General features: G+C 60.6%; 50 protein-coding genes (2 of these 50 only partly in view). 40 read left to right on the top strand and 10 right to left on the bottom strand.

The annotated features are described in order from the left end of the window. The 6 genes from ACZCWR_RS31720 to uca form a co-directional block, all read left to right on the top strand. On the top strand, positions 1-818 hold the 3' portion of the coding sequence (locus ACZCWR_RS31720) for a putative urea ABC transporter substrate-binding protein (RefSeq protein ID WP_487306639.1). It extends 247 nt beyond the left edge of the window; the window shows 818 of its 1,065 coding nt (coding positions 248-1,065); its start codon lies beyond the left edge, outside the window; its stop codon occupies positions 816-818. A 39-nt stretch (positions 819-857) separates the two neighbouring features. Beyond that, positions 858-1,673 carry an ABC transporter permease gene (locus ACZCWR_RS31725; protein ID WP_487306640.1) on the top strand — a complete coding sequence of 272 codons (816 nt, stop codon included), beginning with the start codon at positions 858-860 and terminating at the stop codon, positions 1,671-1,673. Further along, complete coding sequence (locus tag ACZCWR_RS31730) at positions 1,670-2,443, top strand: ABC transporter ATP-binding protein (protein ID WP_487306641.1); 774 nt, start codon at positions 1,670-1,672, stop codon at positions 2,441-2,443. Before ACZCWR_RS31725 ends, ACZCWR_RS31730 begins: the two co-directional genes overlap by 4 nt. Before the next feature lie 19 nt (positions 2,444-2,462). Continuing rightward, positions 2,463-3,170: an urea amidolyase associated protein UAAP1 gene (locus ACZCWR_RS31735; protein ID WP_487306642.1), complete on the top strand. Its 708-nt coding sequence runs from the start codon at positions 2,463-2,465 to the stop codon at positions 3,168-3,170. 14 nt (positions 3,171-3,184) lie between these two features. Beyond that, the gene (locus ACZCWR_RS31740; RefSeq protein WP_487306643.1) at positions 3,185-3,814 is read left to right on the top strand and encodes an urea amidolyase associated protein UAAP2; all 630 of its coding nucleotides are present in this window, start codon (positions 3,185-3,187) and stop codon (positions 3,812-3,814) included. Positions 3,815-3,984: 170 nt separating this feature from the next. After that, positions 3,985-7,539, top strand: a complete 3,555-nt coding sequence (gene uca / locus ACZCWR_RS31745) for an urea carboxylase (RefSeq protein WP_487306644.1) — start codon at positions 3,985-3,987, stop codon at positions 7,537-7,539. A gap of 3 nt (positions 7,540-7,542) precedes the next feature. Here the strand turns inward: uca and ACZCWR_RS31750 are convergent, their stop codons facing one another. Continuing rightward, positions 7,543-8,922: an MFS transporter gene (locus ACZCWR_RS31750; protein ID WP_487306645.1), complete on the bottom strand. Its 1,380-nt coding sequence runs from the start codon at positions 8,920-8,922 to the stop codon at positions 7,543-7,545. Positions 8,923-9,179: 257 nt separating this feature from the next. Here ACZCWR_RS31750 and ACZCWR_RS31755 point away from each other — a divergent pair, with 257 nt between their 5' ends. From ACZCWR_RS31755 to ACZCWR_RS31780, 6 genes are all read left to right on the top strand, one after another. Continuing rightward, a complete protein-coding gene (locus ACZCWR_RS31755) occupies positions 9,180-9,629 on the top strand; it encodes a cupin domain-containing protein (RefSeq protein ID WP_487306646.1) in 450 nt (149 codons plus the stop codon). 136 nt (positions 9,630-9,765) lie between these two features. Continuing rightward, positions 9,766-10,755, top strand: a complete 990-nt coding sequence (locus ACZCWR_RS31760; RefSeq protein WP_487306647.1) for an ABC transporter substrate-binding protein — start codon at positions 9,766-9,768, stop codon at positions 10,753-10,755. Between the two features lie 26 nt (positions 10,756-10,781). Continuing rightward, positions 10,782-11,771, top strand: a complete 990-nt coding sequence (locus tag ACZCWR_RS31765; RefSeq protein ID WP_487306648.1) for a quinone oxidoreductase family protein — start codon at positions 10,782-10,784, stop codon at positions 11,769-11,771. Between the two features lie 88 nt (positions 11,772-11,859). Beyond that, positions 11,860-13,167, top strand: a complete 1,308-nt coding sequence (locus ACZCWR_RS31770) for a tricarballylate/proton symporter TcuC (protein ID WP_487306649.1) — start codon at positions 11,860-11,862, stop codon at positions 13,165-13,167. After that, entirely contained in the window at positions 13,164-13,841 is a 678-nt protein-coding gene (locus tag ACZCWR_RS31775) for a response regulator (protein WP_487306650.1), read from the top strand. The genes ACZCWR_RS31770 and ACZCWR_RS31775 overlap by 4 nt, the downstream gene beginning before the upstream one ends. Next, complete coding sequence (locus ACZCWR_RS31780) at positions 13,822-15,201, top strand: sensor histidine kinase (RefSeq protein WP_487306651.1); 1,380 nt, start codon at positions 13,822-13,824, stop codon at positions 15,199-15,201. The genes ACZCWR_RS31775 and ACZCWR_RS31780 overlap by 20 nt, the downstream gene beginning before the upstream one ends. Before the next feature lie 811 nt (positions 15,202-16,012). Here the strand turns inward: ACZCWR_RS31780 and ACZCWR_RS31785 are convergent. Further along, positions 16,013-17,923: an AAA family ATPase gene (locus tag ACZCWR_RS31785; RefSeq protein WP_487306652.1), complete on the bottom strand. Its 1,911-nt coding sequence runs from the start codon at positions 17,921-17,923 to the stop codon at positions 16,013-16,015. Positions 17,924-18,259: 336 nt separating this feature from the next. On the opposite strand from ACZCWR_RS31785, the gene ACZCWR_RS31790 reads away from it, so the two are divergent. Beyond that, the gene (locus tag ACZCWR_RS31790) at positions 18,260-18,421 is read left to right on the top strand and encodes a DUF1328 family protein (protein WP_487306653.1); all 162 of its coding nucleotides are present in this window, start codon (positions 18,260-18,262) and stop codon (positions 18,419-18,421) included. Between the two features lie 31 nt (positions 18,422-18,452). Here the strand turns inward: ACZCWR_RS31790 and ACZCWR_RS31795 are convergent, their stop codons facing one another. From ACZCWR_RS31795 to ACZCWR_RS31805, 3 genes are all read right to left on the bottom strand, one after another. Then, positions 18,453-19,439, bottom strand: a complete 987-nt coding sequence (locus ACZCWR_RS31795) for a zinc-dependent alcohol dehydrogenase family protein (RefSeq protein WP_487306654.1) — start codon at positions 19,437-19,439, stop codon at positions 18,453-18,455. 138 nt (positions 19,440-19,577) lie between these two features. Beyond that, positions 19,578-19,976: an FKBP-type peptidyl-prolyl cis-trans isomerase gene (locus tag ACZCWR_RS31800; RefSeq protein ID WP_487306655.1), complete on the bottom strand. Its 399-nt coding sequence runs from the start codon at positions 19,974-19,976 to the stop codon at positions 19,578-19,580. A gap of 55 nt (positions 19,977-20,031) precedes the next feature. Then, positions 20,032-20,352 (bottom strand): DUF4148 domain-containing protein, encoded by a 321-nt coding sequence (locus ACZCWR_RS31805; RefSeq protein ID WP_487306656.1) that lies wholly within the window; start codon positions 20,350-20,352, stop codon positions 20,032-20,034. Between the two features lie 133 nt (positions 20,353-20,485). Between ACZCWR_RS31805 and ACZCWR_RS31810 the strand changes: the two genes are divergently transcribed. Further along, positions 20,486-20,917, top strand: a complete 432-nt coding sequence (locus ACZCWR_RS31810) for a DUF3830 family protein (RefSeq protein WP_487306657.1) — start codon at positions 20,486-20,488, stop codon at positions 20,915-20,917. Between the two features lie 833 nt (positions 20,918-21,750). Here the strand turns inward: ACZCWR_RS31810 and ACZCWR_RS31815 are convergent. From ACZCWR_RS31815 to ACZCWR_RS31825, 3 genes are all read right to left on the bottom strand, one after another. Next, positions 21,751-23,826 carry a putative bifunctional diguanylate cyclase/phosphodiesterase gene (locus tag ACZCWR_RS31815; protein ID WP_487306658.1) on the bottom strand — a complete coding sequence of 692 codons (2,076 nt, stop codon included), beginning with the start codon at positions 23,824-23,826 and terminating at the stop codon, positions 21,751-21,753. Between the two features lie 145 nt (positions 23,827-23,971). Further along, positions 23,972-25,684 carry a glycerol-3-phosphate dehydrogenase/oxidase gene (locus tag ACZCWR_RS31820; RefSeq protein ID WP_487306659.1) on the bottom strand — a complete coding sequence of 571 codons (1,713 nt, stop codon included), beginning with the start codon at positions 25,682-25,684 and terminating at the stop codon, positions 23,972-23,974. 17 nt (positions 25,685-25,701) lie between these two features. Further along, the gene (locus ACZCWR_RS31825; RefSeq protein ID WP_487306660.1) at positions 25,702-27,225 is read right to left on the bottom strand and encodes an FGGY-family carbohydrate kinase; all 1,524 of its coding nucleotides are present in this window, start codon (positions 27,223-27,225) and stop codon (positions 25,702-25,704) included. Between the two features lie 177 nt (positions 27,226-27,402). On the opposite strand from ACZCWR_RS31825, the gene ACZCWR_RS31830 reads away from it, so the two are divergent. From ACZCWR_RS31830 to ACZCWR_RS31890, 13 genes are all read left to right on the top strand, one after another. Further along, on the top strand, positions 27,403-28,380 hold the full coding sequence (locus tag ACZCWR_RS31830; RefSeq protein WP_487306661.1) for a sugar-binding transcriptional regulator: 978 nt from the start codon (positions 27,403-27,405) through the stop codon (positions 28,378-28,380). After that, positions 28,380-29,984, top strand: a complete 1,605-nt coding sequence (locus ACZCWR_RS31835) for an FGGY family carbohydrate kinase (protein ID WP_487306662.1) — start codon at positions 28,380-28,382, stop codon at positions 29,982-29,984. Before ACZCWR_RS31830 ends, ACZCWR_RS31835 begins: the two co-directional genes overlap by 1 nt. Before the next feature lie 21 nt (positions 29,985-30,005). Then, the gene (locus ACZCWR_RS31840; protein WP_487306663.1) at positions 30,006-31,514 is read left to right on the top strand and encodes a glycerol-3-phosphate dehydrogenase; all 1,509 of its coding nucleotides are present in this window, start codon (positions 30,006-30,008) and stop codon (positions 31,512-31,514) included. Positions 31,515-31,537: 23 nt separating this feature from the next. Further along, positions 31,538-32,470, top strand: coding sequence for a sugar phosphate isomerase/epimerase family protein (locus tag ACZCWR_RS31845; RefSeq protein WP_487306664.1), 933 nt, complete (start codon positions 31,538-31,540; stop codon positions 32,468-32,470). Positions 32,471-32,480: 10 nt separating this feature from the next. Beyond that, positions 32,481-33,503, top strand: coding sequence for a dihydroxyacetone kinase subunit DhaK (locus ACZCWR_RS31850; protein WP_487306665.1), 1,023 nt, complete (start codon positions 32,481-32,483; stop codon positions 33,501-33,503). Continuing rightward, complete coding sequence (dhaL, locus tag ACZCWR_RS31855; RefSeq protein WP_487306666.1) at positions 33,500-34,153, top strand: dihydroxyacetone kinase subunit DhaL; 654 nt, start codon at positions 33,500-33,502, stop codon at positions 34,151-34,153. The genes ACZCWR_RS31850 and dhaL overlap by 4 nt, the downstream gene beginning before the upstream one ends. Positions 34,154-34,165: 12 nt before the next feature. Then, positions 34,166-34,822: a DUF2291 family protein gene (locus ACZCWR_RS31860; protein WP_487306667.1), complete on the top strand. Its 657-nt coding sequence runs from the start codon at positions 34,166-34,168 to the stop codon at positions 34,820-34,822. Further along, positions 34,819-36,375, top strand: a complete 1,557-nt coding sequence (locus tag ACZCWR_RS31865) for a sugar ABC transporter ATP-binding protein (protein WP_487306668.1) — start codon at positions 34,819-34,821, stop codon at positions 36,373-36,375. The genes ACZCWR_RS31860 and ACZCWR_RS31865 overlap by 4 nt, the downstream gene beginning before the upstream one ends. A 26-nt stretch (positions 36,376-36,401) precedes the next feature. Continuing rightward, a complete protein-coding gene (locus ACZCWR_RS31870) occupies positions 36,402-37,502 on the top strand; it encodes an ABC transporter permease (protein WP_487306669.1) in 1,101 nt (366 codons plus the stop codon). Between the two features lie 75 nt (positions 37,503-37,577). Beyond that, complete coding sequence (locus ACZCWR_RS31875) at positions 37,578-38,525, top strand: substrate-binding domain-containing protein (protein WP_487306802.1); 948 nt, start codon at positions 37,578-37,580, stop codon at positions 38,523-38,525. Between the two features lie 86 nt (positions 38,526-38,611). After that, positions 38,612-39,373: a triose-phosphate isomerase gene (locus ACZCWR_RS31880; RefSeq protein ID WP_487306670.1), complete on the top strand. Its 762-nt coding sequence runs from the start codon at positions 38,612-38,614 to the stop codon at positions 39,371-39,373. Between the two features lie 44 nt (positions 39,374-39,417). Beyond that, complete coding sequence (gene derI, locus ACZCWR_RS31885) at positions 39,418-39,870, top strand: D-erythrulose-4-phosphate isomerase (protein WP_487306671.1); 453 nt, start codon at positions 39,418-39,420, stop codon at positions 39,868-39,870. A 69-nt stretch (positions 39,871-39,939) separates the two neighbouring features. Then, a complete protein-coding gene (locus tag ACZCWR_RS31890) occupies positions 39,940-40,755 on the top strand; it encodes an amidohydrolase family protein (protein WP_487306672.1) in 816 nt (271 codons plus the stop codon). Between the two features lie 5 nt (positions 40,756-40,760). Here ACZCWR_RS31890 and ACZCWR_RS31895 read toward each other — a convergent pair whose 3' ends face one another. Then, complete coding sequence (locus ACZCWR_RS31895; protein ID WP_487306673.1) at positions 40,761-41,672, bottom strand: AraC family transcriptional regulator; 912 nt, start codon at positions 41,670-41,672, stop codon at positions 40,761-40,763. A 137-nt stretch (positions 41,673-41,809) separates the two neighbouring features. Between ACZCWR_RS31895 and ACZCWR_RS31900 the strand changes: the two genes are divergently transcribed. The 11 genes from ACZCWR_RS31900 (at position 41,810) to ACZCWR_RS31950 (ending at position 53,370) form a co-directional block, all read left to right on the top strand. Further along, complete coding sequence (locus ACZCWR_RS31900) at positions 41,810-42,643, top strand: oxidoreductase (RefSeq protein WP_487306674.1); 834 nt, start codon at positions 41,810-41,812, stop codon at positions 42,641-42,643. Positions 42,644-42,726: 83 nt separating this feature from the next. Beyond that, complete coding sequence (locus tag ACZCWR_RS31905; protein ID WP_487306675.1) at positions 42,727-44,181, top strand: mechanosensitive ion channel domain-containing protein; 1,455 nt, start codon at positions 42,727-42,729, stop codon at positions 44,179-44,181. Between the two features lie 991 nt (positions 44,182-45,172). Then, positions 45,173-46,408, top strand: coding sequence for an urea ABC transporter substrate-binding protein (locus ACZCWR_RS31910; protein ID WP_487306676.1), 1,236 nt, complete (start codon positions 45,173-45,175; stop codon positions 46,406-46,408). 14 nt (positions 46,409-46,422) lie between these two features. Further along, complete coding sequence (locus ACZCWR_RS31915) at positions 46,423-47,292, top strand: ABC transporter permease subunit (RefSeq protein WP_487306677.1); 870 nt, start codon at positions 46,423-46,425, stop codon at positions 47,290-47,292. Between the two features lie 8 nt (positions 47,293-47,300). Continuing rightward, entirely contained in the window at positions 47,301-48,335 is a 1,035-nt protein-coding gene (locus tag ACZCWR_RS31920) for an ABC transporter permease subunit (RefSeq protein WP_487306678.1), read from the top strand. Further along, the gene (locus ACZCWR_RS31925) at positions 48,332-49,042 is read left to right on the top strand and encodes an ATP-binding cassette domain-containing protein (protein ID WP_487306679.1); all 711 of its coding nucleotides are present in this window, start codon (positions 48,332-48,334) and stop codon (positions 49,040-49,042) included. The genes ACZCWR_RS31920 and ACZCWR_RS31925 overlap by 4 nt, the downstream gene beginning before the upstream one ends. Continuing rightward, positions 49,039-49,746, top strand: a complete 708-nt coding sequence (locus tag ACZCWR_RS31930; protein ID WP_487306680.1) for an ABC transporter ATP-binding protein — start codon at positions 49,039-49,041, stop codon at positions 49,744-49,746. Before ACZCWR_RS31925 ends, ACZCWR_RS31930 begins: the two co-directional genes overlap by 4 nt. Positions 49,747-49,759: 13 nt before the next feature. Then, positions 49,760-50,746, top strand: a complete 987-nt coding sequence (locus ACZCWR_RS31935) for an acetamidase/formamidase family protein (protein WP_487306681.1) — start codon at positions 49,760-49,762, stop codon at positions 50,744-50,746. A gap of 39 nt (positions 50,747-50,785) precedes the next feature. After that, complete coding sequence (locus ACZCWR_RS31940) at positions 50,786-51,940, top strand: transporter substrate-binding domain-containing protein (RefSeq protein WP_487306682.1); 1,155 nt, start codon at positions 50,786-50,788, stop codon at positions 51,938-51,940. Between the two features lies 1 nt (position 51,941). Continuing rightward, the gene (locus ACZCWR_RS31945) at positions 51,942-52,580 is read left to right on the top strand and encodes an ANTAR domain-containing response regulator (RefSeq protein ID WP_487306683.1); all 639 of its coding nucleotides are present in this window, start codon (positions 51,942-51,944) and stop codon (positions 52,578-52,580) included. A gap of 25 nt (positions 52,581-52,605) precedes the next feature. Next, entirely contained in the window at positions 52,606-53,370 is a 765-nt protein-coding gene (locus tag ACZCWR_RS31950; protein WP_487306684.1) for an SDR family NAD(P)-dependent oxidoreductase, read from the top strand. A gap of 1,003 nt (positions 53,371-54,373) precedes the next feature. Here the strand turns inward: ACZCWR_RS31950 and ACZCWR_RS31955 are convergent. Continuing rightward, complete coding sequence (locus tag ACZCWR_RS31955; RefSeq protein ID WP_487306685.1) at positions 54,374-54,811, bottom strand: MarR family winged helix-turn-helix transcriptional regulator; 438 nt, start codon at positions 54,809-54,811, stop codon at positions 54,374-54,376. Positions 54,812-55,011: 200 nt separating this feature from the next. Between ACZCWR_RS31955 and ACZCWR_RS31960 the strand changes: the two genes are divergently transcribed. Both ACZCWR_RS31960 and ACZCWR_RS31965 read left to right on the top strand, forming a co-directional pair. After that, the gene (locus ACZCWR_RS31960) at positions 55,012-56,061 is read left to right on the top strand and encodes a substrate-binding domain-containing protein (RefSeq protein WP_487306686.1); all 1,050 of its coding nucleotides are present in this window, start codon (positions 55,012-55,014) and stop codon (positions 56,059-56,061) included. Positions 56,062-56,211: 150 nt separating this feature from the next. Next, positions 56,212-57,671, top strand: the 5' portion of a protein-coding gene (locus ACZCWR_RS31965; protein WP_487306687.1) for an amidase. 58 nt of this gene lie beyond the right edge of the window; only the first 1,460 of its 1,518 coding nucleotides appear in the window; its start codon is at positions 56,212-56,214; its stop codon lies off the right edge, out of view.

Raw genomic sequence — 57,671 nt, forward strand, 5'->3', positions numbered from 1 at the left:
ACGGCTGCGCCATGACCAATATGGACGCGCTCACCATTCCGGCCACCGGCGGCGTGGACAGCACGGCGCTTATCGTCAGCGATTATTCCAATGGCAACGATGGCGTGCTCATCAAGGGCACGGGCAAGAAAGTGGCTGATCTGAAGGGTCAGCCCGTCAATCTCGTGGAGCTTTCCGTGTCGCACTATCTGCTGGCGCGTGCGCTGGAATCCGCGGGCATGAGCGAGCGCGACATCAAGACCGTGAATACTTCGGATGCCGATATATCCGGCGCGTTCGCCACCGCCGATGTCCACAACGCCGTGACATGGAACCCGATGCTGGCCGACCTCAAGGCCAAGCCCAACGTCAGCGAAGTCTTCGATTCGAGCCGCATTCCCGGCGAAATCATGGACATGATGGTGGTGAACACGAAGACGCTGCACGACAACCCGGCACTCGGCAAGGCGCTCACCGGGGCATGGTTCGAAATCGTGCAACTGATGCACGCGACGACACCCGCCAGCGATGACGCGCTTACCTCGATGGCGAAGGCCTCCGGCACCGACCTCGCAGGCTACCGCGCGCAACTCGCGACCACCGCGCTGTTCTACACGCCGCAACAAGCACTCGATTTCGCGACCAGCCCGAACATGCCGAAGATCATGACGCGCGTGGCGCAGTTCTCGTTCGATCACGGTTTGCTCGGCAAGGGTGCGCCGGATGCGGGCGCGGTCGGCATGGCGTTCGATCATGACGTGGTCGTCGGCAGCAAGGGCAACCTCAAGCTGCGTTTCGATCCGACCTACGTGCGCATGGCCGCGCAAGGCAAGCTGTGATCGCGCCACTCAAGACGTACTGAAACGAGGAAACGCGCCATGCGGCTCATCAACCGTCATCCCGGACGCACGGGCAGTCTCATGCTGTTGCTGCTGCCGTTCATCGTGCTGATCGCGGTGTACTTCACCGGTTCGGCGCTGCGTTTGCAGGCCAATCCCGACGACAAGGTATTGCCCGGCGCCGTGCAGATGAAGGACGCGCTGCATGAATACGCCTTCAGCGAGGACAAGCGCACGGGCGAATACCTCATGCTCGACGACACCATTTCAAGCCTCAGGCGTCTGGTCATCGGCTTGGTAGTGAGCGCCGCGCTCGCGTTGCTGTTCGGCATCGTGACGGGCAGCATTCCGCTCGTGACGGCCACGCTCTCGCCGTTCATCACCGTGATATCGATGATTCCGCCGCTCGCCGTGCTGCCGATTCTATTCATCGTGTTCGGTCTCGATGAACTGTCGAAGGTCGTGCTGATCGTGATCGGCATCACGCCGATGATGATTCGCGATCTTCAGCAGCGCACACGCGAGATTCCCGAGGAATTGTGGGTGAAGGCGCAGACCTTGGGCGCATCGAGTTGGACGCTGATTCTGCGCGTGATCGTGCCGCAATTGCTGCCGCGTTTGTTGATCGCGTTGCGGCTTGCGCTGTGTTCCGCGTGGCTCTTTCTTATCGCAGCGGAAGCGATCGCATCGACGGACGGATTGGGCTATCGCATCTTTCTCGTGCGGCGCTATCTTGCAATGAACGTGATCCTGCCTTACGTCGCGTGGATCACGCTGCTCGCGTGGCTCATCGACGAAGGCTTGCGGCAACTGACGCGGCGCGCGTTCCCGTGGTACGACGGAGGCCGCGCATGATCGAGATCCGCAATCTATGGAAGCAATACGGCGATCAGGTCGTGCTCGAACGGCTCAACTTGCATGTGCAGGAAGGCGAGTTCTGTTCGATGGTCGGTGCATCCGGCTGCGGCAAATCCACCTTTCTGCGCATGCTGCTCGGTCAGGAGCGTCCGACGCGCGGCCACATTCTTTTGGATGGCGAACCATTGCCCGCCGAACCAAATGCGCATCGCGGCGTGGTGTTTCAGCGCTATTCGGTGTTTCCGCATCTGACCGTGCTACGCAACGTGATGCTCGGCCTCGAACTGCCGCATGCGCGTTTCACGGGGCGGTTGTTCGGTGCGCGCGAGCGTCTGGCGCGCGATGAAGCCATGGCCATGCTTGCGCGCGTCGGCTTGACGGATTCGCTCGACAAGTACCCGCATCAGCTATCGGGCGGCATGCAGCAGCGGCTCGCGCTTGCGCAGGCGCTGGTGATGAAGCCGCGCGTGCTCTTGCTCGACGAGCCGTTCGGCGCGCTCGATCCCGGCATTCGCCGCGACATGCACGAACTGCTGACTGCGCTGTGGCGCGAGGCGAAGCTCACGGTGTTCATGGTCACGCATGATCTGAAGGAAGGCTTCACGCTCGGCAGCCGCGTGCTGGTGTTCGATAAGGTGCGAATCGATCCGCACGCGCCGCAGGCTTACGGTGCGCGCATTACCTACGACATTCCGCTCGACCGCAACGGTACGCGCGATGCAAACACGGATACCGCAATTCCGCCTTTGCTCGCGGTGCCTGCTTGATATCAAAACGAGAACGCATATGGACAACATCCTGCTTGAAGAAACCGTGCCCGGAGGCGGGCATGCATCGCTGATCGTGAAGCGCGGGCAACTGCTGCGCATCACGGATACGCAAGGCGGCGCGAACGTCGCCATGCTCATGTTCAATGCCGATGAAAAGAGCGAACGCCTCAACTTGCCCGATACGCTCAAATGCCAGCACACGGCGAAGCTCACGCAAGGGCATTGTCTGTACTCGGACATGGGGCGCGTGCTGGCTGCCATCGTCGCGGATGCGTGCGGCTGGCATGACAGCATCGCGGGTGTATCGAATGCAGAGGAAGTGCGCGAGAAATATGGCGAAGGACGCTATCAGGAATTACGCAACGCGTTCTATCGCAATGGCACGGATAACCTGCTCGTCGAACTCGGCAAGTGGGGACTCGGCATGGCCGATCTCGTGATGACCCTCAATCTCTTTAGCCGCGTGGATGTGAAGGATTCGGGCGCGCTGGATTTCGTCGCGAACAATTCGAAGCCCGGCGATTACATCGAACTCTATGCGCCGATGAATACGCTCGTCGTGCTGACCGCCATTCAACATCCGCTCGACCCGCAGCCGCGTTATGCGCCCAAAAGCGTGAAGCTCGCGTTGCGCGCCGCCGATCCTCAGGTAGCCGAAATATGTCGAACATCGCGTGAAGAAAACGCGCGCGGGTTCATCAATACCGAACGATTCTTTCTCTGAGCGGGAGACACGACATGACGACAAGCACGCGCGATCCCGCCAATGCCATTTCCCGCGAAACGCTGCCCGCAGGCGAACCGTGGCTCAAGGAACTGAAGGCAGGGCAGACCTTGCGTATTCGCGATGTCGAAGGCAATCAGGCCATCGACACACTGTTCTATAGCCTCGCCGACCCACGTGAACGTTACGACGCGCAACGCACTTTACGCCGTCAGCAAAGCCTTTATCTGACGACGGGCACGGTGCTTTATTCGAACTTCGGCAATCCATTACTGACTATCGTCGCCGATACATGCGGCCGCCACGACACGCTCGGCGGCGCATGCGCGCAGGAAAGCAATACCGTGCGCTATGCGCTGGAAAAGCGCTACATGCATAGCTGCCGCGATAACTACTTGCGCGCCTGCGCGCATGACGGCCGTCTTTCCAAACGCGATATCGCCGCGAACATCAACTTCTTCATGAACGTGCCGGTGACGCCGGAAGGCGGTCTCACATTCGAGGACGGCATTTCCGCGCCGGGCAAATACGTGGAATTGCGCGCTGAAATGGATGTGATCGTGCTGATTTCGAATTGCCCGCAACTCAACAATCCATGCAACGCCTACAACCCCACGCCTGCGGAGATGACGATATGGAACTGACGACCTTGCGCGAATGGATTTATCGCATTTTCAAGGCACGTGCTGAACGTTTGTTGCCGATGCGTGCTTCCTCTACGAAACACTAAGCAGAAGCAAGATGCCGTGGACGACCCCGGCATGCACGACAACGCGGCGGGACGACCCGCCCATGCACGAACGTCCACTCACTCATGTTCGATACCGTCCTTATCGCGAATCGCGGCGCCATTGCGTGCCGCATTTTGCGCACCTTGCGCGAACTCGATGTCAAAGGCATCGCCATTCATAGCGAAGCGGATCGCGCGAGCCGTCACGTCAGTCTTGCCGATGCCGCGTTCAGTCTCGGCGATGGCGCGGCAGGCGTCACCTATCTCGATGTCGGCAAGATTCTCGCGATTGCGCGTGCAAATGGCGTGCAGGCGATTCATCCGGGCTACGGGTTTTTATCGGAGAACGCGGCGTTTGCGGAGGCTTGCGAGGCGGCGGACATCGCGTTCATCGGGCCGACGCCTGCGCAGTTGCGCGCGTTTGGTTTGAAGCATACGGCACGCGCCATCGCCGCAGAACAAGGTGTGCCGATGCTCGAAGGCACTGGCCTGCTCGACGGTCTCGATGATGCGCTCGCATCGGCGGCGCGTATCGGCTATCCGGTGATGTTGAAAAGCACGGCGGGCGGCGGCGGCATCGGCATGCGGGTATGCAGGAATCCGGATGAACTCGAAGCGCAGTTCGATGTCGTGCGGCGGCTGGGACAAAACAATTTCAGCGATGCGGGCGTGTTTCTGGAGAAGTACATCGAACGTGCGCGGCATCTCGAAGTGCAGGTGTTCGGCGATGGCAAGGGCAAAGCCATTGCGCTCGGCGTGCGCGACTGCTCGGTGCAGCGTCGCAATCAGAAAGTGCTCGAAGAAACGCCTGCGCCGAATCTTCCGGAAGGCATCGAAACCGCCCTGTGTGAAGCAGCGATCCGGCTTGCTCAAGCCGTATCGTATCGCTCGGCGGGCACGGTGGAATTCGTCTACGACAGCGAAGCCGCGCGCTTTTACTTCCTCGAAGTGAACACGCGTTTGCAAGTGGAACATGGCGTGACGGAGCAGGTTTGGAGCGTCGATCTGGTGCGTTGGATGATCGAACTCGCGGCGGGCACGCTCGCGCCTTTGGATGTGCTCACGCGCGATCTGAAGCCGCGCGGGCACGCTATTCAAGCACGTCTCTATGCAGAAGACCCGGGCCGCGATTTCAAACCATGTCCGGGCTTGCTGACCGATGTCGCGTTTCCTTCAGCAGACGGCCGCGCGCTTCGCATCGACACATGGATCGAGGCGGGCTGCGACGTGCCGCCGTGGTTCGATCCGATGCTCGCCAAACTCATCGCATGGCGGCCCACGCGCGATGAAGCACGTCATGCGCTCGATGCCGCGCTCGCCGACACGCGTATTCACGGCGTCGAAACGAATCGCGGCTATCTGCAGCAGATTCTCGCGGATGCGCCGTTCTCAAGCGGCCATCCGTGGACGCGTTGTCTCGAAGGTTTGCGATACCGCGCATCGACGTTCGAAGTGCTCGAAGCGGGCACGCAGACCACCGTGCAAGACTATCCGGGACGAGTTGGCTATTGGGCCGTGGGCGTGCCGCCTTCAGGACCAGTGGACGATCGCGCCTTGCGTTCAGGCAATCGCCTGATCGATAACGACGAGCACGACGCAGCGCTCGAAATCACCATGCGCGGTCCTTCGCTGCGCTTCAACACGGATGCGGTGGTCGCGGTTATGGGCGCGACATTACCGATAATGCTCGACGGTATCGCGCAACCGATGAACACGACGTTGTTCATCGCAGCGGGCTCCACGCTCGCGCTCGGCACGATTCGCGGTGCCGGTGCGCGGGCGTATCTGTGCATTCGCGGCGGCATCGACGTGGCGACGTATCTTGGAAGCCGCAGCACGTTCACGCTCGGTCAGTTCGGCGGTCACGGCGGACGCGCGCTGCGTGCGGGCGATGTGCTGCATCTCCATGCGCTGCGCAATCGTGAAGCAGGCGCAGTGTTGCCCGAAGCGCTTACGTATCGACTGGAAGACGTGCGCACGCTACGCGTGATCTACGGCCCGCATGGTGCGCCGGAATATTTCACGCCGGACTACATAGAACGCTTCTTCGATACGCAATGGGAAGTCCACTTCAATTCGAGCCGCACAGGCGTGCGGCTGATCGGCCCAAAGCCCGAATGGGCGCGTGAAGATGGCGGCGAGGCGGGGCTGCATCCATCGAATATTCACGACAATCCGTATGCCGTGGGCGCGGTGGATTTCACCGGCGACATGCCCGTGATACTCGGTCCGGATGGCCCGAGCCTCGGCGGCTTCGTTTGTCCTGTCACGGTGATCGAAGCGGACTTGTGGCAGATCGGCCAGCTCAAAGCGGGCGATAAAGTGCGCTTCGTTCCGGTGGATATTGCATCTGCGCGCACGCCCCAGCCTGAGCGTTCCGTGCTGAAAACGCCCGTCATGCTGGACCTAGGCGAGGGTAACGAACGCCTGGTCGCACGCCTGAGCGGCGACACGCATCTGCTGCTCGAAATAGGCCCGCCCGAACTCGATCTCGTGCTGCGCTTTCGCGGTCACGCGCTGATGCAATCGCTCGAAGCGCTGCAATTACCGGGCGTCATCGATCTCACGCCGGGCATTCGTTCGCTGCAAATTCATTACCATCCCGAAGCATTGCCGCTCGATACGTTGCTGGAACACGTGGCATCGACCTGGCAGCGCGTGCTGCTGCGAAAGGAGCTGCGCGTGCCTTCGCGCATCGTGCATTTGCCGCTATCGTGGGACGATCCCGCGTGCCGGCTCGCCATCAATAAATACATGACCACGGTGCGGCCCGATGCGCCGTGGTGCCCGAGCAACCTCGAATTCATCCGGCGCATCAACGGGCTGGATTCCATCGACGATGTGAAGCGCATTGTGTTCGATGCAAGTTATCTCGTGATGGGTCTCGGCGATGTCTATCTCGGCGCGCCCGTCGCGACGCCGCTGGACCCGTGTCATAGGCTGGTCACGACGAAATACAACCCGGCGCGCACGTGGACGGCGGAGAATTCGGTGGGCATCGGCGGGGCTTATCTGTGCGTGTATGGCATGGAAGGGCCGGGCGGTTATCAGTTCGTCGGGCGTACCTTGCAGATGTGGAATCGCTATCGTGAAGTCGCGGAATTCGCGGGCCGTCCGTATCTGCTGCGCTTCTTCGATCAGATCCGCTTTCATGAAGTATCCGCCGATGAATTGCTGCGCATCCGCGATGCCTTTCCGCTCGGACGTCATGCGCTGAAGATCGAGGAGACAGAGTTGTCTCTCGCGGACTACGAAGCATTTCTTCAACGCGAGGCGGAAGGGATTGCCGCGTTTCGTGCGCATCAAAGGGAAGCGTTTCAGGATGAGCGTCAGCGCTGGAACGATGCGGGTGATGATGACAAGTCATTCGAATCAAGCATCGATTCAGATGCAGATAGCGCACCGCTCGCAGACGATCAGACAGCGGTCGAATGCGAAATCGCGGGCAATCTATGGCAAGTGCGTGTGGAGCGCGGCGCCCGGGTCGCGGAAGGTGACGTGCTGCTCGTCATCGAATCCATGAAGATGGAGATATCGGTGATCGCGCCGTGTGCGGGAACCGTGGTGGAGATGCAGCTCAAGCCCGGCGCATCCGTACGCGCCGGGCAGCGGCTCGTGGTGATCGAGCGCGATGCGTGAACGTCAGCGCACCGCGTCGTTCAAATCGGTGAGATCGCGTCCGCGTGTTTCCGTGGACATGCCCACGCCCACGAGCGTCAACGCCGACAAGACAGCGGTATAAAAGCCCATGACCCAGTAAGAACCGCCCGAAAGCCCCGTCAGATAGATGCCGAGAATCGGCGCGATTCCACCCGACAGCACCGCGCCGATTTCTCGCGACAACGCGACGCCCGAATAACGATAGCGATTGCCAAAGAGTTCCGCGAAGTGCGAGCACTGCGCGCCGAGCATGCTGTTCGCGCCGATCGCGTAGCCGCCGAACATGGCGAGCGCGACCCAGCCGAAGCTGCCGGTGTTGATCATCCACCATGCGGGAACGGCCCATAGCAACATGAAGATCGCGCCGCATCGGTAGACGGTTCGACGTCCGAATCGATCCGACAACGCGCCGAAGAACGGCGTGGTGAACACGCTCGATAAGGTGGCGATGAGCGCGCCGGTCGTGCCCACGCGCGCGAGCGTGCCGGGCGGCAGACCATGTTTCGCCGCGACCGTGCCGCTCAGAAACGCGATGACAACGGTTGTATAGATAGTCGAGCCGCCCTGTTCCGCGAGCCGCATGAGCACCGCCGCCGTCACCGGCCTGCGCGCTTCCTTGATGACCAGACGCATGGGCGAGCGCGCGACTTCATGCCCGCTTTCCAGCGCGGCGAAGGCGGGACTTTCGCGCAGCCGCAGACGAATCCACACCGCCACGGCAATCAGCACGACGCTCGCGAGAAACGGCACACGCCAGCCCCATGCGAGGATGGTCGATTGATCCATGAAGACCTGCATCACGCTGAACGTCGCGGTGGCGATGCCGAAGCCCGCGAAAATGCCCACGAACGGCAACGCAGCGAAGAAGCCGCGTTGCTTCACCGGCGCGACTTCCGCCATCAACGTCGATGCACCCGCTTGTTCCGCGCCCGCGCCGAAGCCTTGCGCGAGCCGTAGCAAGACCAGCCCGACCGCGCCCATCGGGCCGACCGGCAAGAGGCCGACAAGCGTCGTCGATACACCCATGATCGCGATGGTCAGCAGCAATACGAACTTGCGCCCTTTGCGGTCACCGAGCGAGCCGAAGAACAATCCGCCCAGCGGACGCGCGAGAAAACCCACGCCATACGTGGCGAAACTCGCCAGCAATCCGGCGCTGGCATCGAGCGTGGAAAAGAACACGCGGCTGAAGATCAGTGCGGTAGCCAGCCCAAAAATGGCGAAATCGTAGTATTCGAGCGCGCTGCCGACGGCACTCGTGAGAATCGCCCGTCGCAGTTGGGCTGGCGAGACGGGCGCGCGGCTGGCGTCATCGTCGGGAAATGGCTGGGAGGAAGGCACCGTTTGCGGGTGCGTCGTCATGGGGAGTCTCCGTTTTCACTGCATTTTTGTAGAAATGTCGTCTGTTACCGGTAACCATGCGCTCAAATCAAAGTAGCACGCCGGAAGATCGACGCACAAGGCGCGCGAAGTCGGCATTTGCCCTAAGGAAAAACGTAGGCTCACCGAAATATTCGGCACTTTTGATCGGACAAATCGACCGGTCGGGCTTTTTTCTTGCTTAGTCGGTTTTTCTTACTGTCTTTATAATCGGGCATTCTCTTGAGGAACGAACTTTCATGACAGCTCCTGTTTTCGAGTCCGTCCTGCTGGACGATGTCCTTCTGGAGCCCGATCCGATCGACCCCGCGTGGATCATCGAAGGCGAACCCGTGGCGCGTGCGGGCCTGTGGTCGCAAAGCCGCGACACGACCACCACATCGTGGGTCTGGGACTGCACGGCAGGCCGCTTCAACTGGTATTTCGAAGCGGACGAAACCATGTATGTGATCGAGGGCGAGGTCATCATCAAGACCGAAGGGCAGCCGCCGCGATCGCTGCGCGCGGGACATGCCGCGCTCTTTTACGCGGGCACGCGCGCCGAATGGTATGTGCCGCAATACGTCCGCAAGCACGCGATTCTTCGTCCGCACATGAGCAAGCCCGTGCTGCTCGCGCTCAAGATGGCCCGCAAGCTCACGCGCAAGCCGGAAGGCTATCTTCCGCGCAGATTGCCGTCGTCGTTCTGAATTTAGCGTCGCTGGGGTAAGTCCTTAGAAAACGCCGCCGCGATGGAAAGCATTCAGAAGGGCGCGCTTTTTTATACTGCCTGACATCCCGACGCCTGCGACGACAGGCGCATATCCGATGCTCAGGAGACGCCCGATGCCGCGCCGTGCGCTCATCAGTGTGATTGCTTTGATGGCCGTGCTCATGGCCAGCGCCGCGCATGCCCAGCCCATTCGCCTGATGACGGGCGGCGCCGCCAAGCTCATCTATTTGCCTGTCACGCTGGCGGACCAGCTCGGCTACTTTCGCCGCGCCGGGCTGGATGTGCGCGTGCTGTCGTCGCCCGCCGGAATCGATACCTCGACGGAACTCGTGGCGGGCGCGATCGAAGGCGCGGTCGGTTATTACGATCACACCATCGGCCTGCAAAGCCGCGGCATGGATGTGCAGTCGGTCATCGTGCTCGGGCAATCGGCGGGGCTGATCGCGCTGGCGCGTCAGTCGGGCAGCATGCATTCGATGGCCGATGCCCGCACGCAACGCCTCGCGGTCACCGGCTTCGGTTCATCGACATGGTTTCTCACGCGCTATCTCGTCACGCGCGCAGGCATTCCGCCGGATGCCTACACGGTCGTGCCGCTCGCCACCGAAGCGGCATTGGAGAAGGCGCTCACCGAAGGCGCGGTCGATGCCGGCATGACCGAAGACCCGACCGCCACGCGGCTGATTTCGCGCGGCACGGCGCGTCCGCTCGTCGATCTGCGCAGCGCCGCCGATACGCGCGCCCATCTCGGCGGGCCGTATGTGGGCGCGTGTCTGTACATGCGGCGCGACTGGATCGACGCGCATCCCGATGAAACCGCGCGGCTCGTGCAGGCATTGCGCGATGCGTTGGCCTTCATCCGCACGCACAACGAAGCGGACATCGAAGCAGTCGTGCCCGCATCGCTCAAAGGCGGCGATGCGGCCGCCTACCGTCAGGCGCTCGCCGTCATGAAGCCTGCGTTTTCCGCGACCGGCCGCATGCCCGCCGATGCGCCGTCCAACGTGCTCGCCATCCTCGCGCAAGTCGATGCCGATGTCTCCGCGCGCCACGTCGATCTCGCGCGCACCTGGACCGACCGCTTCATCACCGACGCCCCGTGAACAAAATCCACCACAGAGACAAGCCGATGCGAGCCATCCAGATTCATGAGTACGGCGGCCCCGAAGTGCTGCGCCGTGTCGATATCGAGATTCCGAAGCCGCGCGCGGGCGAAGTGCTGGTGCGGGTGATCGCGGCGGGCATCAATTTCATGGATGTCCACACGCGGCAAGGCAAGTATCGCGATTCGCGCAGCTATCCCGTGAGGATTCCCTGCACGCTCGGCATGGAAGGCGCGGGCGAAGTGGTCGAGACCGGCGAGGGCGTGCGTTCGTGCCGCGCGGGTGATCGTGTGGCGTGGTGCATTTCGTGGGGTGCGTATGCGGATTACGCCATCGTGCCTGCTGCGCGGCTCGCGCGCTTGCCTGCGGGCATCGATTACGAGCTTGCTGCTGCCGCGATCTTTCAAGGATCGACCGCGCATTATTTGCTCGAAGACGTTGCGCGCCTGGCGCCCGGCATGAGTTGTCTCGTGCATGCGGCCTCGGGCGGCATCGGCCAATTGCTGGTGCAACTGGCGCGGCGGCGCGGCGTGGAAGTGTTCGCGACGACCAGCACGCCGGACAAGGCGGCCATCGCGCGGGAGCGCGGCGCGAACCACGTCATGCTCTACGAGAACGGCGCGTTTGCGGACCGCATCCGCGAAATGACGGACGGGCGCGGCGTGGATGTCGTGTTCGATGCGGTCGGCAAGACGACGCTGCGCGACAGCTTCCGCGCGACGCGGGTGCGCGGGCTCGTCGTGAATTACGGCTCTGTCACCGGCCCCATGCGCGATCTCGATCCCTACGAACTGGGCGAAGCCGGTTCGCTCTTCCTCACGCGCCCGCGTCTGGCCGATCATCTCGCCGATGCCGCCACCGTGCAGCATCGCGCCGACGATATTTTCGCGGCCATTGCTCAGGGCGCGTTGCGTATCGAGATCAGCGGCCGCTACACGTTCGACGACGTGGAAGAAGCGCACGCCGCGCTCGAAGAACGCCGTCAGCTAGGCAAAGCCGTGATGACGATCGCCTAGTTTCCATAACCATTTGTTTTCAAAGTCCGGCGCGCCCCATGCAGCACGCCGGTGCCGAAACTCATCCCTCAAAATCAAAGAGGATTCGATGCAACCCGTCTCCCACACTCGTTCCGAATCGCCGTTCCGATCGGTCTTTCGCGTCGTCAGCGGCAATTTCCTGGAGATGTACGACTTCACCGTCTACGCCTATTACGCCAGCGCGATTGCCCATTCGTTCTTTCCCGCCGACAACGAGTTCGTCTCGCTGCTGCTCGCGCTGTCCGTGTTCGGCGCGGGCTTCGTCATGCGTCCGGTCGGTGCGCTCGTGCTCGGCGCGTATGTGGACCGCCACGGACGTCGCAAGGGCCTGATTCTCTCGCTTTCGCTGATGGCGGTCGGCACCGCGTGCGTGGCCTTCGTGCCGGGATACGCGGCCATCGGCATCGCAGCGCCGGTGATCGTGCTGATCGGGCGGCTGTTGCAGGGCTTCTCGGCGGGCGTGGAACTGGGCGGCGTCTCCGTGTATCTCGCCGAGATCGCCACGCCCGGACGGCGCGGCTTTTTCTGCTCGTGGCAATCCGGCAGTCAGCAAGTGGCGGTGATCTTCGCGGCATCGATGGGCGTGTTGTTGAATCAACTGCTGCCGCCCGCCGATGTCAACGCGTGGGGCTGGCGCATTCCGTTCCTCGTCGGCTGCCTGATCGTGCCGTTCCTGTTCCTCATTCGCCGCACGCTGCGCGAGACGGATGAGTTCGCGGCGCGCAAGCATCATCCGCGCATGGGCGAAATCATGATGTCGATGCTCAATAACGCGGGGCTGATCGTCGCGGGCATGGGCCTGGTCGTCATGACCACGGTTTCGTTCTATCTCATCACCACGTACACGCCGACGTTCGGCCGCAGCGTGCTGCATCTCACGTCGCTGGAGTCGCTGATCGTGACGGTGTGCGTGGGCGTGTCGAATCTCGTGTGGCTGCCGATTTCCGGCGCGGTGTCGGACCGTGTGGGACGCCGCCCGATCCTGCTGATCTTCACCGCTCTCACCGTGTTGACTTCGTATCCGGCGATGCAGTGGCTCGTCGCCGCGCCGTCCTTCGAACGCCTGTTGATGGTGGAACTGTGGCTTTCGTTGCTCTATGCGTGGTACAACGGCGCGATGGTGGTCGCGCTCACGGAACTGATGCCCGCGAACGTGCGCACGACCGGTTTTTCGATGGCCTACAGTCTCGCCACGCTGGTGGGCGGCTTCACGCCCGCCATCTCGACGTCGCTGATTCACTTCACCGGCGACAAGGCATCGCCCGGCGCATGGATGGGCGCGGCCGCGGTGTGCGGCGCGATTGCGACGCTGGTGCTCTACCGCTCGCGTCAGGCCCGTAACGGATACAGGTTGCAAAGCGCACCCGAGCAATGAAACTTCTGCTGATCGAAGACAATCGACAACTCGCGCACTGGCTCACGCGGACGCTGGCCGACGAGGGTTTCCTCGTCGAGCACGCGGTTGATGGCGAGACCGCCGAGGCATCGCTCGCGCTCACGCGTTTCGATGTCGCGCTGCTGGACCTGAATCTGCCCGGCATGTCGGGCAAGGCGCTGCTGCGGCGCATGCGCGAGCGCGGCGATGCCACGCCGGTGCTCGTGCTCACGGCGACCGGTGACATCGGCGAAAAGGTGATTTGCCTGAGCGATGGCGCGGATGACTACGTGGTCAAGCCGTTCGACGACCGCGAGCTGATCGCGCGCATCAAGGCGCTGGCGCGGCGGCATGCGCCGGTGCGCTCGAACCGCATCCGCTGCGGCAGTTTGCTGTACGACATGGACCGCCGCCAGTTCTTTATCGGCGATGACGCGCTGTCGCTCACGCCGCGCGAACATGCGGTGCTCGAAGCGCTGATACTCAAGACGGGCAAGACGGTGTCGAAAGCCGTGCTGGCCGAAGCCCTGCACGACGGCGATACGCCACCGAGCGGCGACGCCATCGAAATCTACGTCTCGCGGCTCAGGAAGAAGATCGAAAAGAGCACGGCGACGATCATCACGCTGCGCGGGCTGGGCTATCTGCTCGAACATGAAGAACCGCAAGCGTAGCCTGCGCGCGCGGCTGCTCGTCTGGCTGCTCGTGCCGATGACCGCCTTCGCGCTGATCGCGGCGTGGCTCACGCACGCCAACGCGCGGCGCACCGCCGATTTGCTTCAGGATGCCGCGTTGCTCGCGGCGGCGCGTGTGATGGCCAGCGACGTGCGCTGGGAAGGCCGCGATCTCGTTGCCTCCGTTTCGCCGAGCACGATACAGATCGTCGGCACGCCCGAAGGCGATCAGGTGTTTTATCGCGTCGCCATCGACGGCGGGCCGGTGATTGCCGGAACTTCCGATTTCCCGCAGCCGCGACTGGCGAATCTCCCGCAGTGGTACGACGCGAAAGTCGGCGACATGCCGATCCGCGCGGTGTCGCTCGAACGTCCCATGTTCGACGATGGCCGCACCGTGAAGCTGGTCGTGTCGCTCGGGCGCACGCTGGTCGCGCGCGATGCGCTGGTCGAGACGCTGTGGAAGCCGCAGCTTGTGTATATCCTCGGCAGTATCGCGGTGGCGATGGTGGTGATTTGCGCGGGGCTAGCGCTGGAACTGCGTCCGCTTGGCAAATTGGCGAGCGGGTTGGCGGCGCATCCGCTGGAAAGCCGCGAGCGGATCGATTCGACTGAACTGCATGCGGAGTTGCATCCGCTGGTGGCGGCGTTCAATGCGTCGCTGGATACCATCGAGCGGCAGACCGCGACGCAGCGCCGGTTCATCGCCGATGCCGCGCATCAGATTCGCACGCCGCTTACGTTGCTGGGATCGCAGCTTCAGTTTGCGCGCCGCCAGCGCAGTCTCGATGATGTGCGTGAGACGTTGGCGGCCATGCATCACAGCAATCGCGCGATGGTCGCGCTTATCAATCAATTGCTGATGCTTGCGCAGGCCGAGGCGGCTGATTACACCAATTTTGAGGGCGATGCTGTCGATCTGCGCGAGGTCGCGACGCATGCTGTTGAGAAGCTGGCGCTGGCGGCGCGGCGGCGTGATATCGAGCTTGCGGTGTCGTTCGGAGAGGCGCTTGTCGTGACGGGCAGTGAGCCGTTGCTGGCGGCGGCGCTTTCCAATCTTATCGACAATGCGATTAGGTATTCGCCGCCGGGCACGCGGGTGACGGTGGAGGTTTATCGGCGGGAGATGAGCGTGATCGTCAGTGTGACGGATGAAGGGGCGGGGATACCGGTGGCGCTGAGGCAGCGAGTGTTCGAGCCGTTTTTCCGGGCATCGGAGGAGGAGGGGAGTGGATTAGGGCTCGCGATCGCGCGGGAGATTGTGAGGGCGCATGATGGGGTGATTTCTATTGGCGAATCCCGCGCCGGGACGGGGACTATGGTGGAGTTGTGCTTTCCGGGGCGGGGGGATGTTCGCTGAGGCTTTCTTGCAAGGGGTTTCTCTTGTTTGGGTCTTTATTGCAGTAGCCGCCTCCCCGGCGGGGGGGTAACTTTCTTTGCTGCTGCAAAGAAAGTCACCAAAGAAAGCAGCTTTTACCCCTCCGCACGCTGGCTGGAAAGTGTGGTCTGAATTAACAATGCAGTGGCCGCAATGGGACTTCCCTCGGTTGGTTTAGCGTGTGGGCAACCTGACGATTTCGCGCTCGAGTTTCTTAGTGTTAGTGGACCGCAGTCGTTCTTTCGGCCATGCGCTGCGCGCGCCGAGAGCTTTAGAACGGAATCCCGCAGCGTATGAGCGCCCAGCCACATCACACTTCCCCGCAAGATTGCTATTCGGCCCTACCTTGGTTAGCACTTCGAGCAAAGCCTAACGCCTTCGGTGTGCCGCTTTATGGAAGTGCTAATCAGGGTAGGGCCCAATGGGGCGGGTGCGATGTGGTTTGATGTGGCTGGGCGCTTATACGCTGCGGGATTCCGTTCTTACGCTCTCGGCGCGCGAAGCGCATGGCCGAATGAATGAATGCGGACCACGAAGGCTTAAGGATTCGAGCGCGAAATCGCTAGGTTGCCTAAACGGCTTGTCATGCGTGGCAAGTCCTATTGCGGCCACTGTATTGTTAATTCAGACCACCCTTTCCAGCCATCGTGCATGGGGGTAAAAGCTGCTTTCTTTGGTGACTTTCTTTGCAGCAGCAAAGAAAGTTACCCCCCCGCCGGGGAGGCGGCTACTGCAATAAAAGCACACACAAGAGCAGCCCCTTTCACGACATCAGCGTAAATAAACGCAAACCTCACGCCGCCAGCGCCCGCATCGACATATCCTCACCGACCCGAGCCTCCGCATGCTCACGAATCAAGCGATAAACCGTCTCGCCAGCCACGGTTTCCGACTCAAGCAACTGCTCAGCAATCGCCCGAAGCACCGGCTCATTCGCCTTCAACAGCGCAAAGCATTCATCGTTAAGATCATGCAACAACGCATTAGCCTGCGTGATCGAATCCTTAAGCTGCAAACCCGCATACTGCTGCGGCAACGCCGCGAAGCTGAACAAATTGCCCTCATCATTGAAGCCGTGCTTCGAAACCATATCGAGGCTAATACGTGAGGCTTCCTGAAGATCCTGCGCCGCCCCGCTCGATGCCTCGTTGAACATGAGCAATTCCGCATTACGCCCACCGAGCAAGACTTGAATCTCATTGCGCAATTCGGTCTCACGATACAGATGCTTATCCTGCGCCTTCGTGATCAGCGCCACACCCAACGCGCCGCCGCGCGGCAAAATCGTCACCTCTTCGAGCACACCGGTTCCGAGCAAAGCAGCCACAAGCCCATGCCCCGACTCGTGAATGGCAATACGCGTGCGTTCATCATCCGACAGCGCGCGCTCCGCACCGTTGATATCGCCGATGCGCGCAATCTTGATCGCTTCGAGAAAATGTTCCGCGCCCACTTGCCGCAAACCGGCCTTGCGCGCAACAAGTCCCGCCTGATTGACGATCATCGACAGCGTGGCCGGCGACAGGCCCGTGGTCAGCCGCGCAAGCTGGTTGAAATCGATCTCGTCCGCTTTCATGGCGAGATTCGCGGCATAGAAACGCAGAATGCGCGCGCGGTCGTCGAGGTCGGGCAGACGAACCTGAATGGTCCGGTCGAAGCGGCCCGGCCGACGCAGCGCCTCATCGAGATTGTCCGGATGATTGGTCGCCGCGACGATGATCACGCCTTCGTTCGACTCGAACCCGTCCATCTCCGCAAGCAGTTGATTGATGATGCGGTTGCTCTCCGCTTCGACCGGACCGCCGCCGGTATCCGTGCGCTTGCCGAGGCCGTCCGCTTCGTCGATGAAAATAACCGTCGGCGCATTCTCGCGCGCCAGTTCGAACAGATTCTTCACCTTCTGAATGCCGACACCGTAATACTTCGCGCTGAAATAACTGCCGGTAATCGCGATGAAGTTCGCGCCGCATTCACCTGCCAGCGCTTGCGCGAGACGCGTCTTGCCCACGCCGGGACCACCCGTCATCAAAATGCCGCACGGCGCGCGCACGCCCATGCTGGTGAATTGTTTCGGCTCGGTAAGCCACGCCTGCACATCGGCTAATGCGGCTTTCGCTTCGCCTGCGCCGATCACGTCATCGAAACGCAAGGTCGGCGACTTGCCGAGCAATTGCGCGCCACCGCGCATCTCGCGGCGCATGAACCACAGCAGGCCTCCCATCATCAGGACCGGCAGCAGCAGCGTGAGGATTTCGCGCGTGCCGTTGAAAAGATCGCTCCAGCGTGCAGTACCGGCGCGCACTTTCGCATCCGGCAGCCAGACGACCTGATAGGGCACCGAGTTGTCCGACTTGAGCGTGCCGAGCAAAAGTGCGTTGGAGAACGTGCCATTGTGATCGGCGACGAAGTACTTCTCGCCCTTGAGCGTGGAGATGAGCACCGCGTCGCGGCTCACGCCGACGGCATCGACATTGCCTGCGCGGATGTCGCGCATCATCCGCGAGACGTCCTGCTCGCGATGCGTCCACGCCGATGCATCGTGACGCATCTGACTGGCGACGCCCACGAGCGTGGTGGAATTCGTTTGCGCGGAATCGTCGTGAAGACGCGAAAAGCCCACGGCCGCCACGATCGCGACCACCGTCACGCCACCCGCCACGAAGCGGCCGACACGCGACCGCAGCAGTTTCTTTAACCGTTTCATCAAGCAAGTCCTACGGGCCGCTGAAAGAGCGACCTTCAATCCAGCGTCTTATGAATAGGGAGCGCGGGGTCGTGCTTAACTTTTAGCAGACCCGTTCGCATGTAACTCTATTGACGGCAGAACGACGCGCCTTCTTTAAAGGCCGCTAAACATTGAAAAGTGCGGCCCGGCCGCGTGCGCGGGTTTTTGTGTGGTGGGATGGCGTTTGCGGGGCGACCAAGAATAACACGGGATAAATGACGTTTCCATTCGGTAAGGAATGCCGCTTGCTATGGTCGTTGCACTGCCTGCTGACAAGGGCATGTTCGACTTTTGAAGACCTACGGAGGCACCATCATGCTGTACTACGCTTTGATATTTTTCGTGATCGCTTTGATTGCGGCAGCGCTCGGGTTCGGTGGGATTGCGGCGGGGGCGGCCAGCATCGCGAAGATTCTGTTCTTCGTCTTCCTCGTGATTTTCCTGGTGACGCTGGTGATGGGTCTGATCAGGCGTTAACGCGGGTTTACCCCGTTTTTTGAGGCGCCCTTTAGCGGATGGTCACGACGAGCTTGCCGTTCGTGCGTCCGCTTTCGAGCGTCTCGAATGCGCTTTCCAATTGATGTTGATCGATGTTGCGTGTGTCGAGGCGTGGCTTGAGCTTGCCGGCATCGGCCAGACGCGTGGCTTCTTCGAGCATTTCTCCATGATGCCGCCGGCGCTCGCCGCTTAGCAACGGATACAACGTGAACACGCCCGAATAAGTGGCCTCGCGAAACGAAAGCGGGGCCAGCGCATGCGTGCCCCAGCCGAGCGCGCTGACTACGTGGCCAGAATGACGCACGGCGGCGAACGAGGCATCGAGCGTCGCGCCGCCGACGGTATCGACCACGACATCGAAACCTTTGCCTTGCGTATGAGCCGCGACGTATTGCTCCACGGTTTGCGCGGCGTAATCGATGGGCGTGACATCCAGTTCTTCCATCAGTGCCCGATTGCCTTCGCTGACGGTCGCGAACACGCGCGCGCCCAGCGCCTTCGCCAATTGCACGGCAGCGTGCCCGACGCCGCCCGCGCCGCCCTGCACGAGCACGGTCTGTCCCATGCCCACGCCCACGCGATCCACAATCCCGCTATACGCGGTGATGAACGCCAGCGGCAGCGCGGCGGCTTCGCGCATGGAAAGATTGCGTGACTTGAGCGCAAGGAGATCGGCATCCACTGCAGCGAATTGTGCAAGCGAGCCTTGCAATCCGCCGACACCGCCAGTCATTCCGTAGACTTCATCGCCGCGACGAAAGCGTGTGACGTTCGCGCCCACTTCCTCCACGACGCCCGCCATGTCGATGCCCGGCACACACGGAAACGGATGCCGCGCATGCGCCGCCTTGCCTGCGCGGATCTTCGCGTCGAGCGGATTGAGCCCCGCCGCCACGATGCGCACGAGCACTTCGTTGTCGCCCGCGACCGGGCGCGGCACCGAGCGCCATTCGAGCGGACCGTCCTGCGTGCTGATGACGATGGCGTGCATGTTCATGTCGATGTCCTTTCGACGCTCACTCGAACGGCTGAGGGTCGTGTTGAATCCTCACTCGCGGCGGCCGCTTTGGACAATAGCGACTTCACCTATCTTCGACACGCTCCGGCGTTCACCGGAGCGCGTATTGCCAAGCCCTTATTGCCCGATGCCGAGCAACTCCACTTCGAACGTCAGCTCGCTGTTGGGCGGAATCGCGCCGACGCCGCGATCGCCGTAGGCCGTCGCCGCCGGGCAGGTCAGCTTGGCCTTGCCGCCGACTTTCATCTTTTGCACACCTTGCGTCCAGCACGGAATCACGCGGCCGAGCGGGAACGTGGCGGGGCCGCCGTGCTTCGCCGAATTGTCGAACTCGGTGCCGTTCGCGAGCGTGCCGCGATAGTTGACGCGCACGGTGTCGTCGGCGGTGGGTTGCGCGCCGGTGCCTTGCTTGAGATGTTCGACCACCACGCCCGAAGGCAGCTTCTCGATGGGATTGGCTGCGAACGCGGTCGTGGCGATGGCGGAAGCGGCGAGCAAAGCGATGACTGATTTCATGAGTCGTCCTCGTTGAATGGCCGGCAATTATATCGACTAGCTCTATGGCCGCCGATTAGCTGGAAGGCGGCCGAGGCTGCGATTGCGCTTGCGGGCATTCCATGCGATACCAGATATCGACTTGCGCCTGCGCTGCCTGAAGATCATCGGGATAGTAAGGATCGTAGAACGGCGAGGGATCGTAACCGGCGGCTTCGAGCGCGGCCAGTTCACTCTGGTTGGCATGCATGGTGGTCGGCGCGTTGTTCCTGATCGCGGTGAGATCGACGCATTGCGTGGCACTCAGATGCGGCGTGCCGGGCGGCGGCGGTCCATAGGCGATGCAGCCTGTCAGCATGAGCGCGAGAGCGCAGATCGTTGCCTGCGGCGTTTTCATTGGATGTCTCCGTGCATTTATGGTGAATCTATCGTAGCCCTGCGCGCGTCGTCGTGCTTATACCCGAAATACTTGCGCTTGACAGGCGTGGCAAAGCACCATACGTCATCGATCGATCAAGGAGATTCACGCCATGCCGCGACTGCGCATTACCTCAGCAGGTTATGTATTCGAAGCCGAAACGAACCCCGATGCGCCGGAGACCGTGCGCGCGTTCATGGCGCTGCTGCCGTATCGACAAAAGCTGATCCACGTTCGATGGAGCGGTGAAGGATGCTGGGTGCCGCTTGGGGAATTCAAACTGGAGAATGATGGCAAGCCGGTGGGTTTTGAAAATCACACGAGCCATCCTTCGGTGGGGGATATTCTTTTTTATCCGGGGGGATATAGCGAGACGGAGATTATCGTCGCGTATGGGTCTTGTTGTTTTGCCAGCAAGATGGGGCAGTTGGCGGGGAATCATTTTTTGACTGTTGTCGAGGGGCGGGAGAATTTGCGGGCGTTGGGGGTGAAGGTGTTGTGGGAAGGGGCGCAGGATGTGGTTTTTGAAGCGATTGAATTGTAGGTAGTGGCGTGAGGTGGATTTGGCTGTTATGTCGTGCAATGGGCTTCTCTTGTTTGTGTTGTTTATTCAGTAGCCGCCTCCCCGGCGGGGGGGTAACTTTCTTTGCTGCTGCAAAGAAAGTCACCAAAGAAAGCAGCTTTTTACCCCATGCACGATGGCTGGAGAGGGTTGGTCTGGATTAACCGATACAGTGGCCGCAATAGGACTATCCACTCATAACGAGCCGCTTGGGCAACCTGGCGATTACGGCTCTAATCCTTTTGCCTCAGTGGACCGCAGTCATTCTTTCGGCCATGCGCTGCGCGCGCCGAGAACGTAAGAACGGAATCCCGCAGCGTATGAGTGCCCAGCCTCATCAAGCCACATCGCACCCCTCCCATTGGGCACTACCTTGGTTAGCGCTTCTGGGCAAAGCGCACCCATCAACGCAAGTCACCTTTAGTCGGAGCACTAACCAAAGTAGGACCGAATAGCAATCTTGCGGGGAAGCGTGAGGTGGCTGGGCGCTTATAGACTGCGGGATTCCGTTCTCAAGCTCTCGGCGTGCGCAGCGCATGGCCGAAAGAATGAATGCGGGCCACGAACACCAAAGGATTCGAGCATGTAATCGCCAGGTTGCCTAAGCGACTCGTGATGCGTGGCAAGTCCTATTGCGGCCACTGCATCGGTTAATCCAGACCAACCCTTTCCAGCCAGCGTGCATGGGGTAAAAAGCTGCTTTCTTTGGTGACTTTCTTTGCAGCAGCAAAGAAAGTTACCCCCCCGCCGGGGAGGCGGCTACTGCAATAAAAGCCCAAACAACAGCAGCCCTTTGCACGACAGAACAACAAACCTCAATGCATAACCTCCCGCCCCTGAATCAACCCCAAACGTTCATTCAAACCAACAATCCTCAACCGCCCACTAGCCACAATCTCCCCCAGCGTCGCCGGCTTGCCAAAAAGAAACCCCTGCACCTCATCGCAATGCTCCTCGATCAAGGGCAAAAGCTGCTCATGCGTCTCAACACCTTCTGCAATCACCGGCACACCTAAACTTTTCCCCAACGCAAGCACCGCACGAACAATAGCCGCCGCCTGCCGACTCCGCGGCAATTCGCCAATAAAACTCCGATCCAGCTTGATCCGATCGAACGCAAAAGACTGCAGCGTGCACAACGACGAATACCCCGTGCCGAAATCGTCCAGCGCGATGCTCACGCCCAGCGCCTTCACCTCACCAAGCGTGCGCAGCGCACGTTCGCGATCGGCAAAGATCATCGATTCGGTCAGTTCGAGCTCAAGCCGCGCAGGCGGCAGCCCCGTCTCACGCAGCACATTCGACACGATGCGCGGTAAATCCCCGCTCGCCAATTGCGCCGCCGATAGATTCACCGCGATCCGATACGGCGGGTCCCACCGCGCCGCCTGTTTGCACGCTTCGAACAACACCCATTCGCCAATCACATGAATCAGGTTGTTTTCCTCCGCGAGCGGAATGAATTCCGACGGCGCGATAAACCCATTCTCCGGATGCTGCCAACGCACCAGCGCCTCGAAGCCGACGATCTCCCCGCTCACCAGCGATGTCTGCGCCTGATAGTGCACATCGAGTTGTTCATGCGCGACGGCATCGCGTAAAGCCGCGACCAGCGCGCGGCGAGTGCGCACGCGCTCGTCCATCGCGGGTTCGTAGAAGCAGGTCGCATGCTGCGGGTCGGCCTTCGAGCGATACATGGCGAGGTCCGCATTATTCTGTAGCGTATCCATGTCCCATTCCGCGCCGGGATACACCGCCACGCCGATACTCGCACCCGGCGCGACTTCCCAATCGTCGTATCGCACGGGCCGGTTGGTCGCGCCTTCGATTCGCGCGAGAAAACTGCCGAGCTTTCCCGGCGTCGAATAGCGGATGACGCCCACGAACTCGTCGCCGCCCACGCGCGCCACGAATTCGCCTTGCCGCAGGACCTTGCGCATGCGCGTCGCGATGATGCGCAGCACTTCGTCGCCGGCACGGTGGCCGCGCGAATCGTTGATCTCCTTGAAGCGGTTCAGGTCCACCGCGATCAGCGCGAGTTGCTCGCTGCCGGTCTTGAGCCATTCGACTTCCGACTGCAGATATTCGACGAACTTCGCCCGGTTCGGCAAGCCGGTGAGAACATCGCTCAAGGCCATTTGCCGCAGACGTTCGATCGATTCGAGGCGCGCGCGATCCTCGATCATGTAGCTCACAAAACCTGTCCCGACGATGACGAACGCCATGCAGCCCACGGCCAGCGCCATCGCGTTCGACGATGAACCGCTCACGGTAAGCAACGCCGACTGCAACGGTTCGATATGCAGCGCGGTCATGCCGACGAAGTGAAGTGTCGCGATGGCCAGACACAAAAGCAGCGCGCCCGCAAAGGTCGAATGCCGATGTCTGAGGCTCGATACATGCAACGCCGCGACGGATAACGCCACCGCGAACACGACCGACGCGGCAACGTAAAACGCATTCCAGAACAGTACGCCACGCACCTGATACGCCACCATGCCCGTGTAATGCATGACCGACATGGAGAGGCCGAGCGCCACGCCGCCTATCGCGCGTGCGTGGCGGAAGCGGCGTAGACCAGCGAGATGAAACGCCGCAAGACTGCCGAGCAGGGCGATCATGAGCGAGGCGATCGTCATGACCGGATCGAAGTCCACCGGCACGCGCGCGCGAAAACCGAGCATCGCGATGAAGTGCGTACACCAGATGTCGGCGGCGGCGCATACGGCGGTCAGGAATTGCCAGCCGAGACGCTGCGTGAGCAGTTCTTCGGCGTTCGACCGCATGAACAGGCGAATGGTGATCCACGAACCTGCCACGCAAATCAACACTGCAAGCAGGACGAGCCAGGGAGAATGTTCGAGCGCAATACATCCAAGCACTGAAGTCATTTTGTCTAACCTTTCAGCTTGCCGGGTTGTGTGATGCGGTATTCGATCGGTCGTTCGTTTAGTCCGTGCGTGCGCTTATGTTGCTGAGGCAAGTCAGAAGATTAGCCGAAATTGGCGATAAGTTTCGTCTGTTTTATGCGGATGTTCACGTGACTTCGACTTCAGTCAGCGCCATTCCATGCCGCTCTCGCGCGATCTCGCGTGTCGAGTCGATTTCGTGCTGTGTGCGTGCCGAATCCCATTCAAGCGTTTGTGCCGCGATGGCCGCGACTTCTGCCAGCATCGCGTTCGTCAGTTGTCCAGAGATGGCAATGGCAGTGCGCCGGAAAAAGAGATCCGGCAGACGCGTCACCATATCGTGCGAGCAGAGATAGTCGATCTCGCGCACGGTGAATGTGCCCGAGCTTTGCAGCGGTCGATCCAACGAATGCGCGCAATACGCTGCGATGTCCGCAGCCGTGGTCCCGTAACGTGCAAGCAGGCTTTCCGCCCGCGTAATCGGGATGCCGAACTGTTTCGCCATGCCCTGAAGCCAGTTCGCGCGCGCCTTCGTATCGAGCGGAAATTCACGGCCACCGCCAATCGGCGCATGACGCGTGCTGATCTTCCGCGCGCGTCGCAAACGAACGAGCGTGTCATTCGTGACGGATTCGGAGAAGCCGCGAAACGTGGTCCATTTCCCGCCAACGAGCGAAAGCACCGGAATCTGCGTGCCGGGAAGTTGATCGACATGCATCGCGTGGTCGCGGCTCACGTCGCCGGGATTTGCGGCATCGGAATAGGGCAGCGGGCGCACGCCGCTATAGCGGAACGTGATGTCCGATTCCTTCAGCGTCACGCGCGGGAAAATCTCGCGCAGCACGCTTAGCATGTACGCGACTTCATCGTCCTCGCAGCGCACGGTGTCGGGGTCGCTCACGCGAATATCCGTCGAGCCGATCAGCAGCTTGCCCATGAACGGATAGATCAGCGAGATGCGTCCGTCCTTCGAGCCGTAATACACCATGCGTCCGCGCAACTGCGCATGAAGTTCGTCGTGCTCAACGATCAGATGCGAGCCTTTCGTCCCACCGATATATTTCCGCTCGATTCCAAGCGATGCATTCACGCGATCGATCCACGCCCCGCCCGCATTCACGACGATGGCCGGTTGCACCGCCACGCGTTCGTCGGTCAGATGATCGCGCAGCCACACCGTGCCGTTTTCAGCGCGATCCACGCTCATGTAGTTTGCCGCCGCCGATTGTTCGCACGCGGCGAGACCATCGGCGACGAGTTCGAAGTTGAGCCGTTCGGTCTGCGTCACTTTCGCGTCGTAATACGTGGCGGTCGCCTTGATGTTCGGATCGAGCAAGGGCAGACTTTCGAGCGAACGCCTTCGGAATGCGAAATGATGGCGCGGCATCGTGCGATCATGCCGTCCGAGAAAGTCATACAGCGCAAGGCCGATCTTCGAAATAAGCGCGCCGCGATCCGCAAGCTTCGCCTTCATGCCGAAGAAGCGTTTCGCGGATGCGATTGTGCCGCCGAAGTACGAATGAATCGGCAGCACGGTTTCAAGCGGTTGCACGTAATGCGGCGCGTTCTTCAACAGCAAGTTACGTTCGAGCGTGGATTCCGCGACGAGCCGGAATTCCCCCGTTTCCAGATACTTCACGCCGCCATGAATCAGCCGCGAAGGCGCGCAACTCGCACCGGCCGCGAAGTCGGTCTTGTCGATCAACAAACAGTCCACGCCCTGCATGGAAAGATCGCGAAACACGCCCGCGCCGTTGATGCCGCCGCCGACGATCAACACGCTGACCTTCGGGTTTTGCTTCAGCCGGTCGAGGAAGAATGCGCGGCTTTTATTGGTCATCGATGTCTCCGTGTGCGTCATTGCGCGGTGGCCGCACGATCGAGCGCGGGCCACAAAGGTTGCATGGCCGCGACGAGTTGCGACCACAGTCGATACGTTTCGTCGAGCCGCGCATGACGTGCGGCATCCGGCGAATGCGTGCGCGCGGTTCGGCATGCGCGCGCGGCTGCATCACTGAGCGACGAAAACACGCCGACGCTCACGCCCGCGCACAACGCAGCCCCAAGCGCGCTGGCTTCCTGATTCTCGGGAATATCGACCTCGATGCCGAGTACATCGGCAAAGAGTTGTGCCATCACCGGGCTCGACGAACCGCCGCCCGTCAGTCCGACGCGACGCGCCGGAAACGCGCTCGTCAATGCTTCGATATGCCAACGATGATTGAACACCATGCCTTCGAGCACGGCGCGCGCCAGATGCGCCCGGCGATGCCACGACCGTATGCCGAAAAACGATGCGCTCGCGGGCTGTTCGAACGGCGAGCCGAACAGGAACGGATGGAACATCACCGAACTCGGTTCCGCGAACGCCGACTGAATTTCATCGCCGATCAAATCGAACAGCGAGCAGCCGCGCTTCAAGGCTTCTGTCGTCTCGTGCGCGAAAAGTTCGCGCAACGCCCAGTCCACATTGCTCGACGATGCAGGCGAGATCGACATGTTCATCCACTGACCTTCACGCACGCCATTGCGGCAAGACCAGCGTGTATCGAGTTTCGGCCGGTCCGAAAGAATCTCGTTGATGCTGAACGTGCCCGCCGTCACCGAAAGCACGCCCGGTTCCGTGTTGCCCATGCCGACCGCGCTCGATGTGACATCGTGCAATCCGCACGCGACGGGCGTGCCTTCCGCAAGCCCCGTCAGCGATGCCGCCAACGCCGTGACACGCCCCGCCTGCGCCGTCGATGCAACGATACGCGGCAACGCACGCGCGACCGATTCGAGCCCATAGAGCGCCAACACTTCGTCGCTGTAAGCCTGCGTGTTCACGTCGGTGAACGACGAACTGGCTTCGGTCGGATCGGTCGCCGCCATGCCCGTCAAACAAAACCGCAGCCAGTCCTTGCAAAACAGCACATGGCCGATCTTGGCGAACCGCTCCGGTTCGTTCGTCTGAATCCATTTCAGCAAGCTGACGGCGGCATACGGATAGGGTTGTTGTCCCGTCAAAGCGAGCGCGCGATCCAGCACGCCTGCCTCGCGCCATCGTTCGCGCACGTCGAACGCGCGGCTGTCGAGCGAGAGGATGCCTGCGCCAAGCGGCGCGCCGGTTTCATCGGCGAGATAGAGGCCGTCGCCGTGTCCGGTCACGCCGACTGCGGCAATCGACCCAGACGCGGCGGGCACTTGCGCCAACGCATCGCGAATCGCGCCGCAGGCCGCTTCCCACGTCTCCCGCATGTCGCGTTCGACGTGCCGCGCGCGCGGTTGCCGCTGTTCCACGCGACGGCTGCCCACGGCGACCGTGCGCCCGGACGTGTCGAAGATGACGGCTTTCGTCGCGGTCGAGCCGCTATCGACGCCGAGCAGATACGTCTCCATCGTGTCTCCTGACTATTTTTGTGCATCGCAGCAGTCTTGTCGAAACAATGAGCCGCCGAATGCTTATCTAGGGTTATAGCGGATGGTAATCGACCTTTGAGTTGCCTATCGTGGTTGAACTGAAAAAAATTTCAGCACGCAGAAAAAATATCACTTCAGCGTGCGCATGGAGACGACATGACGAAATCCGCCGTCAGGCGCGATGCCGAGGACAGTCTTGCGATTCGCGCGGCGTGGCTGCATTACGCGGCCGGACAAACGCAGGCCGATGTCGCGTCACGTCTGGGCGTGAGCAGTGTCAAGGCGCATCGGCTCATCATGCGCGCCAATCAGAGCGGCGCGGTCAAGTTCACCATCGATGGCGATGTCGCCGAATGCGTGCTGCTCGAAGCGGAACTGGCGCAACGTTATGGTCTGAGTTATTGCGAAGTCGTTCCGGATTTGCACGAAGGCGATCTGCCGTTGCGCGCTTTAGGCGTGGCGGGCGCGCATTTCCTGCAACGTGAGATCGCGGCGCGGCAGCAGGGCGTGATCGGCATCGGGCACGGGCGCACGCTTGCGGCGGTCGTCGCCAACATGCCGCGCATGGATGCAGGCACGGTGCGCTTCGTGTCGTTGCTCGGTGGCGTCACGCGCAAATACACGGCCAATCCTTACGATGTCATTCACCGCCTCGCGGAACAAACCGGCGCTGTTTCTTACGTGCTGCCGCTGCCGTTCTTCGCCAACACCGCCGAGGATCGCGAAGTCCTGCTCTCGCAACGCGGTGTGCGCGAAGTGTTCGATCTGGCGGCAAGTTCCGATCTGATGGTGGTCGGCATCGGTTCGGTGGATGCGGATGCGCAGCTCGTCGCCTCCCAAATGATCGAGCCCAACGAAATCCACGAAGTGCGCGATCTCGGCGGTCAGGGCGAACTGCTCGGGCATTTTTTCAGCGAGGCGGGCGAATCCGTCGAAACGTCGCTGGCGGCGCGCACGGTCGCGCCGGAACTCGACGATCTGAAAGGACGCCGAATCATCGCGATTGCGGGCGGGGTGTCGAAGGTCGCGGCAATCCGCGCCGTGCTCAACAGCGGCCTGTTGAGTGGCCTCATTACCGACGAAGCCTCGGCGCTCGCGCTGAAGGACGAACCGGTCACCACGGAGGTGGCGTGATGAACGACGACGCACGCGATCTTCTTATCGGTATCGACGCCGGGACGTCGGTCATCAAGGCCGTGGCGTTCGATCTGTCGGGGAAGCAGATTGCGGTGGCCTCCGTGCCGAACCGCTACGCCACGAGCGCGGATGGCGCGGCGACTCAATCGCTCGACGATACCTGGGCCGACTGCGCGCAAACGCTGCGCGATCTCGGCGCGAAGGTCGATCGTCTTGCACAACGCACGAAAGCGCTTGCGGTGACGGGCCAGGGCGATGGCACGTGGCTCGTCGGCGCAGACAACCGCCCCGCCAGCGATGCATGGCTCTGGCTCGATGCCCGCGCCGCCAACACCGTGCGCCTGCTTCAGGAAGGCCCGGCCAGCCGCGCGCGTTTCGAAGCGACGGGCACGGGATTGGCCGCATGCAATCAGGGCGCGCAGATCGCGCACATGGCCGCGACCATGCCCGACGTGCTTGCACGTACCGAAGTCGCGCTGCATTGCAAGGACTGGCTCTATCTGAACCTCACCGGCGTGCGCGCGACCGATCCTTCGGAAGCGAGCTTCACCTACGGCAATTTCCGCACGCGCCGTTACGACGACACCGTGATCGAAGCGCTCGGCCTGAGCGGGCGGCGCAACCTGCTGCCGGAGATCATCGACGGGACTGAGATCATGCATCCGCTCTCATCGGATGCGGCTGACGCGACCGGTCTGCTCGCGGGCACGCCCGTGTGTCTCGGCTTCGTCGATATCGTGCTGACGGCGCTGGGCGCGGGCATCCATACGGAGAACGCGGCGGGCGCGAGTTGTTCGATCGTCGGCTCGACGGGCATGCACATGCGCGCCATGCATAACGGCGACGTGCATCTGAACGCGGAAGGCACGGGTTATGTGATCGCGCTGCCGCTGCCGGGTATGTCCGCGCAAGTGCAGTCGAACATGGCAGCGACGCTCAACGTGGACTGGGCGCTCAATTTCGCGAGCGACTTGCTCAAGCAATTCGGCACGAGTTTGTCTCACGGCGACCGCATGAAATGCATCGACGGATGGCTGCAATCCGGCCGCCCGGGCGCGCTGCTCTATCACCCCTATATCTCCGATGCCGGCGAGCGCGGTCCCTTTGTCGATCCGAACGCGCGCGCAGATTTCATCGGATTGACGAGCGAGAGCCGCTATCCCGATATGTTCCGCGCGGTGGTCGAAGGTCTTGGCATGGCCGCGCGCGATTGCTACACCTCGATGGGCATTCCGATGCCCGACGAACTGCGTCTCACCGGCGGCGCGACGCGTTCGCGCGCGGTGCGCGGCGTGCTCGGCGCGGTGGTCGGCGCACCGACGCGCATCTCCCTGCGCGAAGAAGCAGGCGCAGCAGGCGCGGCGATGATGGCCGCGGTCGCGCTCGGCGTGTATGCCGACATGGAGGCGTGCATCGCCGAATGGGTGACGCCGCTGCTCGGCGAACCGGAAACGCCTGACGAAGCGCTCTCGCAGATGTACGCGCAGCTTTTCCCCGCGTATCGCAAGGCGCGCGAAGCACTGGTGCCGACGTGGGATGAAACCGCGCGGCTGCTCAAATCGCGGCATCGGCCCAACGCGCTGTCCGCTGGCCTCAACTAACGTCGAACATGGAACGCTGAAATGAGCGAGAAGGACATGGTGGACTTGTGCGTGATCGGCGGCGGCATCAACGGCGCCGGGATCGCGCGCGATGCGGCGGGTCGCGGACTCTCCGTGATCCTGTGCGAAAAGGACGATCTCGCGCAGGGCACGTCGTCGCGTTCCGGCAAGCTGGTGCATGGCGGATTGCGATATCTGGAGTACTACGAATTCCGGCTGGTGCGTGAAGCGCTGATCGAACGCGAAGTGCTGCTCAATGCCGCGCCGCATATCATCTGGCCGCTGCGTTTCGTGCTGCCGCATAGCCCCGGCGATCGTCCGGCGTGGCTGGTGCGCACGGGACTCTTTCTGTATGACCATCTCGGCGGTCGCAAGAAACTGCCAGGCACGCGCACGCTCGATCTGTGGCGCAACCCCGAAGGCGCGCCGATCAAGGACGAATACCGGCGCGGTTTCGAATACTCCGATTGCTGGGTCGATGATGCACGTCTCGTCGTGCTCAATGCCGTCGATGCCGCGCAACGCGGCGCGCAAGTGCTCACGCGTACCGCATGTGTGGGCGCGAAGCGCGAAGGCGGCGCGTGGCGCGTGGAACTGCGCGATACGCGCAACGGTTCGACGCGCGTGGTACATGCGCGTGCACTCATCAATGCAGCAGGACCGTGGGTATCGGACGTGATCGAACGGGCGGGCGCGAAGTCCACGCGCAAGGTGCGGCTCGTGAAGGGCAGTCATATCGTCACGCCCAAGTTCTGGGATGGTCCGCATTCGTATCTCGTGCAGAACCACGACAAACGCGTGATCTTCATCAACGCGTATGAAGGCGATAAGGCGCTGATTGGCACGACCGATGTTCCGTGGGACGGCGCACCGGAAACCGTGCAGATATCGAACGAGGAAATCGACTATCTGTTGTCTGCGGTGAACCGCTATTTCAAGCATCCGTTGAGGAAGCAGGACATCGTGCAGACGTTCTCAGGCGTGCGTCCGCTTTACGACGATGGCAAGGGCAATCCTTCCGCCGTCACGCGCGATTACGTGTTCGATCTCGACGACAGCGGCGGCGTGCCCTTGCTCAACGTGTTCGGCGGCAAGATCACGACCTTCCGCAAGCTCGCGGAGCACGCGCTGCAAAAGCTGCAAGGGACCTTTCCGAAGATGGGCGCGGACTGGACCGCCTCCGCCACGCTGCCAGGCGGCGATATCGAAGGTGCGGACGTGCCGCGTTTCATGGCGCGTTTGCAGACTCAATACGAATGGCTGCCGCGCAATCTGCTGCGCTATTACACGCAGACCTACGGCACGTTGACGACGCAGGTCATCAACGGCGCGACATCACTCACGGGTCTGGGCCAGCAGTTCGGACCGAATTTCTATGAAGCGGAAGCGCGCTATCTGATGACGCACGAATGGGCCGAATCGGCGGAAGACATGCTCACGCGACGCACCAAGCACGGCCTGCACATGAACGCCGCGCAAAAGGCCGCGTTCGAGGCGTGGTTCGATGGGCTCGTCCGTAAATCAGCATAACGTTTAAGAGTTAAGAGAACGACATGGCATTCACGCTTGCACTCAATACGAATCCGCTGGTGAACCGCTTTGCGGAACCGGCCGATCTGATCGATTCGATTGCGCACGACATGAAGATCCGTGACGTGCAACTGACGCACGAGTTCATCAATCCGTCGTGGCCCGCAGCGGTCACGCGTAGGCTCACGCGCGAAATGCGCGCCGCGTTGACGCGTACCGGCGTGCGCATCACGTCGGGCATGACAGGACCGTACGGACGCCTGAATCATTTCGGCCATCCCGATGCGGACGTGCGGCGTTACTACATCGACTGGTTCAAGACCTTTGCGGATATCACGGCCGATCTGGGCGGCGATTCCATCGGCACGCAGTTCGCCATCTTCACGTACAAGGATTACGACGACCCCGCGCGCCGCGATGCCCTGATTCAAACCGCCATCGATTGCTGGGCCGAAGTCGCCGAGCATGCGAAAGCGGCGGGCCTGAAATACGTGTTCTGGGAACCGATGTCGATCGGCCGCGAGTTCGGCGAAACCATTTCCGCATGCATGGCCTTGCAGGACAAGCTGAGCGCCGCGAACATGGCCATTCCCATGTGGATGATGGCCGACATCGATCATGGCGACGTGACCAGTCCCAATCCCGACGACTTCGATCCGTATGCATGGGCGCGCGCCGTGCCGCGCGTGTCGCCGATCATCCATATCAAGCAGTCGTTGATGGACAAGGGCGGGCATCGTCCGTTCACGGCCGAATACAACGCGCGCGGCCGCATTCAGCCGGAACCGCTGATCGAAGCGCTACATGCAGGCGGCGGGCGCGACAACGAAATTTGCCTCGAATTGTCGTTCAAGGAACGCGAGCCGACCGACCGTCAAGTGGTCGATCAGATTGCCGAATCGGTGGCTTTCTGGGCGCCGCATTTCGATTCCGGTATCGCAGACCTGAATATCTGAGGAAACCGAAATGTCAGGCACGATGACGCAAAAACTCATCAACGATGGCGACCACGCCGTCGATGAGATGCTCGACGGTGTGATGGCCGCGCACGGCGATTTGCTCACGCGCAGCGCCGAGGCACCGCGTGCGATCATCTCGCGGCATGGTCCGCGTGACGGCAAGGTGGCGCTCATCATCGGCGGTGGCTCGGGTCATGAGCCGACGTTTCTGGGCTTCGTCGGCAAAGGTCTGGCTGATGCCGCCGTGATCGGCAACGTATTCGCTTCGCCGCCGCCGCAACCCGCCGTGGATGCCGCGCTCGCCGCGCATGGCAACGCGGGCGTGCTGTTCATGTACGGCAATTATGCGGGTGACGTCATGAACTTCGACATGGCGAGCGAGATGCTCGAACTCGAAGGCATCGAGGCGCGCACGGTGTTGACGACCGACGATATCGCTTCCGCGCCGCGCGAAAAGCGCGATACGCGGCGCGGCGTGGCGGGCAATGTATTCATCTTCAAGGCAGCGGGCGCCGCAGCAGATTTGATGATGCCGCTCGACGAAGTGGAACGCGTCGCGCGCCATGCAAATGCGCGCACGTACACGCTCGGCGTGGCGCTCGCGCCGTGTTCGCTGCCGCAGACGCGTCAGCCGAACTTCGAGATCGCGGCGGGCGAGATGGAAATCGGTATGGGCATTCATGGCGAGCCGGGCATGCGTCGCGAAGCGTTGCGCACGGCGGATGCCATCAGCGACGAAATCATGGATGCGATTCTCGCCGAGATGAACGCGGCGAAGGGCGACCGTGTGGCCGTGCTCGTGAATTCGCTTGGGTCAACGCCATTGATGGAACTTTATATCCTCAACCGGCGCGTGTCGCAGCGTTTGAACGATGCAGGACTCGTGATACATCGCACGCTCGTTGGGCCGCTGTGTACGTCGCTGGAAATGGCGGGCGCGTCCATCACCGTGATGCATCTCGATGACGAGCTTCAGCGCCTGATCGATCACCCGTGCGAATGCGCGATGTTCCAGCAGAGGGCGGCATGACGTCCGTGTTCACGACCGCCGACATGGCCGATTTGTTTCGCGTGCTCGCCAGCACCATCGCGGCGGCGCGCGACGAACTATGCCGCCTCGATGGCGTGATCGGCGACGCGGACCATGGCATCGCGATGGAGCAGGGCTTCAACGCGGCATCGAAAGCGATCGATGGATTGACGGAACAGGCCACGCTGGCAGATCAACTAAACGCCGCAGCAAAGGGCTTTTTGAACGCGGTGGGCGCATCGTCGGGGCCGTTGTATGCGACAGCCTTCATGCGTGCCGCGAAGGCCGCAGGCGCGCGCAACGAAATGCCGTTCGCCGAAGCGCCGGGTTTGATCGTCGCGATGGCCGAAGGCATCCGTTCGCGCGGCAAGGCGGAAGTCGGCGAAAAAACGATGGTCGATGTATGGGCGCCCGCTGCATCGGCGGCAGAAAAGGGCATGGCGGAAGGCTTGCCGTTAAATGAAAACATGATGCGCGTTCGTGAAGCAGCATCGGCGGGCGCGGAGTCCACCAAGACGATGGTGGCGACGAAAGGAAGATCGGCGCGTCTGGGCGAGCGCAGTCTCGGACACATGGACCCAGGCGCGGCATCCGCTGCGATGGTCATCGATGTCATTGCGGAAAACTGGGGAAAACATGGCACGGACTAAAGAGGTGAGCCAATGAGCGCGGTCACTCCATCCATCAAGAATCAACCGAAACGCAGTGTGCGCGCGGTGATCGGTATCGTACTGCTTATTATTTTACTGGTCGCGATGGCGCTCTCCACGAAGGTCGTGAAGATCGGTTCCGGCTCGGATACGCAGACGAAAGAGTTCGAGCCGGCAGCCTACGGCAAGAAGCAGTTTCCGAAGACGCAGGCCGCCATCGAAAAGCGCGCAGTCGATGCCGCGACGCTGGCCGCCGCCATCGCGAAGGATCAGGATGCGGCGGGCAAGCAATACGGCATCGCGGGCGGTGGAATCGGCCCTGAGATGACAGTCAAGTTCAGCGGCGTCGCGGGCAAGGAAGATTCGGGCGTGTATGAAGTCAAGGTGCCCGGCCTGCCGGATTCGCTCGTGATCCGCGTGCAAACGGGACCGGCGATCAACGGCACCGATTTGCGCGATGCCACGGGCGATATCAGCTTCGGTCAGTTCACGAATCAGATCGACTACCAAAACGCCGGTTATGCGATCAATACGGAAATGAAGAAGGAAGTGCTGTCGAAGATCGATACGACCAAGCTGACGGGCAAGACCATCGATGTCGTCGGCGTGTTCCAGCTCATCAATCCGAATGGCTGGCTCGTGACTCCTGTGAAACTGGATGTGAAATGAGCACGACGAACGAAACCATCGCTCAGGCCACGACGAAGGATGGCGTGTTGCTGTCCGCGCGCGATGTCGTGAAGTCGTATGGCGGCGTGCATGCGCTCAAGGGCGTGAACTTCGAGATTCATCGCGGCAAGGTCACGACGCTGTTCGGCGAGAACGGCGCGGGCAAGTCCACGCTCATGAAGATTCTGTCAGGCGTGGAAAAGCCGACCTCGGGCGAGATCGAACTCGATGGAGAGCGCGTGGCGTTCACGTCATCGACCGATGCGCGCAATCACGGCATCTCGATCATTCACCAGGAATTGAGTCTTGCGCCGAACCTGAGCGTGCGCGACAACATCTTCATGGGACGCGAGTTGCGCACGCCGACCGGCGTGAACTTTGCGGAAGAAGCGCGGCAAACGCGCGCGCTCATGGAAGAACTCGAAGAAGACGTCGATCCCATGACGCTCGTGCGCGATCTTCGCTTGGGCCAACAACAGGTAGTGGAAATCGCGCGTGCGTTGTCGGTCGATTCGCGCATTCTCATCATGGATGAACCGACGTCCGCACTAAGCGCATCCGAAGTCGAAGTGCTGTTCAAGGTGATCCGCGATCTGACGAGCCGTGGCGTATCGATCGTCTATATCTCGCATCACCTCGAAGAAGCGCTGCAAGTGACGGATTACGCCGTGGTGCTGCGCGATGGCCGCATCACCGCGACGGCGCAGCGCAAGGATATCGACCTCGGCTGGATCGTGCGCAACATGGTCGGCGAGAACTTCGATCTCGGCTCGCCGCCGACGGGTTATGAGTTCGGCGAAGTCGCGCTCGATATCGACGATGTGAGCGTCGCGGATGAATCCGGTTCGGGCGCATCCGTGGTCGATCATTTGTCGCTCAAGGTGCGTGCGGGCGAGATCGTCTGCATCTACGGATTGATGGGCGCGGGCCGCACCGAACTGCTCGAAGCCGTCGCGGGACGCACGCGCTTGCCCGTGACCGGCGGCACGATTCGTCTCGAAGGTCAGGACATGGCGGGACTGAGCATTGCCGGACGCATCGGCCGAGGGCTGGTTCTGGTGCCGGAAGATCGACAGCGCGATGGACTCGTGCCGACGATGAGCGTCGGCTCCAATCTGTCGCTCGCGAGCATTCGCAGCTTCGTGAAGGGCTTGCTGATGTCGCCGCCCGCCGAACGCGAGCTGGTCGGCCAGTCGATCCGCAACGTGCATGTCAAGACATCGGGGGCGAGTGCATCCATTCGTTCGCTTTCAGGTGGCAATCAGCAGAAGGTCGTGATCGGCAAGATGCTCGCGACCGGCCCGAAAGTGATCTTGCTCGATGAACCGAGTCGCGGCATCGACATCGGCGCGAAGGCGGAAGTGTTTCGTCTGCTCGCCGAGAACGCTAAAAAAGGCCTTGCGGTCGTTTATTCGACGTCCGAAGTAGGCGAGTGTTTGAGCGTGGCGCATCGCATCATCGTCATGCGGCGCGGGAAGATTTCCGCGGAATTCGGCCCCGATGCCGACAAGGACGACATCATGGCCGCCTCCGGCGAAGCCGTGGTCGCCTGAACTAGAGAATGCCTGGAGACATTGACATGAACGACGCCGCTAAAACATCGACCCGGTCCGGCGCATCCGGCGAAGGGTTCGACCTCGGAAAGATGCTGCTCGAAGGACGCGCGTTCTTCGCGCTGATCGCGATCATCATCATCTTTTCCTTCCTGTCGCCCAATTACTTCGCAGTAGAAAACTTCCTTACGATGGCCTCACACGTGGCTATCTACGGGATTCTCGCCATCGGCATGTTGCTGGTCATCATCAACGGCGGGATCGATCTGTCGGTGGGTTCGACGCTCGGGCTCTCGGGCGTCGTCGCGGGCTTTTTCATGCAGGGCGTGACGCTCAATATGTTCGGCGTCGTGCTGTATCCGTCGGTCTGGGTCGTGGTGGTGATTTGCTGCGTGCTCGGGGCGTTCATCGGATTGGTCAACGGCATTCTTATTGCACGTTTCAAGGTGCCTGCATTCGTCGCCACGCTCGGCGTGATGTACGTGGTGCGCGGCTTCGCTTTGTTGATGACCAACGGCCTGACGTATAACAACCTCGGCGGTCAGGCGGATCTCGGCAACACGGGCTTCGATTTTCTGGGCTTCGACCGCTTGTTCAACGTGCCGGTTGGCGTGTTGATTCTTGCGGTGATCGCGATTCTTGGGAGCATCGCGTTGAATCGTTCGGCGTTCGGGCGCTGGCTCTATGCATCGGGCGGCAACGATCGCGCGGCGGAATTGTCGGGCGTGCCGGTCAAGCGCGTGCTCATCAGCGTGTACATGCTGTCGGGCATGTGCGCGGCCATCGCCGGGCTGATTCTTTCGTCGCAGCTTACATCTGCCGGACCGACCGCGGGCACGACCTACGAACTGACTGCCATCGCGGCGGTCGTGATCGGCGGTGCGTCGCTCATGGGCGGCACCGGCAACATTCGCGGCACGCTGTTGGGCGCGTTCGTGATCGGCTTTCTGTCCGATGGTCTCGTCATCATCGGTATTTCGTCCTACTGGCAAACGGTCTTCACCGGCGCGGTCATCGTGCTCGCGGTGTTGCTGAACGCCATTCAATATCGCCGCCGTGTGAAGCGTCCCGCAACGACGCCGCCCGGTGGTCAACTGGCTTCTCCGCAAGGCGGCGGCAAGGCATAGCTCTACGTCCGGCACGCGAGAAGAACATCGAAGTCCTGCGCCAACACTAACCGAAGAAAGAGACACGCCATGACTATGAAGAGAAAGACCATGATCCTTGCTGCCGTCGCCATGGCCGCGCCCTTGTTTGCGGGGCAAGCACATGCAGCGGGCGGACTCATCAGCATTATCGTCAACGATCCCGCCAATCCGTACTGGCTCGCCGAAGGCAACATCGCGTCGGCCGAGGCGAAGAAGCTGGGTTATACCGCCAACGTATCGGCATCGAAGGGCGACACGAACACCGAGAGCCAGCAGATCGACACGGCCATCACCAACAAGTCGGTGGCGATCATTCTCGATCCGGCCAACGCCAGCGGTTCGGTCGGCGCGGTGAAGAAGGCGGTGGCCGCGAACATTCCGGTGTTCCTCGTCAACGCGGAAATCAATCAACCGGGTCTGGCGAAAGCGCAGTTGGTATCGAACAACGCGCAAGGCGCGGCACTCGGTGCGCAGCAATGGGTGAAGGATGTCGGTTCGAAGGGCAATTACGTCGAACTGCTCGGTGCGCCCTCCGACAACAACGCCGCCACGCGTTCGAATGGCTACAAGTCAGTGTTGAGTCAGTATCCGGACCTGAAGATGGTCGGCTCGCAAGTAGCGAACTGGGACCGCACGCAGGGCTTCAATGCATCGCAAAGTTTGATGCAGGCGCATCCCGATGTGATCGGCATCATCAGCGGCAACGATGAAATGGCGCTCGGTGCGATCGCAGCGCTGAAGCAGTCCGGCAAGCTCAAGAGCGTGAAGGTCGGCGGCTTCGATGGCTCGCCCGCAGCGGTGGAAGCGGTCAAGGCCGGCGACATGCAATACACCGTGCTGCAACCGGTCGCGGAGTTTTCAGCTAAAGCAGTGCAGGAAGCCGATCAGTTCCTGAAGACCGGCAAGACGGGTGCATCGAGCGAGAAGCAATTGTTCGATTGCGTGCTCATCACGAAGGCCAATGTGTCGAAATACACCGCGCCGTTCGTGCTGGAGAAGTGATGTTCATCCGCGCGCTGAGTTGGCCTTTGGCTGGCTCGGTGCGCGGTTTGTTTGAATCGCAGGATCATTCGTTTGACTAACTAACCATGTCTGATTCCCTGTTCTGGGTCGGCACGAGCTGGAAGATGAACAAGACGCTGGCGGAAGCGATTGCCTTCGCCGAAGGTCTGCTCGCAAGCCACGACGATCCACGAATCCAGTGCTTCGTGATTCCGCCTTTCACGGCCATTCGCGAAGTGAAGTCGATTCTCGCGGAAACCAACGTCAAGGTTGGCGCGCAAAACATGCACTGGGCCGATCAGGGCGCGTGGACCGGAGAAATCTCTCCGCCGATGCTGGTCGATTGCGGCATGAATCTGGTCGAACTCGGGCATTCCGAGCGACGCGAACATTTCGGCGAAACCGATGACACGGTGGGCCTCAAAGTCGAAGCGGCGGTGCGTCACGGGCTGACGCCGTTGATCTGCATCGGCGAGACATTGGTCGATAAGGAGAGCGGACGTGCGCCGGACGTGCTGGCGACCGAAGTGCGTGGCGCGTTGGGCCGCTTGAGTGCTGAACAGCGCACGGCGCCGATTCTGCTGGCTTATGAGCCTGTGTGGGCTATCGGCGAACACGGCAGTCCCGCGAGTCCCGATTATGCGGATGCGCGGCAGGCGGAGATTATCGCCGTCGCGCAGGAAATATTGGGGCGGCGCATACCGTGTCTTTACGGTGGCTCGGTCAATCCGGGCAACTGCGCCGAATTGGCGGCGTGCCCGAATATCGATGGCCTGTTTATTGGCCGTTCTGCGTGGAACGTGAGCGGCTATCTGGACATTCTGAAACGCGTCGGCGCGGTGCTTTGAGTCTTGCCGATGCCGTGCAATCACATCACTTGAAGGAGATCGTCATGAAGGTTGCAATTGGAGGTGACAGCGCCGGAGTTGGATTGGCGCGCGTGCTGGCGGATTATCTCAAGGACCGTTACGAGGTATCGGAAGTTTCGAACAACGAAGCGAATCCGAATGAGTTTTATGCGAATTTGTCGGATCGGGTGGCGTCGAAAGTCATTAGCGGTGAATATGATCGCGCGATTCTTGTTTGCGGAACGGGAATCGGTGTGAGTATTTCGGCAAATAAGGTGCCGGGTATTCGTGCGGCGCTTTGTCATGATACTTATTCGGCGGAGCGGGCGGCGTTGTCGAATAACGCGCAGATCATCACGATGGGCTCGCGCGTCATTGGGCCTGAAGTTGCCAAGACGATTGCTGATTCGTTCCTCAAGAATTCGTTCGATGAGAATGGGCGCAGCGCGGGGAATGTGAAGGCGATTGACGAGGTGGATGCGAAGTATCATCGGTAGGGCATGCAGGATTGTCGAGTGAAGGGCGCATAATCAGCCATCGCCCTTAACCTCGACGATCCGCATCTCATGTCCATCATCGACTGCCACAACCATATCTTCGATCCCGCTCGTTTCCCTTATCGTGACGACACCGCGTATCGCCCCGCCGGACAGGAACTCGGCACCGCCGCGCAATTCCTGCGCGTGATGGATGCGCACGGCGTGCAGCACGCGCTGCTCGTCGGACCCACGAGCGGCTATCGCACCGACAATCGCTGCATGCTCGATGCCATTCTCCACGCCGAAGGCCGTTTCAAAGGCATTGCGGTCGTGGATAACGACATCACGCGCGCGGAACTGCTCGACCTGAAAGCGGCTGGCGTGGTGGGCGTGGCGTTCAATCCGGCGATGGAAGGCGTCGAGGTTGTTACCAGCGCACAAAGCCTGTTGAACACACTCGCCGACCTCGATCTCTTCGCGCAGATTCAAGTGATAGAAGATCAACTCGTCGCGATGATGCCGCTGCTCGAAAGCGTGCGCACGCGTATTCTTATCGATCATTGCGGCAGGCCGGATGTGACCGCTGGTCTTAATCAACCGGGCTTTCAGGCGGTATTGCGATTGGCGGATACTGGTCGCACGACGGTCAAGCTATCCGGACTACAAAAGGTTTCGCGACAAGAGCATCCCTACGAAGACGCGCAAATCTATATGCGCGAACTCTTGCGCACGTTCGGTTCTGACGCTTGCATATGGGGTTCAGACTGGCCGTTTCTTAGAGCAACTTCGCGGCTGGATTACGGGCCATTGCTGACTTTGTTCGCGAGCATCGTTCCGGATCAGGACGAACGTCAACGCATTTTGTGGGACACGCCGCGAAAGCTCTTTGGTTTCGGCGCATGAATGAGTTAGTGCGATGAGACGTACACCGCATCTGTGAATGCTTCCGGGATGGCGAAGCTCTCGCGCATGCGTTTCGTCTCCGCAGCAGGCGTCAACCCGAACATACGCTTGAATTCTCTGCTGAACTGGGACGGGCTCGTGTATCCCACTGCATTTCCCGCTGCTTCCGCTGTTAAATCTTGCCGCACCATCAACAAACGCGCCTGATGCAGTCGCGTGGACTTTACATACTGCATCGGCGAGACTTGCGTGATTGCCTTGAAGTGACTGTGAAAGCTCGGAACGCTCATGCCTGCTTCGTCGGCGAGCGTCGTGACGTCGAGCGTTTGCGCGTATTCGGCATGAATGAGACGAAGCGATTTTCCTATTCTGCCGAACTGGCCACGCATAGCCAAAGCCTCGCGCATGGAACTTCCTTGCGCGCCAGTCAGCACTCGAAAATACAACTCACGCAGCAGGCCCGGCCCTAACACCGCTGCTTCGAGCGGACGATTCATCGCTTCGAGAAAGCGCAATACGGATGTTTGCATGGCCTCGTCCATTAGCGTGGACATCATGCTTTGCGGTGGCTGCACGATCGGCGCCGCGCCTTCGCGATCGATCTGCTCTGCAAGTTCCGCAGCCATCGTGAAGTCGAGGTGAAGGTACAGCGCAAGCAACGGACGCGCGGGCGTGGCATCGGTTTCCATGCTGAACGGAACCGGTATGGATACGGCCAGATAATGGCGCTCGTCATAAAGATAGAGTTGTTCGCCGAAGTAACCCCGCTTGCGGCCCTGACAAACAATCACGATGCCCGGATCGTAAAGCACCGGCGTGCGCGTAAGCGCCCGGTTCGAGCGCAGGATACGCACGCTTGGAATGGCCGTGAGGTTATAGCCTTCTTCGGGCGCGAGCGCGCGAAGCAGGGCGATCATGCGCTGCTTATCCGATTGCAAGGATGAAATGCGTTTCGTGCTCATAGTTTTGTGCAAGAGATTAAGCGGATTTTGGCTTAACGGAGTTCGTTGGTGAGACTAGTATGCATTCTTCGATCAATTCAAGGGGAATGCAAATGAACTCCAAAAAAGTCCTTCTTATCACCGGCGTCAGCAGCGGCTTCGGTCGCGCACTCGCGCAGGAAGCGCTTGCGGCGGGTCATACAGTTGTCGGAACCGTGAGAAACGCCCAAGCGAAGCATGATTTCGAGGCGCTTTCCTCAGGCAAGGCTTTTGGACGTGTGCTCGACGTGACCGACTTCGATGCCATCGACGGCGTGATCGCAGACATCGAAGCGAACGTCGGAGCTATCGATGTTCTGGTGAACAACGCGGGCTACGGCCATGAAGGCATCATGGAAGAATCGCCCTTGTCCGAGATGCGCAGACAATTCGATGTGAATGTATTCGGCGCAGTCGCCATGATGAAGGGCGTGTTGCCGTTCATGCGCGAGCGTCGCCGGGGCCACATTCTGAATATCACCTCGATGGGCGGCTATATCACCATGCCGGGCATCACCTACTATTGCGGCAGCAAATTCGCACTGGAGGGCATTTCCGAAGCACTCGGCAAGGAAATCGAATCGTTCGGCATTGCCGTGACGGCGGTTGCGCCCGGTTCCTTCCGCACCGACTGGGCAGGCCGTTCGATGGCGCGCACACCGCGATCCATTCCGGACTACGACGCAATATTCGACCCGATCCGTCAGTCGCGTGAAGAGAAAAGCGGCAAACAGTTAGGCGATCCGCGCAAGGCCGCGCGTGCCATGCTCGATGCGATTTCATCGGACAAGCCGCCTGCACATCTCTTGTTAGGCAGCGACGCGCTCGGTTTAGTGCGCACCAAGTTAAAGACACTCGATAAAGAATTCAATATGTGGGAATCGCTTACGATTTCGACAGACGGCTAAAGGCTTGCCAGCGCGGCATCGGAATGGGTCGAGTTCTTTTATACTCATTCGTCACCTGACCTATTCCGCTTCGGAGCGCGTGCGTGAACGATCCGCTGATTCTCGGTTTCGCGCTCGTCGCGATCGATGTCGCTGTCTGGTCCTGCGCCTGGCCTCGCAATGAAGTCGTGCGTCTGCTGGTACGCGTATGTCTTTATGCCGCCTTTAGCGCCGTGCTGTTCAGTTCGGGTTTGAGTCCTTTCTCGCAGGCGCCTTACGCGGATTCACGCGCCTTGCACGTGCTCGGCCAGACACTTGAAATCGTTTGGTGGCTCAACGGCGCGCGCCTGCTCAGCATGGTGCTCGACACCTTGCTGTTGCCGAAGACGTGGCGGCGTCAGCGGCTTTTCGAGGATGTATTCGGCGCGGTGGCGTTTTTGGCCGCGACGGTCGCATCGCTTGCGTTCGTGCTCGAATTGCCTGTGCGCGGGTTAGTGGCGACATCGGGTGCGCTCGCCATCGTCCTCGGTCTTGCGATTCAAAGCACGTTAAGCGATGTATTCGCGGGCATCGTCATCAATAGCACCGAGCCTTATCAAGTAGGCAATTGGGTGGCGATAGATGGCGTGGAAGGCAAGGTGCTGGAGATGAACTGGCGCGCGACGAACCTGCTTACTGCGCTGGGCGATGTCGTCATCGTGCCGAACGCTGTTGCCGCGAAGGCAAAGATCGTCAACAGCAGCAGGCCCGCGTCATTGCATGGCGTGCGCATCACGCTCGAGATCACGCCGGAGGCGCGGCCCAAGATGGTGCTTGAAGCGCTGGAACGCGCACTCAAAGGTGTGCGTACCATTCTCGCCGATCCTGCGCCTGCGGCCACGGTCAAGAGTGTCACTCCGCTTTCGTTTCAATATGAAGTCACAGCCTATGTCGATGACGGCAGCAAGAAGGCGGACGTCATCAACGAACTCTATGATTTGTGCCATCGGCATTTGGCCGCTGCGGGTGTCGATCTGCGCTCGCTTGGTATGCCTTCCGCGAAGGAATCACCGGGCGACACGCGCGCACGTCTACTGCGGCGCGTCGATCTGTTCGCCGCGTTGACAGCCGAAGAACTCGCGCAACTCGCATCGCATCTCACGCGAAAGGAATACGAGGTGGATGAAGCGCTGATCGCGCCCAATAACGTTCCCGATAGTTTGTACATCATCGATTCCGGCGTGATGAGCGCAGTGGCGGGAGAGGGCGCAGCGGCCGTCGAAGTGGCGCGGCTCGGTCCCGGCGATGCGCTCGGCGAAGCGGGATTGCTTGCGGGTCTGCCTGCACGTGTGAAGGTCACGGCGCTCACGCGTTCGATCGTCTATCAACTGCATAAGGATGATCTTTCGCCCGTGCTCAAGGACAATCCTGAAGTCGCGCGGCTGATGTGCAGGATGTTGTCGCGGCGTCAACGTGCGTTGGACGAGGTTGGTATGCCGGCACCGGCCGCGCAGTCGGAGCAGTCGGTTTTTCAATGGCTTTGGGATGGGGTGAGGAGATTGCATGATTTGAAGTTTTGATTTTTGTTGTTCTGTCGTGCAAGGGGCTGCTGTTGTTTGTGTCTTTATTGCAGTAGCCGCCTCCCCGGCGGGGGGGTAACTTTCTTTGCTGCTGCAAAGAAAGTCACCAAAGAAAGCAGCTTTTTACCCCATGCACGCTGGCTGGAGAGGGTTGGTTTGGATTAACGATACAGTGGCCGCAATAGGACTTGCCACGCATAACGAGTCGCTTAGGCAACCTGGCGATTACGCACTCGAATCCTTGAGTCTCAGTGGACCGCATTCATGCTTTCGACCATGCGCTGCGCGCGCCGAGAACGTAAGAAGGGAATCCCGCAGCGTATCAGCGCCCAGCCACATCAAGCCACATCGCACCCGCCCCATTGGGCCCTACCCTGATTAGCACTTCCATAGAGCGGCAAACCGAAGGCGTTAGGCTTTGCTCGAAGTGCTGACCAAGGTAGGGCCGAATAGCAAAAGAGCGGAGAAGCGCGATGTGGCTGGGCGCTGATAGGCTGCGGGATTCCGTTCTAAAGCTCTCGGCGCGCGAAGCGCATGGCCGAAAGAATGAATGCGGTCCACTAAAGTTAATGAATTCGAGCGCGTAATCGCTAGGTTGCCCACGCGCTTAACCAGCCGAGGGACATCCTAATGCGGCCACTGTATTGTTAATTCAGACCACACTTTCCAGCCAGCGTGCGGAGGGGTAAAAGCTGCTTTCTTTACCCCCCGCCGGGGAGGCGGCTACTGAATAAACAGCACAAAAACGAGCAGCCCCTTCCCCGACAAAACCCCCAACCCCCCCCTCGCGCCAGCAAAAATCAAAACTCTTTTTTGACCACGATTGACAAGCGAAATTTGCGCACCTTAGACTCCATTCATTCCTTGCGGCCCGACAAAGACGTCCGCCCGAGGACCCGGCGTAGAAGCCCCCTGACGAACCGTGCGTTCGTCAGGGGGCTTTTTTTTGTCCGCATTTCTGGAACATCGATCCCACCTCTGGAGACTCCGAATGTTGCTATCGCCGTCCGGCTGGATGCGTCTGGCCATCACCGCAGGATTTGCTGTCACGACGCTAGCCGCGAGCGCCGCCGATCCCGTGAAAATCGGCCTGCTGGAAGACGCGTCCGGCAACTTCGCGCTGGCCACCATTCCGAAGATTCACGCGACAGAACTCGCCGTCGATGAAATCAACGCAAAAGGCGGCATTCTCGGCCGGCCCATCAAGCTGATCGCCTACGATACGCAGTCGGACAACACCAAGTTCCAGGAGCTTGCGCGCCGCCTCATTCAAACGGACAAGCCCGATGTCATCTTCGGTGCCTTTTCCAGCGCCTCGCGCGAAGCCATTCGCCCGATCATGGACCGCGCGCATCAGTTGTACTGGTATGACAATCAGTATGAAGGCGGCGTCTGCGATACCGATACCTTCGTCACCGGTGCCGTGCCCGAGCAGCAGTTCTCGACGCTCATCCCGTGGATGATGCAGAAGTACGGCAAGAAGGTGTACACCATCGCCGCCGACTATAACTTCGGCCAAATCTCGGCGGAATGGGTGCGCGATATCGTCAAGGAAAACGGCGGCTCCATGGTCGGCGAGGAATTCATTCCGCTATCGGTCTCGCAGTTCGGGCAGACGATTCAAAACATTCAGAAGGCCAAGCCGGACTTCGTCGTGACGTTGCTGGTCGGCGCGAATCAGGCTTCTTACTACGAGCAACAGGCGTCATCGCATCTCAATCTGCCGATGGCGAGTTCGGTGAACGTTGGTCAGGCCTACGAACATAAACGTTTCAAACCGCCCGCGCTCAAGGATATGTACGTGACGGCGAATTACGTCGAAGAAGTCGATACGCCTGCGAGCAACGACTTCAAGAAACGCTTTCACGCGAAGTATCCCAACGAACCGTATATCAATCAGGAAGCGGCCAACGCGTACGACGCAATCTATCTCTACAAGGCGGCCGCTGAGAAAGCCAAATCGACGAATCAGGAAGATGTGCGCAGGGCGCTCGAAGCGGGCGGCATCTGCACGGAAGGCGCGCAGGGCAAGGTCTGCATCGATCCTAAGAGTCATCACGCGAGCCATACCATCTACCTCGTTCATGTGAAGGAGGATCACTCGGTCGAGATTCCGAAGGTATGGGACGATGTGCAACCGTACTGGCTCGGCAAGGTTGGATGCGATCTGCCGAAGAAGCCGGATCATCGTCAATACACGCCGTCGAATCTGCCCAAGAAGTCCTGAACGCGGAGCCGCGCATGGCGACCTTGTCGGTGCTCTATTCGCTGGTCTATCAGTTCGGCGACAGCTTCGCGTATCTGGTGCTCGCGGCGCTCGGTCTTGCCGTGATCTTCGGGATGATGGGCGTCATCAACCTCGCGCATGGCGAGTTCATCATGTGCGGGGCGTATGTCACCATCATCGCGGCCAAGCGTGGCTTGCCGTTACCGCTTGCCATGCTGCTTGGCGCGCTGGCGGCGGCGCTTGCGGGCGTCGTGATCGAGCGGCTCGTCATTCGTCATCTGTATGACAGGCTGTTCGATTCGGTCGTGGCGACGTGGGCGATCAGCCTGATCGTGCAGCAGACGATGTTGCTCGTCGCGGGGCCGTCGCTCGAAGGCATCGGCACGCCGTTCGGTGCATTTGCGCTCGGCGATTATTCGTTTTCCACTTATCGCGCGGTGTTGCCGCTGATTGCGCTGGCCATTCTCTTTGCGCTCTATGTGTTGTTCTTCAAAACCAACTATGGCGTATGCGCTCGCGCGACGATCCAGAATCCGAACATCGCGCAATGCTTAGGGTTGCAAACGGACCGGCTTTATACGCTGACGTTCGCACTCGGCGCGGGACTCGCCGGACTGACCGGCGCGCTCTATGCGCCGACCATGACCGCGGTGCCGACAATGGGTAGCAACTTTATCGTGCAGGCGTTTGTATCGGTGGTCGTGGGCGGCGCAAATGTCATTGCCGGAACCACGCCGGCCGCCGCCGTGCTCGCCGTGATCCAGACCGCGCTTACCGCATCATATGGACAATTATTCGGGCAGATCGGTTTGCTAGTCACGGTCATCGTGGTGATCCGGTTGATGCCGCAAGGCCTCGGCAACCTCTTTAGCCGCGTGCGATAGGAGTTCGAGTGAATCTCAATCGATCGCACTTGCTCAAAGGCTTGCCGTGGCTCGCGGCGATATGTTTGCCCTTGTTCGTCGATGCAACCACCAGCGGCAATCTCGCTTATTGCCTCTTGTGGGCCTTCAGCGCGGTTGGCCTCGCTGCGATGTGGGGCTTTGGCGGCATCCTCTCGTTCGGGCAGACTGCGTTCTTCGGGCTTGCCGGATATAGCTACGGCATCTTCACGCTGAACTACGGCGACGACTGGTTCGATTCGTGGCTGGGCCTCGGCGCGGGTCTCGTGGTGAGCGTCGCGATGGCCGCGCTGCTCGGCTATATGATCTTCTTCGGGCGCATCAAGGGCGTGTTCATCGGTATCGTCACCCTGTCGGTGACGCTCGTGCTCGAAACGTTCATGGCGCAGACGGCGGGGCCGCAATGGGCCATTGGCGAAGCGAGATTGAACGGCTATAACGGCATGGGCGGCATGCCGCCGCTGACCATCCCGTGGCCGGGCGGGCCGCTTACCATCGAGAACACGCGCTTCTACTATCTCGTGCTCGTGCTGTTGCTTGTGGTCTATGTGCTGATGCGCAGGCTCCTCGACGGCACCTTCGGCCTCACGCTCATTGCGATACGCGAGAACCCACAGCGCGCGGAAATGCTGGGCGTCGATATCCGGCGGCATCAATTGCTCGTGTTCGTGCTGGGCTGCACGCTCGGCGGATTATCCGGCGCGCTCTATACGATCTGGGGCTCCTATATCACGCCTTCGACAATGGGCCTGACCGCTGCCGCCATGCCCGTGATCTGGGTGGCGACGTCAGGGCGAAAGAGCATCGGCGGCGCGATCATCGGCACGGCGCTGCTCGTGTGGCTTTCGCAAACGCTCGCCGTGTACGGCAGTCAATACGCGTTGATCTTGCTTGGCGCGATCTTGCTGATCGTCGTGCTTGCCGCACCGGAAGGCTTGCTGCCATTCGTGACCGCGCATTTGAGACGGATGAGCAAGCCTCAACGTAAGCCTGCGTGCCTCGAACGTGAGGAGGGCAAACCATGACCACGCTGCTCGAAACGCGCGGCCTCAAGAAGCATTTCGGCGGCGCGCATGTCATCAACGGCATCGATTTTCAGATCGATGCAGGCGAGATTCGCTGCGTAATCGGGCCGAACGGTGCAGGGAAAAGCACGTTCTTCAAGCTCATCACGGGCGAGCATCGGCCCTCGGATGGGAGCGTGCATTTTCTCGGGCGCGACATGAATCATGTGTTACCGCACGAACGCATACGCATGGGCATGAGCATCAAGTTTCAGATTCCCGGCGTGTTCGCGGACCTGAGCGTGCGTCAGCATCTACAACTTTCGCTGCATCGCGCGAAGGATGATGAACCGGGGCGTATCGACGAATTGCTTCGGCAGTTCATGCTCGAAGCAGAAGCGCCGGTTCTTGCGCGTCATTTATCGCATGGCAAGAAGCAATGGCTCGAAATCGCGATGGCCGTGTCGTTGCGCCCGAAGCTGCTGTTTCTCGATGAACCGGTCGCCGGGATGTCGGTGGAGGAAACGCATGCCACCGGCGAACTCATCAAGCGGCTCTCGGCGCAAGGCCTCACGATGATGGTCGTCGAGCACGACATGACTTTCGTCAAGCAGATTGCCACGCGCGTGACCGTGCTGCACGGTGGCCGGTTGCTCGCCGATGGCCCGCTCGATGAAATCCTCGCCCGTGACGACGTGGCCGAAGTCTATCTGGGGAAAAAGCATTGAGCGCGCTATTGGAAGTCAAAGGCGTGGAAGCGGGCTACGGCGGCGGCCGCGTGCTCAACGGTGTTTCGTTCAGTGTCGAACGCGGCGAAGTGCTGGCCTTGATCGGACGCAACGGCGTGGGCAAGACCACGCTCATGCGCGCGCTCATCGGCCTCGTTCGTTTGGATGCGGGGAGCATCGCGCTCGATGGCTTATCTATCGGCGAGGAAAAGCCTTATCTACGCGCGCAAAAAGGCATGGGCTACGTGCCGCAGGGCCGTGAAATATTCGGATCACTGACCGTCGCGGAGAACCTTCAGGTCGGCGCACAAGCGAACCGCGCACAGGCCGCGCAACTGAGAGAGAAAGTAGCCGGCTATTTCCCCATTCTCAAGACACGCTATCTGCAAAAGGCCGGCACGATGAGCGGCGGCGAACAGCAACAACTTGCCATTGCACGCGCGCTCATCAGCGGCCCTAAAGTGCTTCTACTCGATGAACCGTCCGAAGGCATTCAACCTTCCATCGTCTCGCTGATCGGCGAAACGCTATTGCAGATCGCGCATGAAACCGGTATCGGTGTGGTGCTGGTCGAGCAGGACATGGGCATGGTCGAACGCATCGCGACACGTTGCTGCGTGATGGATAAAGGCCGTATCGTCGATACACTGAACCCCGCGCAACGCGGGGACGAACAATTGATTCGCCAGTATCTGGCACTGTGACGGAGAGCCGAGCATGAAATGGCTGGAAGACTCGATCATGATGAAGCGCGGCGTGGGCGCGAGCCGCGAACCGGTGGAGCACCATCTCACGGAGGAATTGCAGCAGACGTTTCATTACACCATCGGGCCGTATTCGCAGCCGGTGCTGCATGTCAAACCCGGTGATCGTGTAGTGGTGGACACACGCGATGCATTCGAAGGCAAGATCAAGGAGGAAACCGATAAGCCATCCGAAGTATTGACCGTGCCGTTTCTCAATCCGCAGAACGGGCCGATCATGATCGAAGGCGCGGAGAAGGGCGACGTGGTGGCCGTGTACATCGAAAAGATGGCCCCGCGCGGTGACGATCCGCACGGCTTCTGCTGCATGATTCCAAACTTCGGCGGATTGACCGGCACGGACTACACCGCGTTGCTCAACGAACCGCTGCCGGAAATCGTGCGCAAAATAAAGATCGACGAAGAAAACGTCTATTGGAGCAAGCGCAATACGCTTCCGTACAAGCCGCATATCGGCACCTTGAGTTTGTCGCCGGAGATAGACTCGATCAACTCACTCACGCCCGATGCGCACGGCGGCAACATGGACGTGCCCGACATGGGGCCGGGCAGCATCACGTATTTGCCGGTGCGCTCGCCGGGCGGTCGGCTTTTCATCGGCGATGCCCATGCCTGTCAGGGCGATGGCGAAGTGTGCGGCACCGCCGTCGAATACCGCAGCACGACCACGGTGCGCGTGGATCTCATCAAGCAATGGAAGATCGACTGGCCGCGCCTTGAAAACGAGGACGCGCTCATGAGCATCGGCAGCGCGCGGCCGCTGGAAGACGCCACGCGCATTGCGTATCGTGAACTCGTGCTGTGGATGGCCGCCGACTATGGCTTCGACAAATGGGATGCCTATATGATGCTGAGTCAGGTCGGCCGCGTGCGCCTCGGGAATTTCGTCGATCCAAAATACACGGTCGGCGCAATGGTCGCCAAGCACTACCTCAAGTAAGACGAATAGCAACAACCTTTTAAATGAGCGTGTCACTCCATGGCTTTGTCCGATCCCATTCGAGTGGGTCTGTTGTGTTCGACGAGCGGCTCCACGGCGCTGCTCGAACAATCGCAATGGCGCGGCGCGACCCTCGCGATGGAGGAAATCAATGCGCGCGGCGGCATCGGCGGCCGTGAGATCGTGGCGATCCACTACGATCCCGGCTCCGATCCGGCCGTCTTTCGGGAACTGGCGGAACGGCTCATTCTCAAGGACGGCGTGAATGTGATCTTCGGCGGCTATACGTCGTCGAGCCGCAAGGCCATGTTGCCGGTGGTGGAGAAACACAACCGGCTGCTTATCTATTCGCAGCAGTACGAGGGTTTCGAATACTCGGACAACATCATTTATAGCGGGGCGTCGCCGAATCAGAACGGCGTGCAACTGGCGGACTTCATGACGGAGACGTTCGGCGCGCGCGTGTACATGGTCGGCTCGCGTTATGTCTATCCGTATGAATGCAACCGGACGATGCAGGAGTTGCTGTTGCAACACCCCGAAGGCGCGATTCTCGGTGAGCGTTACTTACCGCTCGACGCCACGCCCGAGCAGTTCGCGCAGGTGGTCGCGGATATTCGCCGCAAGTCGCCCGACTGGATATTTTGCACGGTGATCGGCGAGACGGTGCCTTATCTGTATGAAGCGTACGCGCGCGAAGACCTCGACCCATCCGCCGTGCCGATCGGGAGCCTGAATACTTCGGAAACCGAAATTCATGCGATGGAGCGTGGCATCGCGACCGGACACTACACCGCGGCGCCTTATTTTCAGAGCATCGACACGCCGGAGAACGATCGCGCGGTGCGCCGTCATCAGGCGCGCTTCGGCGTGGATACGCCCACCGACATGAACTGGGAAGCCGCGTACTATCAAATGCACATGTTCGCCGAAGCGTGCGCGCGCGCAGGATCGGACGATATCGGCACGATCATGCCGCATCTCCTCGGCTCGGAATTCGACGCGCCGCAGGGCCGTGTGCGCATCGATCCGGTGAATCATCACATGGCGCTGTATCCGCGCATTGGCCGCGTGAAAGCAGACGGTCAGTTCATCGTGATGCGCGAATCGAAGTTCGCGGTCGGCCCCGACCCGTACATGACGCGTCAGACCTTGGGCGACTGGGTCACAAAACTGAGTTCACGGGACTACTGACGTGAACGCGCGCGCGGACAGAGGCCAACGAAGCCTGACGGGATCGATTCTTGAGCGCAATCCACGCGTGCTCGTGATCCATCCCGACGACGACGACGGCCTCACGCTGACCAATCACCTGCGCCGCATGGGCTTTCAGGTGGAACGCTTTTGGCCGCCGCCGCAAAACTTGCCTGACGATATCGATCTCGTTTTCCGTGCGCTGCGCCCCGAGGAACGCGCGCCGAACGAGGACTGGTCAGGACCGAATGCGCCGCCCACCATTTGCGTGATCGCGTATGAGAACCCGACTTTTATCGATCAGGCTATCCGCTTGGGTTCGGATGGCATCGTGACCACGCCGATACGCGCATCGGGCTTGCTGTCCACCGTGGTGATGGCGCTGCATCACGCCAAACGCTCGCGGCAACATCTGCAACGTATCGCGCGGCTCGAACAGAAACTGCTCGACAGTCGGCATCTTCAGGAAGCGAAGGGCATTCTCATGACGATGCATCGCGTGAGCGAGACGGAAGCGTACGACATGCTGCGCGCGCAGGCCATGGAAAAGCGCGTAACCATCGACGATGTGTGCCATTCGGTTATTCAGGCCGGCGAAGTATTGCAGATCAAGCGCGGCATCGCAGCGGACGAAGACTGAACGGCAACTCAAGGGAGCGACGAAGATGGACTTGCAATTGAAGGGTTTAAAAGCGATCGTCACCGGCGGAACGAAGGGCATTGGTCTTGCGATCGCGCAGACGCTCGCGAAAGAAGGCGCGGATGTCGCCATTTGCGCGCGCGATGAAGCCAGCGTCAAGGCGACGGCGGAAACGCTTGCGCAAGCGAACGGCGTACGCGCTTCAGGCGCGCCGCTCGATGTGTCCGATGGTCCATCGCTCAAGGCATGGGTGAAGAACGTCGCAGAAGAATGGGGCGGGCTGGATATCGTCGTCGCGAATGTCAGCGCGCTCGCCATCGGCAACGATATCGAATCGTGGCGCAAGGAGTTCGAGACCGATCTGCTTGGCACGGTGAATCTCGTCGATGCCGCCATGCCGTATCTCGAAGCGAGCAAGGCGGCGTCGATCGTTGCGATATCGAGTGTGTCGGGGCGCGAGATCGACTTTGCCGCTGGCCCTTACGGCGTGTTCAAGGCGGCGCTCGTGCATTACATGCAAGGCCTGGCGAATCAGCTTGCCGCGAAGGGCATTCGCGCGAACACGGTGTCGCCGGGGAATGTCTATTTCGAAGGTGGCGTGTGGGACTGGATCGAGCATAACGATCAGGCGCTGTTCGCCAAGGCGCTCGCATTGAATCCCACGGGGCGCATGGCGAAACCGCAGGAAATAGCGAATGCAGTTGCGTTTATCGCGAGCCCGGCGGCGAGCTTCGTGAGCGGTGCGAATTTTGTGGTGGATGGGGCGCTTACGCGCGGTGTGCAGCTTTGATTGTATTGGGCGATGCTCGAGCTATCGGATAGCGTCGGGTTGCCTTTTTTTAATTCCGAAACGGTTCAAAGATTGGGTTTGGGGTGTTTTCTGGGTGTTCTTTGGGTGTTCTTTGGGTGTTGCGGTTTGGGTTTGCGTGCAAGAGGCTTCGTGTCTTTGGGCTTTTATTGCAGTAGCCGCCTCCCCGGCGGGGGGGTAACTTTCTTTGCTGCTGCAAAGAAAGTCACCAAAGAAAGCAGCTTTTACCCCTCCGCACGCTGGCTGGAAAGGGTTGGTCTGGATTAACGGATGCAGTGGCCGCAATAGGACTTTCCACGCATAACGAGCCGTTTAGGCAACCTTGCGATTGCGCGCTCGAATGCTCTTAGCTCGGTGGACCGCGCTCATTCCTTCGGCCATGCGCTTCGCGCGCCGAGAATGTAAGAACGGAATCCCGCAGCGTATGAGTGCCCAGTCACATCACACCGCATCGCACCTCTCCCATTGAGCCCAACCTTGGTAAGCACTTCTAGGCAAAGCACGCACACCAACGCCAGTCACCTTTTAGTCGGAGCACTAACCAAGGTAGGGCCGAATAGCAATCTAGCGGGGAAGCGTGAGGTGGCTGGGCGTTTATAGGCTGCGGGATTCCGTTCTAAAGTTCTCGGCGCGCGTAGCGCATGGCCGAAAGAATGAATGCGGGCCACTAAGACCAAAGGATTGGAGCGCGTAATCGCGAGGTTGCCCACGCGCTTAAGGAAACGTGGGACGTTCTATTGCGGCCACTGCATCGTTAATCCAGACCAACCTTCTCCAGCCAGTGTGCATGGTGTAAAAAGCTGCTTTCTTTGGTAACTTTCTTTGCAGCAGCAAAGAAAGTTACCCCCCCGCCGGGGAGGCGGCTACTGCAATAAAAGCACAAACAATAGCAGCCCTTTGCAAGCAAAAACAACAAAATCAAATGCACGCCAACGACAGGGAAAAAAACACTGCCTCTCAGGTCAAGTGCCGCCGCCCAACACATTTAACGCGGCGTCCGCGTTTCCTCAATGAACCGCTCCAGCAGCCGTTTGAGTTGCTTCGCATTGCGCGAGCCGAGCGCCTCCTCGATAGCCGCATGGTGCGCATCCACGCCCGGTTGCAGACGGTCCAGCAGCTTGATGCCACGGTCCGTGATATAGACCAGCACCTTGCGGCTGTCCACCTCGTCGGCGGCGCGCAGCACCAGACCGCGGCTCACGAGCTTGTCCACGTTCTTCGTCAGCGCGGGCAGATTCATCAATACTTGCGCGGCGAGTTCGCTCATGGAGTGGCCCGCTTCGTCCGACACAGCATGCAAGATGCGCCAATGCTCCTCGTTCACGCCTTCCTCGGCGGTAAGTTGCGCAAGCCCCGTTTTCATCTGCCGATGCGCGGAAGCGATGAGAAAAGCCAGGTATGAGGAGAGATCGGATTCCGGCATGGTAGATGCTTGAGTGGGGGCGGACAAAACGAATCTTACGCAAACAAATTTTTTTCGGAAAGTACCGGTGCAAAGACTCTTTGTTCCCGGTACGTGATGGTGCGCCCGCGCCATCTCTTGGTGCATTCCGACTCTCTCGATTCCGCCGGGTGGCTCATTCGATGAAGCATCGTTTCCGGTCCCGCCGTCCACGGCAGGAGATGACCATTGCATTGTGCGTGCCGCTGGGCGGCGCGGCAGGACTGTGGGGCCCGTGCGCACTGGCCTCAGCGCAGCTTGCGGTAGACGAACTGAATGCGGCCTCGGGCATGGCGGGCCGGCCATGCAAGCTCGTCACGATCAACGCAGGCGACGACGCGCGCGAACTCGAATCCACGCTGACCGGCTTGATCGGCGACGGCGAGATCGATGCACTCGTTGGCATGCATACGAGCGCGGTGCGGCTCGATCTGTTGAAAGCGGTCGCGGGTCAGATTCCGTTCATCTATACGCCGCTTTACGAAGGCGGCGAACGCACGCCCGGCGTGTTCGCCATCGGTGAGACCACGCGACGGCAGCTTCAGCCCGCCATTCACTGGATCGGCACGCGGCACCGGCCACGACGCTGGTTTTTCGTCGGCAACGATTATGTGTGGCCGCATGCGGCGCATCGGCTCGCGCATCGTTTCGTGAACGAGGCGGGCGCGCAGGTCGTCGGCGAAATGCTTCTGCCGTTCGGCACGGGCGATTACGGCGAGGTGCTGGATGCCATTCGCAAATCGCGCGCGGATGCCGTGCTGCTATCGCTGATTGGTCAGGACACCATCGATTTCAATCGTGCATTCGGCGATGCGGGGCTTTCCAACCGCGTCGTGCGGTTGTCGTGCGCGCTCGGCGAGAACGAATTGCTGGGCATTGGCGCGCGCAACACGGCATCGCTTTATGTGGCGTCCGGCTACTTTGCCTCGCTGCGCACGGATGCGAATCTCGCTTTCAAGGAGCGTTATCGCGGACGTTACGGCGCGCGTGCGCCCACGCTCGACACGTTCGGCCAGTCCACCTACGAAGGCATCCACTTTCTCGGCGCACTCGTGGACGATGCACAACGCCGACGTATTTCAAGCGATGCCGGTCTCGCGCAGCTCGGCCTCGCGCCGATGGCTTACCGCAGCGCACGAGACGCCGCGTACGCGGGCGGGCGCGTGAACCGCGTGCCGATCTATCTCGCACGCGCGGAAGGGCATCAGTTCGATGTGATCGCACCGCTGTAAGACGAAAGCGCCGTCATCCCGTTTTAGTTTCCATGGAAAATAAATAGTTGACGCGGAAAATATGTGTTCCTAACATGGCTCTCGGATCAAGGTACGCCTAAACGACCTCAGGCGCCGTCCGTCACGAATCCGTTCGAGTGAGGAGAAGTCATGGCAGTGAAACGTCCCACGCCCGCTCAGCTTGACGAAGTCGCCACGAGTCTCGGCATGCATCTCTCCGAGACGCAGCTCGCCGCCTATCACACCCTGCTGCAACCCAATTTCGATGCCTACGACATCATCGACGCGCTGCCGGACTATGTTCCGCGCGTCACGTATCCGCGCACGCCGGGCTACCGGCCGCCCGCTGAAGAAAACCGCTACAACGCGTGGTACGTCAAGAGCGAAGTGAAGGGCGCGCCCACCGGCAAGCTCGCGGGCAAGACGGTGGCGCTCAAGGACAACGTGTGTCTGGCCGGCGTGCCGATGATGAACGGCGCCTCCACGCTCGAAGGCTACGTGCCCGATGTGGACGCCACCATCGTCACGCGTCTGCTCGATGCAGGCGCGACCATACTCGGCAAGGCCACGTGCGAATACTTCTGCTTCTCCGGCGGTTCGCACACGAGTTCACCGGCGCCCGTGCATAACCCGCGCAAGATGGGTTACTCGGCGGGCGGGTCGTCGTCAGGAAGCGCGGCGCTGGTGGCCGCGGGCGAAGTGGATCTCGCCATTGGCGGCGATCAGGGCGGCTCCATTCGCATGCCGGCATCGTATTGCGGCATCTACGGCATGAAGCCCACGCACGGCCTCGTGCCCTACACGGGCGTGATGCCGATCGAGCTCACGATCGATCACACCGGCCCGATGACCGGCAACGTGACCGACAACGCATTGATGCTCGAAGTGCTGGCCGGCCCCGATGGTCTCGATCCGCGCCAGTACGCGGGACAAGTAGCGAAGCCTTACGCGGACCTCATGAAAGAAGGCATACGCGGCCTGCGCATCGGCGTGGTGACGGAAGGTTTCGGCTGGCCGCAATCGCTCGAAGCATCGGATGCGAAAGTGCGCGCCGCCGCCGATCATCTGGCCGAACTCGGTGCCAAGGTGAGCGAAGTATCCATCCCGATGCATCGCATTGGTCCGGCCATCTGGTTGCCGATTGCAGCCGAAGGCGCTACGCAACAGATGATGAAGGACAACGGTCACGGCTACAACTGGAAGGGCCTGTATGTGACCAGCATGGTGGACTATCACGCCGGATGGCACGAGCGCGCAGACGAACTCTCCGAAACCCTCAAGATCACCATGGTGCTCGGCGAATACTTCATTCGTCACTATCGCGGGCATTACTACGCGAAGTCGCAGAACCTCTCGCGCCAGCTCACGGCCGCCTATGACGCAGCCTTTGCCGACTACGATCTGCTGCTCATGCCGACGCTGCCGCTTACCGCCACGCCGCTGCCGAAACCGGGCGCAAGCGTGGAAGAAGTCATCACGCGCGCATTCGAGATGTTGCCCAATACCTGTCCGTTCGATTGCACCGGCCACCCCGCCATGAGCGTGCCATGCGGCATGGTCGATGGCCTTCCCGTCGGCATGATGCTGGTGGGCAAGCACTTCGACGAAGC

Source organism: Caballeronia sp. A2-2, assembly GCF_057612605.2.

Coding starts and splice junctions, on each gene's coding strand:
- ACZCWR_RS31860 (WP_487306667.1), top strand. CDS start 34,166: ATGAGCGCGGTCACTCCATCCATCAAGAATCAACCGAAACGCAGTGTG.
- ACZCWR_RS31735 (WP_487306642.1), top strand. CDS start 2,463: ATGGACAACATCCTGCTTGAAGAAACCGTGCCCGGAGGCGGGCATGCA.
- ACZCWR_RS31865 (WP_487306668.1), top strand. CDS start 34,819: ATGAGCACGACGAACGAAACCATCGCTCAGGCCACGACGAAGGATGGC.
- ACZCWR_RS31790 (WP_487306653.1), top strand. CDS start 18,260: ATGCTGTACTACGCTTTGATATTTTTCGTGATCGCTTTGATTGCGGCA.
- ACZCWR_RS31895 (WP_487306673.1), bottom strand. CDS start 41,672: ATGATCGCCCTGCTTCGCGCGCTCGCGCCCGAAGAAGGCTATAACCTC.
- ACZCWR_RS31890 (WP_487306672.1), top strand. CDS start 39,940: ATGTCCATCATCGACTGCCACAACCATATCTTCGATCCCGCTCGTTTC.
- ACZCWR_RS31770 (WP_487306649.1), top strand. CDS start 11,860: ATGCAACCCGTCTCCCACACTCGTTCCGAATCGCCGTTCCGATCGGTC.
- ACZCWR_RS31925 (WP_487306679.1), top strand. CDS start 48,332: ATGACCACGCTGCTCGAAACGCGCGGCCTCAAGAAGCATTTCGGCGGC.
- ACZCWR_RS31870 (WP_487306669.1), top strand. CDS start 36,402: ATGAACGACGCCGCTAAAACATCGACCCGGTCCGGCGCATCCGGCGAA.
- ACZCWR_RS31750 (WP_487306645.1), bottom strand. CDS start 8,922: ATGACGACGCACCCGCAAACGGTGCCTTCCTCCCAGCCATTTCCCGAC.
- ACZCWR_RS31805 (WP_487306656.1), bottom strand. CDS start 20,352: ATGAAAACGCCGCAGGCAACGATCTGCGCTCTCGCGCTCATGCTGACA.
- ACZCWR_RS31835 (WP_487306662.1), top strand. CDS start 28,380: ATGAACGACGACGCACGCGATCTTCTTATCGGTATCGACGCCGGGACG.
- ACZCWR_RS31755 (WP_487306646.1), top strand. CDS start 9,180: ATGACAGCTCCTGTTTTCGAGTCCGTCCTGCTGGACGATGTCCTTCTG.
- ACZCWR_RS31800 (WP_487306655.1), bottom strand. CDS start 19,976: ATGAAATCAGTCATCGCTTTGCTCGCCGCTTCCGCCATCGCCACGACC.
- ACZCWR_RS31765 (WP_487306648.1), top strand. CDS start 10,782: ATGCGAGCCATCCAGATTCATGAGTACGGCGGCCCCGAAGTGCTGCGC.
- ACZCWR_RS31725 (WP_487306640.1), top strand. CDS start 858: ATGCGGCTCATCAACCGTCATCCCGGACGCACGGGCAGTCTCATGCTG.
- ACZCWR_RS31815 (WP_487306658.1), bottom strand. CDS start 23,826: ATGACTTCAGTGCTTGGATGTATTGCGCTCGAACATTCTCCCTGGCTC.
- ACZCWR_RS31950 (WP_487306684.1), top strand. CDS start 52,606: ATGGACTTGCAATTGAAGGGTTTAAAAGCGATCGTCACCGGCGGAACG.
- ACZCWR_RS31825 (WP_487306660.1), bottom strand. CDS start 27,225: ATGGAGACGTATCTGCTCGGCGTCGATAGCGGCTCGACCGCGACGAAA.
- derI (WP_487306671.1), top strand. CDS start 39,418: ATGAAGGTTGCAATTGGAGGTGACAGCGCCGGAGTTGGATTGGCGCGC.
- ACZCWR_RS31940 (WP_487306682.1), top strand. CDS start 50,786: ATGGCTTTGTCCGATCCCATTCGAGTGGGTCTGTTGTGTTCGACGAGC.
- dhaL (WP_487306666.1), top strand. CDS start 33,500: ATGACGTCCGTGTTCACGACCGCCGACATGGCCGATTTGTTTCGCGTG.
- ACZCWR_RS31915 (WP_487306677.1), top strand. CDS start 46,423: ATGGCGACCTTGTCGGTGCTCTATTCGCTGGTCTATCAGTTCGGCGAC.
- ACZCWR_RS31845 (WP_487306664.1), top strand. CDS start 31,538: ATGGCATTCACGCTTGCACTCAATACGAATCCGCTGGTGAACCGCTTT.
- ACZCWR_RS31935 (WP_487306681.1), top strand. CDS start 49,760: ATGAAATGGCTGGAAGACTCGATCATGATGAAGCGCGGCGTGGGCGCG.
- ACZCWR_RS31955 (WP_487306685.1), bottom strand. CDS start 54,811: ATGCCGGAATCCGATCTCTCCTCATACCTGGCTTTTCTCATCGCTTCC.
- ACZCWR_RS31810 (WP_487306657.1), top strand. CDS start 20,486: ATGCCGCGACTGCGCATTACCTCAGCAGGTTATGTATTCGAAGCCGAA.
- ACZCWR_RS31740 (WP_487306643.1), top strand. CDS start 3,185: ATGACGACAAGCACGCGCGATCCCGCCAATGCCATTTCCCGCGAAACG.
- ACZCWR_RS31785 (WP_487306652.1), bottom strand. CDS start 17,923: ATGAAACGGTTAAAGAAACTGCTGCGGTCGCGTGTCGGCCGCTTCGTG.
- ACZCWR_RS31795 (WP_487306654.1), bottom strand. CDS start 19,439: ATGAACATGCACGCCATCGTCATCAGCACGCAGGACGGTCCGCTCGAA.
- ACZCWR_RS31760 (WP_487306647.1), top strand. CDS start 9,766: ATGCCGCGCCGTGCGCTCATCAGTGTGATTGCTTTGATGGCCGTGCTC.
- ACZCWR_RS31960 (WP_487306686.1), top strand. CDS start 55,012: ATGACCATTGCATTGTGCGTGCCGCTGGGCGGCGCGGCAGGACTGTGG.
- ACZCWR_RS31820 (WP_487306659.1), bottom strand. CDS start 25,684: ATGACCAATAAAAGCCGCGCATTCTTCCTCGACCGGCTGAAGCAAAAC.
- ACZCWR_RS31875 (WP_487306802.1), top strand. CDS start 37,578: ATGAAGAGAAAGACCATGATCCTTGCTGCCGTCGCCATGGCCGCGCCC.
- ACZCWR_RS31840 (WP_487306663.1), top strand. CDS start 30,006: ATGAGCGAGAAGGACATGGTGGACTTGTGCGTGATCGGCGGCGGCATC.
- ACZCWR_RS31730 (WP_487306641.1), top strand. CDS start 1,670: ATGATCGAGATCCGCAATCTATGGAAGCAATACGGCGATCAGGTCGTG.
- ACZCWR_RS31830 (WP_487306661.1), top strand. CDS start 27,403: ATGACGAAATCCGCCGTCAGGCGCGATGCCGAGGACAGTCTTGCGATT.
- ACZCWR_RS31780 (WP_487306651.1), top strand. CDS start 13,822: ATGAAGAACCGCAAGCGTAGCCTGCGCGCGCGGCTGCTCGTCTGGCTG.
- ACZCWR_RS31880 (WP_487306670.1), top strand. CDS start 38,612: ATGTCTGATTCCCTGTTCTGGGTCGGCACGAGCTGGAAGATGAACAAG.
- ACZCWR_RS31850 (WP_487306665.1), top strand. CDS start 32,481: ATGTCAGGCACGATGACGCAAAAACTCATCAACGATGGCGACCACGCC.
- uca (WP_487306644.1), top strand. CDS start 3,985: ATGTTCGATACCGTCCTTATCGCGAATCGCGGCGCCATTGCGTGCCGC.
- ACZCWR_RS31775 (WP_487306650.1), top strand. CDS start 13,164: ATGAAACTTCTGCTGATCGAAGACAATCGACAACTCGCGCACTGGCTC.
- ACZCWR_RS31910 (WP_487306676.1), top strand. CDS start 45,173: ATGTTGCTATCGCCGTCCGGCTGGATGCGTCTGGCCATCACCGCAGGA.
- ACZCWR_RS31900 (WP_487306674.1), top strand. CDS start 41,810: ATGAACTCCAAAAAAGTCCTTCTTATCACCGGCGTCAGCAGCGGCTTC.